Below are 55625 nucleotides of genomic sequence, written 5' to 3' on the forward strand. Positions count from 1 at the left end.
TCTTCGGCCTGCACCTTGCGCGCACGCAGCACCGGGATCAGCAGAAACGCCAGGGCCGTCAGCAACAGCAGGCCGGCACATAACCAGAATTCAATCATCAGTCTTTCTTATCCACAGGCGTTTGATTAAGCAGAGCAGCCAGACGCTGCTGTTCATCAGCAGTCAGGCCACTGGCGACGGCACCCGGCTTGCGGCGACGACGCAACAGAATGCCCCCAAGCAGGACGAAACCACCGACCAGCAAACCGCCCGGGCCATACCACAGCAGCACAGTGCGCGGCGTTACCGGCGGTTTGTAGAGGACGAAATCGCCATAGCGGCTGACCAGAAAATCAATGATCTGCTCATTGCTCTGGCCTTCCTCCAGCATGCGGAAGATCTGCGCACGCAGGTCCATGGCAATCGGCGCATCGGAGTCGGCAATGTTCTGGTTCTGGCACTTGGGGCAGCGCAGCTCTTCCACCAGATTACGGTAGCGCTGGCGCTCGGCCTCAGTGGCAAACTCGTAGGTGTCGATGGCTGCTTGGGCAGTGCCAAGCAAGGCCAGGCCCAATACCGCAGCAACCAGCAAGCGCTTGAACAAGCCGCTTGAGAGCGTAGCGAGCGAAGGATAGGCAAGGCGAAAGCAGGCGAGGAAGCGGAGTTTACGGGTTGTAAATGAGCATTCCGAGCCTGCTTTCAACGCAGCATGGCCGAGCGCAGTAGCTCTCATGCGACTTGTCATGGCTGCACCTCATCGACCAACTCCTGATACAGCGGCGCCAGCTGTTCGCGCCAGACGCGCTCATCGATCACCCCGACAAACTTGTGCCGGATGATGCCGGCCTTGTCGATCAGGAAGGTCTCTGGCGCGCCGTATACCCCCAGGTCCAGACCCAGAGTGCCGCGCGCATCGTTAATGTTCAGCTGATAGGGGTCATGGAATTCCACTAACCACTTCTGCGCGGCGCCGTTGTCATCCTTGTAGTTGACCCCATAAATGGTCACGCCCAGCTTGGCCAGCTTGTTCAGCACCGGGTGCTCAACGCGGCAAGCCACACACCAGGTGGCCCAGACGTTGACCAGCGCCGGCTTGCCCTTGAGGTCGGCCTCGGTGAGCGTCTTACCGTCCTGCACCGATGGCAGGGAGAACGCCGGCAACGGTTTGCCGATCAGCGCCGAAGGCAACTCGGTAGGATCGAGGAACAGCCCACGATAGAGAAACACCGCCACGCCAAGAAAGACCAACAGCGGTAACAGCAGCAGTAAACGCTTCATGCCTGCGCCCCTGCCATGCCCAGTGCATCACGCACGCGGGTGCGCACCTTCATGCGGTAGCGCTTATCACTGGCAGCCAGAAAGCCACCGAAGCCCATCAGCAACGCGCCGAACCAGATCCAGCGCACGAAGGGTTTGATATGCACGCGCACTGCCCAGGCGCCATCTTCCAGTGGCTCACCGAGGGCGACGAACAGGTCGCGGGTGATCCCGGCATCGATACCGGCCTCGGTCATCACCGACTGCTGCACGGTATACAGACGCTTCTCCGGGTGTAGCACGGCAATCTGCTTGCCGTCTTCGAGGATGCGCACCGTGCCTTTGTCGGAGGTAAAGTTCGGCCCCTCGAAGTGCTCGGCGCCCTCGAAGATAAACTGATAGCCACCAATATCCACCGACTCACCCGGCGCCATACGCATATCGCGCTCGAAGCTGCCCATGCTGGTCAGCACCACGCCCAGGGCGCATACCGCCATGCCCAGGTGCGCGGTCTGCATGCCCCAGTAGCTGCGGGTCAGGCTCGGAAGACCACGGAAAAAGCCCTTGTGGCGGTTTTTTTCGACGATGTCGCGCAGCCCGGCCAGTACCACCCAGGCAGACAGCAGGCACACGCCGAGCACCGCCCAGTTGAAGTCGCCGACCAGGAAGGTGGCGATCACTGCCAACACCACGCTGCCAATCAGCACCGGGGCGAGCATGCTCAGCAGCCACTGCAGCGGCGTGTCTTTCCAGCGCACCAGCACGCCGACCGCGATCATCGCCATCAGCAGGCCCATCAGCGGCACAAACAAGGCGTTGAAGTACGGCGGGCCGACCGACAGCTTGGCCCCGGTCATGGCGTCCAGCACCAGCGGGTAGAGGGTACCGAGCAGAATCATCGCCGCGGCCACCACCAGAATCAGGTTATTGACCAGCAGCAGGGTTTCCCGCGACCACAGAGCAAAGCCGACCTGGCTCTTGACCACCGGCGCACGCACGGCGAACAGCGCCAAGGAGCTGCCCACCACCAACAACAGGAAGGCCAGGATAAACACGCCGCGCTCAGGGTCGCTGGCGAAGGCATGCACCGAAGTCAGCACGCCAGAGCGCACCAGGAAAGTCCCCAACAGGCTGAGGGAGAATGCGGCAATCGCCAGCAGCACGGTCCAGATTTTGTACCCGCCGCGTTTTTCCGTCACGGCCAGGGTGTGGATCAGCGCAGTGCCGACCAGCCAGGGCATAAAGGAAGCGTTTTCCACCGGGTCCCAGAACCACCAGCCGCCCCAGCCAAGTTCGTAGTAGGCCCACCAGGAGCCCAGGGCGATACCGATACCAAGGAAGGCCCAGGCGACGATGGTCCACGGCCGCGACCAGCGCGCCCAGGCAGCGTCCAGCTTACCGCCGAGCAAGGCGGCAATGGCAAAAGCGAAGGCCACAGAAAAGCCGACATAGCCCATATAGAGCATCGGCGGATGGATGATCAGGCCGAAGTCCTGCAGCAGCGGATTGAGGTCGCGGCCATCAACCGGGGTATTGAACAGCAGGCGCTCGAACGGGTTGGAGGTGATGATCAAAAACAGCAGAAAACCGATGCTGATAATGCCCATCACCGCCAGCACGCGGGCGAGCATCTCTTCCGGCAGTTGGCGCGAGAAGATCGATACGGCAAAGGTCCAGCCCGCGAGGATCAGGCCCCAGAGCAGCAGCGAACCTTCGTGGGCACCCCACACAGCGCTGAATTTGTAGTACCAGGGCAGTGCGCTGTTGGAGTTGTTGGCCACGTAGGCGACGCTGAAATCGTCGACCATAAAGGCGTAGGTCAGGCAGATAAAGGCAAACAGCATAAAGCTGAACTGCCCCCAGGCGGCAGGCTGGGCCAGGCTCATCCATTGCCGATCACCACGCCAGGCACCGATCAGCGGCAGTGTTGCCTGCACCAGCGCCATGCACAGCGCAAGAATCATCGCCAGATGGCCAAGTTCGGGGATCATTGTGCGTACTCCGATGGGGACGCCTGCTTGGCCGCTTTGGCCGCGTCGTGTTTCTGCTGCATACCGCTCTGCTCCAGGGCCTGCATGACTTCCGGCGGCATATAGTTCTCATCGTGTTTGGCCAGCACCTCATCGGCGATCAGCACACCATTGGCGTCGAGCTTGCCCATGGCGACGATGCCCTGCCCTTCGCGGAACAGGTCCGGGAGGATGCCGGTAAAGCGAATGGTCACGCTCTTGGCGCCGTCGGTGACGACAAAGTCGGTTTCCAGCGAATCGCTTGAGCGCGTCACCGAGCCCTCTTCGACCAGGCCACCCGCGCGGATACGGGTGTCCTGTGGGGCTTCGCCGTTGGCGATCTGCGTGGGGGTGTAGAACAGGTTGATATTCTGCTGCAGCGCACTGAGGGCCAGGGCCACGGCAATGCCGACACCGGCAATGATGGCCAGGACGATATACAGGCGTTTTTTACGCACGGGGTTCACTTCGACTCCTCCCGGCGCAAACGACGCGCCTCGTCTTGCAGAAAACGGCGACGCGCCAGGATTGGCAGCGCCACATTCAGCCCCAGCACGGCCAGGCTGATGGCATAACAGGACCAGACATAAGGCCCGTGGGTGCCCATGGCGAGAAACTCGCTAAAGCTGGCGAAACTCATTGGCCTTTCTCCACCAGCGCCTTGACCTCGGCTTTGGCCCAACTGCTGCGCGCCTCACGTTTGAGCACTTCCAGGCGCATGCGCAGCAGCAGCACCGCGCCAAAGAAGCAGTAGAACCCCAGCACCATGATCAGCAACGGCATCCACATCTCGAACGGCATGGCCGGTTTGGACACCACGCTGAAGGTGGCGGGCTGGTGCAGGGTATTCCACCACTCCACCGAGTATTTGATGATCGGGATATTCACCACGCCAACAATCGCCAGCACCGCACAGGCCTTGGCCGCGCTGTCGCGGTTGGTGATGGCATTGCCCAGGGCAATTACACCGAAATACAGGAACAGCAGAATCAGCATCGAGGTCAGGCGTGCATCCCAGACCCAGTAGGTACCCCAGGTCGGCTTGCCCCACACGGCACCCGTTATCAGCGCAATCACGGTCATCCAGGCACCGATGGGCGCCGCCTGCTGCAGAGCGACGTCAGCCAGTTTCATCTTCCACACCAGGCCGACTATGCCGGCCACCGCCAGCATCACGTAGATCGACTGAGCGAGAAAGGCTGCCGGCACATGGATATAGATGATGCGAAAGCTATTGCCCTGCTGGTAATCCGGCGGCGCAAAGGCCAGCCCCCAAACCAGGCCAACCACCAGCAGCAAGGCAGCGGCCAGGGCTAACCAGGGCAGCCAGCGGCGGCTGATTTCATAGAACCACTTGGGCGAGCCGAGCTTGTGAAACCACGTCCAGTTCATCAGGTTACTCATCAGTGCTAGGGCTGATCAGGGTGCAGGCAGGCACCCGGTTCAACCGGCCATTCAGGCTTATTGTCTACTCAGCGACACTGATCGTCAGACCAGCGGCGATGGCAAAAGGTGTCAAGGTCACCGCCAGTGCGGTGAGGCTGGCCAACCACAACAGGTGGCCGACCGCCGGCAGTCCTTGCAGGCTGGCTTGTAACGCACCGCTGCCGAGAATCAGCACCGGGATGTACAACGGCAAAATCAGCAGCGCGAGCAGCAGGCCGCCGCGCTTGAGGCCCACGGTCAGCGCCGCGCCGACCGCGCCCAACAGGCTCAGCACTGGCGTGCCGAGTAGCAGGGAGATCAGCAGCACCGGCAGGCAGCGCCCCGGCAAACCGAGCATTAGCGCCAGCAATGGCGCCAACAGTACCAGCGCCAGGCCGGAGAACAGCCAGTGTGCCAGTACCTTGGCCAGAACCAGAAGAGCCAGGGGGTGCGGCGAAAGGACCCACTGCTCCAGCGAGCCATCCTCAAAATCACTGCGAAACAGCCCGTCCAGCGAGAGCAGCACGGCCAATAGGGCCGCTACCCACACCAGCCCAGGCGAAAGGCTTTGTAACAACTGCGTCTGTGGCCCCACCGCCAGCGGGAACAGGGCAATCACAATGGCAAAAAACACCAGTGGGTTGGCCAGCTCGGCCGGACGACGAAACAACAGACGCGCCTCACGGGCCAGCAATAGGCTAAAGACATTGCTCATAACGGACGCTGCCCCAGATCAAGCTCGCGGTAGCCGGCCGGCTTGACCGTCAATTCATGGTGCGTGGTCAGCACCACCAGGCCGCCCTGCTGACAATGCGCGGTCAGATGGTTCTCCAACTGCGCAACCGCCGCTTTATCCAGCGCGGTAAATGGCTCATCCAGCACCCACAGCGGTGGCCCAGGCAGGTACAGACGCGCCAGCGCGACACGGCGCTGCTGCCCAGCGGACAGCGTGTGGCAAGGCACATCTTCAAATCCACGCAGCCCCACCGCTGCCAGCGCCTGCCAGATGGCCTCGCGCTCGGCGGGCTGATGCAGGGCGCAGAGCCAGGCGAGATTCTCCTCGGCAGTGAGCAAGCCTTTGATGCCCGCGGCATGGCCGATCCACAACAGATTGCGCGCCAGCTCAGCGCGCTGCGCCGCCAACGGTCGGCCGTTCAGGCGAATCTCACCGGCAGTCGGTTGCATCAACCCGGCCAACAAGCGCAGCAGACTGGTCTTGCCACTGCCGTTGGGGCCAGCCACCTGCAGCATCTCACCAGGAACCAGACGCAGCTCCAGCCGCTCGAAGAGCATGCGCCAGTCTCGCTCACAGGCGAGCGCCACGGCTTCGAGAAGAGGACTGGTCAAGGCATCGGTACCTAAGATGGATGGCAAAAGCTGTTCAAGTCGGCAGAGTCTTGGCCGCTATACTGTGACGCAAGTGGAATGCGCAGCCGAACCAGACGGGGCGCGATTATACATGCCCAACCTCGCCTCCCGCAGTGGGCATTTTCGACAGGGTGTAACCCGCCAATGAGCGAAATCAGCAGCCCGCGGCCTATTGCGCCAACGCCCCCCAGCACTCGCCCCAACGCCGTAGCGGCTGATCTGGCGGTGAAACTGCTGCAGCCCATGCAAGGCCTGCTGGCCAGCGGTGAAACCGCCAAGGCCGAAGTCATTGCCCTCAAGGAAGTGGCGCAGAGCTTTCAGATACTGCTCAAGCTGACCCTGAATAACGGCAGCCAGACCACCCTGGAAGCCAGTAGCCCGCGCCCGCTTGCCCAGGGCACATCCCTGGCCGTAACCGCCCTGTCGGAAACTCGCCTGGCCCTGTCCGTACTGATGGGCGGTGAAAAACCCCTGACTAGCCTGGACCTTGATCAGTTACCGGTTGGCACCCTGCTACAGGGCAAGGTGGTGGCGCGCGAGCAACTGCTGCAAACCCGCTCGCAGCAAGTGATCTACAAGGTGCTGGTCAGCCTGCTCAACACGCCGCTGGCTGGCAGCAAGCTGTCTCTGGAAACCCCCTTGGCACTCCCTTTGGGCAGCCTGCTCAGCGCTCAGGTACAAGGCAGCCAGGCGTTGAACTTCTTGCCGCTAAGCGGCCGCCTGGATCAGCTCGCGCTGAGCCAGCAACTGGGCAGCCAAAGCAACCGCCAAGGCTCCCTGGAGGGCTTGTTTAGCGCTCTGCAAGGGCTGCGCGGCAATGCCGAGATGAGTGAAGGCCTGCGCACCAGCATCGATAAACTCTTCGGCGCCCTGCCCGACGCCGCTCAATTGAGCACCGCCAAAGGCCTGGCCACTGCCCTGGAAAACAGCGGCATCCTGCTGGAAAGCAAATTGCTCGGTGGCCAGGGCCAGGCGCTGCCAAGCGACCTGAAAGCCAACCTGCTGCGCCTGATCACCCAATTGCTGCCCAACCTGTCAGCCGGCACACCACTGGCCGCGGCCAATGCCGGCTCAGCCCTGGCCCAGGCGATGCCAGCACTGGCCCGCGACCTGCTCGGCAGCCTGGGCAAAGCCACCAGCCGCCAGCAAGCGTTGAACTTCCCCCTGCCCTCACGCCTGCTGCAGGCGATGGAAGGTGAAGCCGATCTGGAAACCCTGCTGAAGCTCGCCGCTGCAGCCATCTCACGCCTGCAGACCCACCAGCTCTCCAGCCTGGCGCAGAGTCAGGTCGGCCCGGACGGCAACCTGTTGACCACCTGGCAACTGGAGCTGCCCATGCGCAACCAACAGGAGCTAGTGCCACTGCAGGTAAAAATCCAGCGCGATGAAAGTAACCCGCAAGGCAAGCCCGAGAAAAAGGAAACCCTGTGGAAAGTCGAGTTGGCCTTCGACCTTGATCCGCTGGGGCCCCTACAAGTGCAGGCGCAACTGGCCCACGGTCGCCTTTCGAGCCAGCTATGGGCCGAACGCAGCAGCACCGTCAGCCTGATCGATGCGGAACTGGACAACCTACGCCAGCGCCTGAACGCCGCCGGTGTGCAGGTTGGCGAATTGGCCTGCAGCCAGGGCACGCCGCCACGCGGCCCACGCACGACCCTGGAACAACGCTGGGTGGATGAAACCGCATGAAGAAGAGCGCGCCACGTCAAGCCATCGCCCTCACCTACGACGGCCAGAATGCGCCCGTGCTCAGCGCCAAAGGCGATGACGAGCTGGCCGAAGCCATTCTCGCCATCGCCCGTGAATACGAAGTGCCGATCTACGAAAATGCCGAACTGGTGCGCCTGTTGGCGCGGCTGGAGCTGGGCGACGTGATTCCCGAGCAGCTGTATCGCTGTATCGCGGAAATCATCGCCTTTGCCTGGTACCTGAAGGGTAAAGCGCCGGCTGGCAGTGAGCGTGATAGCGATATCACACCGCCGCTGCGCCTATTGGAAGGGCCGGCACATTGAGTGTTGTTTGAGGATTGGGAAAATCAGGAACGCTGCAGTTTGGCCTGCTGCATCTTGCTCACCAACTCAGCCTCGGCCTTGCTCAGGCCGCAAGACTGGGTCAGGTCATCCACACTGGCGCCCATGCCGGCCAGGCGCGCAGCCTGGGTAAACGACAGGCTGCTGGGGTCACGCTGCTCGATCTGATTGAGCTTGTCCGGTAACGGCGCAACCACCCGGCGCAACTCATGCAACTCCTCGCCCATCTGCACGCTACCGGTCAGGTAGGCATCCAGCCGCCGGCTAAGCTCCTTGAGCCGCCGGTCACGCACCGCATCACGCTCGCCTTGCAGTTTTATGCTGTCGCGCAGCTGCCGGGTCAGCCAGACGCATGCGCCTATCAGCCCCAGACAGACCAGGGCCAGCGCGATCAGCAGCGCGTCGAGCATGGCTTAGATGCTCTCCAGATCGGACCACTCTTCTTCGCTCATCATCTTGTCCAGCTCGACCAGAATCAGCAGCTCGCCGTTCTTGTTGCACACGCCCTGGATAAACTTGGCAGATTCGTCGTTGCCAACGTTCGGCGCGGTTTCCACTTCCGATTGGCGCAGGTAAACCACCTCAGCCACGCTGTCGACCAAAATGCCAACCACTTGCTTGTCAGCTTCGATAATCACAATACGAGTGTTATCGGTCACCTCAGTGGAGTCCAAGCCAAAACGCTGACGCGTGTCGATCACGGTCACCACGTTGCCGCGCAGGTTGATGATGCCCAGCACATAGCTCGGAGCACCCGGCACAGGGGCAATCTCGGTATAGCGCAAGACTTCCTGAACCTGCATCACATTGATGCCATAGGTCTCGTTGTCCAGGCGGAACGTTACCCACTGCAGAATCGGATCATCAGAACCTTGTGCAGAACTTTTCTTCATGTCCCTAGCCTCGTCATGAACCGCTCGCGGCGGCAATCGCGGGTGTATACCCCGCTGTGATTACTATAGATGCAAAGCTGCGCACATCGCACAGCCCGGCTGTTATTCAATGTATCTGGCTGGCGGCCATGCGCTTGGCCGCACCACTGGCAATCAATTCCGCCAGGGATGCGACATCCAGCAAGGCGCACATATGTTCGATTACCGTACCGGCCAGCCACGGGCGCTGCGTGCGCTGGCTGCGCCATTTGACCTCGTTGGGGTCGAGACGAATCGAGCGGCTGACCTGATGCACCGCAAGCCCCCATTCGTAACCCTGAACGGAAATCACATACTGCAAACCTTCGCGAAAATCATCGCGATAACGATCCGGCATCACCCAGCGCGCGGTATCCAGCACCTTCAGGTTGCCGCCCTGGCACGGCAGTATGCCGAGAAACCAGTCTGGCTGGCCAAATAATGGCGTGAGCTCCTGGCCTTCCAGTGGATAAATCGAGCCCAGGCACACCAGCGGCACCGCCAAGGTCAACCCAGCAACATCAAACAGCAGGCACTCGAACGGCCCTTGAGCCCAGTCAGGGCGGCCTTCAAGCACTGGCTCAGGCACCACCAGCACCTGCGGAGTAGGCTGCACAGCCTCAACCGCCACAGCAGCCTCAACCACCTTTGGGGGCGGCTCGACGCGGACTTCAATTTCCGGCGCGGGCATCTCGATGGTCGGCAGCACCAACGGCCGCGGCGCCAGCTCGACCACAGGCTTGGCCGTCACGGCTTGTACCTGCGGCATGCTGCGGGCATCGCGCACCTGCTCCTCCAGCACCGCCGCTTCAAACTCGTCCAGAGTGATGCTGTCGGCCAACTCCAACTCACTCGCAGCATCCTGCAGCAAGCCGTCCAGATAGGACTGCAAGGCCAGTTGTGGACGTGTAGCGGTGGCTAGGGGACGACTCATGAATACAACCCACAATAACGATCTGTACAGACTATCGGCCGCGCTAGCGGCAGACTTGAGCCTATATCTTCAGCATAGCCGCTCATCTCAGGCGACCTGTGCGGCAATCTGCTGCGACAGCAGGTGCTTGAGCAGCGCCCGGTAGGCGATTACCCCACGGCTATTGTTGTCGAACGTTGACGGTGTAAGCCCAGCTCGGCTGGCATCACGTAGGCGCGTGTCGACTGGAATGTAGGCCGGCCACAGGTGCTCAGGATACGTATTACGCAATACCCGCAACGTGCCCATGGAGGCCTGGGTACGCCGGTCGAACAGGGTCGGCACGATGGTGTACGGCAACGCCTGCTGACGCGAACGATTGATCATCGCCAGGGTGTTGACCATCCGCTCCAGGCCTTTGACAGCCAGGAACTCGGTCTGCACCGGAATCACCAGTTGCTGACTGGCGGCCAAGGCGTTGACCATCAGCACGCCAAGCAAGGGCGGACTGTCGATCACCGCATGGTCGAAATCCTGCCAGAGCTGCGCCAGGCTCTTGGCAATCACCAGGCCCAGGCCACTCTGTCCAGGCGACTGGCGCTCCAGCGTGGCCAGCGCAGTACTCGACGGCAACAGGGAGATACGCTCATTGCTAGTAGGTAACAGCAATTGCTGCGGCAAGCCACGCGGCACGCTGCCCTTGTGCTGAAACAGGTCGAAACTGCTGTGTTCCAGGCTGTCCGGGTCGTGCCCGAAATAGCTGGTCATCGACCCATGGGGATCGAGATCGACGATCACCACACGCTTGCCGGCATCAGCCAACAGGCCTGCCAGAGCGATGGATGTGGTGGTCTTGCCGACTCCACCTTTTTGATTGGCTACTGCCCAGACTCTCATCGTTATCATCCTCCCGGTACAGCGATAGCCTGACCGAGAACGGGGCCACCCTTATGGGGCCGGCGACGGGGGATTGACGGCACCCGCTTGCGGGGCCGGCGCTGCCGGGGCTGGTGCAGGTTGCGTGCCAGCCCGTTGCAACGCCGCATCGGGCTTGGCATTGGCGCTGCCAACACCACTCACGCTACGGCGCACATCTAGATTGCGCGAAATTACCAACACCACCCGCCGATTGCGTCCACGCCCCTCGGCAGTGGCGTTATCCGCCACGGGCTGGAACTCGCCATACCCCACTGCCGCCAGACGACTGGGGTTGACCCCATCCATAGTCAGCATACGCACGATACTCGCGGCCCGCGCAGTCGACAGTTCCCAGTTGGTCGGGAACTGCGCCGTCTGAATCGGCAGGTTGTCGGTAAAGCCTTCCACGTGAATCGGATTCTCGTAGGGCGCCAGAATCTTGGCTACTTTTTCGATAATGTCGAACGCCGCATTGTTGGGAATGGCATCACCGCTGGTAAACAGCAGACTGGAACTGAGTTCGATCTCGATCCACAACTCATTACCACTGACCTTGAGCTGCTCGGACTGAATTAAGTCGCCAAAAGCCTCACGCACGCTGCTGGCAATGCTCTGCAGATTATCGGCGGATGACTGCGCGCTTTCCTCATCCACCAGCGAACGATCCGGCTCAGTGGTGCGCGGTCGCTCCTCGCCGACAGGAATCGGCTTGATCGCCCGATCAGGCTGATTGAACACCCCGGTCAGGCTGTCGGAAAGAATCTTGTACTTGCCTTCGTTGATCGAGGAAATCGAATACATGACCACAAAGAACGCGAACAGCAAGGTGATGAAGTCGGCATAGGAGACCAGCCAACGTTCGTGGTTTTCATGTTCTTCTTGATGACGCCTGCGGGCCATATGCTGTCCCCATCAATCCATAAAGCCTTGCAGCTTCAATTCGATGGAGCGTGGGTTTTCACCCTCGGCAATCGACAGGATGCCCTCGAGCAGCATCTCGCGGTAACGCGATTGACGCTGGGCGATGGCTTTGAGCTTGTTGCCGATAGGCAGCAGCAGCAGGTTGGCAAAACCGACGCCGTAAATGGTGGCGACAAAGGCTACGGCAATCCCGGCACCTAGCTTGCTCGGGTCAGCCAGGTTACCCATTACGTGAATCAGGCCCATCACGGCACCGATAATGCCAATAGTCGGCGCGTAGCCGCCCATGCTTTCAAACACCTTGGCGGCCTGAATATCGCGGCCTTCCTGGGTGTACAGATCGACTTCGAGAATGCTGCGAATGGCCTCGGGCTCCGCACCATCGACCAACAGCTGCAAACCTTTGCGGGCATAGGGGTCGGCCTCGACATCAGCCACCGCTTCAAGGCCAAGCAAGCCCTCCTTGCGCGCGGTCATGCTCCAACCAACTACGCGGTTGATGCCACCGGCCAGGTCTACCCGCGGCGGGAAGAATATCCAGCTGATGATGGCCAGAGCCCGCTTGAATACGTTCATCGGTGCCTGCAAAAACGCCGCGCCCAGGGTGCCACCAATCACGATCAGCGCCGCAGGCCCGTTGAGCAAAGCCCCTGCATGCCCCCCTTCGAGGTAGTTGCCGCCGAGAATGGCGACAAATGCCAGGATGACCCCGATAAGGCTCAGTACATCCATTAAATGCAGGTCTCCGCCAGGTGCCTGCCAATATCATCCAGCGGGTAGATGGCGTCGGCCAGATTGGCTTTGACAATGGCCATGGGCATGCCGTAAATCACGCAGCTGGCTTCGTCCTGCGCCCACACCTGACTGCCCCCCTGCTTGAGCAAGCGTGCACCTTCACGGCCGTCCGCCCCCATGCCAGTCAGCACCACTGCCAGCACCTTGTCGCCATAGGACTTGGCCACCGAGCCGAAGGTGATATCAACACAGGGCTTGTAGTTCAGGCGCTCATCACCGGGAAGGATTTTCACCACACCGCGGGCATCGACCATCATCTGCTTGCCGCCAGGGGCTAGCAGCGCCAGGCCTGGGCGCAATACATCACCGTCCTCGGCCTCCTTGACGCTGATGCGGCAGAGCTTGTCGAGGCGCTCGGCAAAGGCCTTGGTGAAGGCGGCCGGCATATGCTGGATCAGCACAATCGGCGCTGGAAAGTTAGCCGGCAACTGGGTTAGCACCCGCTGCAGCGCCACCGGCCCACCGGTCGAGGTGCCAATCGCTACCAGCTTGTAGGATTTGCGCTTAGGCGCCGCACTGACCACCGCCGGCGCGGGAGCCGCAGCAGGGCGGGCCAACGTGCTAGCTATAGTTGCAGGACGTGCCGCTGACTTGGTTTGCGCAGCAGGTGTCGCGGCAGGCGCGGCCACCGGAGGCGGGCTCAGGCTGCGACGATTACTGCGGGCAATGGTATGGATTTTTTCGCAGAGCAGCTGTTTGACCCGCTCGGGGTTGCGCGAAATATCTTCAAAATTCTTCGGCAGGAAATCCACCGCACCTGCTTCCAGCGCATCCAACGTCACGCGCGCGCCTTCATGGGTCAGCGAGGAAAACATCAGTACCGGCGTCGGACAACGCTGCATGATGTTACGCACAGCCGTGATGCCGTCCATCATCGGCATCTCGTAATCCATGGTGATCACATCAGGCTTGAGCGCCTGTGCCTGCTCGATGGCTTCACGACCGTTAGTGGCGGTGCCTATCACCTGAATATTCGGATCAGCTGAGAGAATTTCCGACACACGCCGCCGGAAAAAACCGGAGTCATCAACCACCAACACCTTAACAGCCATAAACACTCCTAAGCGGCGCGACAGATAGCTGCGCCGCTAACAATCAGATACGCCGAGCGTAGCGTTTGAGCATGCTCGGCACGTCAAGAATCAGGGCAATACGTCCATCACCGGTGATGGTCGCGCCCGACATGCCTGGAGTGCCCTGCAGCATTTTGCCCAGCGGTTTGATCACCACCTCTTCCTGGCCAACCAGTTGATCGACTACGAAGCCAATACGCTGACTGCCAACGGTGAGAATCACCACATGCCCCTCGCCCTGCTCCACATGGGCGGCACTGCCGATCAGCCAGCGCTTGAGATAGAACAGCGGCAAGGCTTTGTCGCGCACGATCACCACTTCCTGACCGTCAACCACATTGGTTCGCGACAGGTCGAGGTGGAAGATTTCGTTGACGTTGACCAGCGGGAAAGCGAACGCCTGATTGGCCAGCATCACCATCAGCGTCGGCATGATCGCTAGGGTCAGTGGCACCTTGATGACGATCTTCGAGCCCTGGCCCTTAACCGAAAACACGTTGACCGTGCCATTGAGCTGGGAAATTTTGGTCTTCACCACGTCCATACCCACACCGCGACCGGACACATCGGAAATTTCGGTCTTGGTCGAGAAGCCTGGGGCGAAAATCAGGTTGTAGCATTCAAATTCATTGAGGCGGTCGGCAGCGTCTTTATCCAGCAAACCTTTCTCTACGGCCTTGGCACGCAGCTGATCGGCATCCATACCTTTGCCGTCATCGGAAATCGACAGCAGGATATGGTCGCCCTCCTGCTCGGCGGACAGGATCACCTTGCCGCCACGTGGCTTGCCCGAGGCTTCGCGCTCTTCCGGGGTTTCAATGCCGTGGTCGACCGCGTTGCGCACCAAGTGGACCAGTGGATCGGCCAGCGCCTCAACCAGGTTCTTGTCGAGGTCGGTTTCTTCACCGACCAGTTCCAGGTTGATCTCTTTTTTCAGGTTACGTGCCAGATCGCGAACCAGGCGTGGGAAGCGCCCGAAGACCTTCTTGATCGGCTGCATGCGGGTTTTCATCACCGCGGTTTGCAGATCAGCCGTTACCACATCCAGGTTGGATACCGCTTTGGACATGGCCTCATCGCCACTGCTGGCACCCAGACGCACCAGGCGGTTACGCACCAGCACCAGCTCGCCGACCATGTTCATGATTTCATCCAGCCGCGCGGTATCAACCCGCACAGTGGTTTCCGCCTCGCTAGGCGGCGCAGCCTTCTCGGCTGCAGGCGCGGCGACCGGTGCAGCTGGCGCCTTGGCCGGCTCCGTCTTGGCAGCAGGTTTTGCGGCGGGTTTGGCGGCGGCCTTGGCAGATTCGGCCGGTTTGGCAGCAGGTGCTGGCGCAACGGGTTTGATCGCTTCGGGCTCAACAAACTTGCCTTTGCCATGCAGCTGATCAAGCAGTGCTTCAAACTCATCGTCGGTGATATCACCGCTCGGGGGTGCTGCAGGCTCAGACTTGGCCGCTGGCGCGGCGGGTGCCGATACAGGTGGCGGAACAAACTGACCCTTGCCATGCAACTGATCGAGCAGCGACTCGAACTCATCATCAGTGATTTCATCGCCAGCTGCTGCCGTTGCCACTGGCGCAGCAGCAACTGGCGCGGCAGGTGCAACAGCAACATCTGGCGCTACAAACTGGCCTTTGCCGTGAAGCTGATCGAGCAACGACTCGAATTCATCGTCGGTAATTTCATCGCTGCTGGCAGCGCTGGAGGCTTGCGCCGGCGACTCGTCCAGGGCGCCCAGCAACTGCTCGAACTCACTGTCGGTGATATCGCCAGCGCCCTCTGCAACCTCAACTTCAGGCTCGGGTTCAGCGTGCGCTTCAACCGGCGCGGCTTCCTCAGCACCTGCCGGCTCAGCCAGGCGGGCCAAGGCGGCAAGCAGCTCAGGGGTGGCGGGAGTCAGGTCAGTACGCTCACGTACTTCGGTAAACATGCTGTTGACGGCATCCAGCGCTTCCAGCACCACATCCATCAACGCGGAGTCGACGCGCCGTTCACCCTTACGCAGGATGTCGAAGACGTTTTCTGCGATATGGCAGCATTCCACCAGCTCATTGAGCTGGAGAAAACCGGCACCACCTTTAACGGTATGAAACCCGCGAAAAATAGCGTTGAGCAGATTCATGTCGTCCGGACGACTTTCCAGCTCAACGAGCTGTTCGGACAGTAGTTCAAGAATCTCGCCGGCCTCTACCAGGAAGTCCTGGAGGATTTCTTCATCGGCGCCGAAGCTCATAAGACGTGCTCCTAAAATCCCAGGCTGGAAAGCAGGTCGTCGACATCATCCTGATTGGATGCGACGTCTTCACGCTTATCGGCATGAATCTGCGGACCTTCACCACGGGAAGGCTCTTTTTGTTTTTCTTGTTCGGCGCGGAGCAACTCATGGTTGTGCTCAATGCCGGCAAACTGATCCACCTGACTGGCCATCAGCACCAGTTTCAGCAGATTGCTTTCCACCTCGGTCACCAACTGCGTTACACGTTTGATCACCTGTCCAGTCAGATCCTGGTAATCCTGAGCCAACAAAATGTCATTGAGATGCGCAGAAATCTTGGCACCATCGCGCTCGCTGCGAGCGAGAAACAGCTCAACACGCTTGGCCAGTTCACGGAAACCATCGGCGCTCATTTCGCGGCGCATAAAGCGCCCCCAGTCAGCGCTCAGGCTTTGCGCCTCATCACTGAGGTCATTAACCAGTGGTGCACTCTGCTCAACCAGGTCCATGGTGCGATTGGCCGCTTTTTCGGTCATCGTCACCACGTAATTCAGCCGTTCGGTGGCATCGGTGATTTGCGAAACCTCAGTGGCATGCGGCACACGGGGGTCGAGCTGGAAATTGACAATGGCGTTATGCAGCTCACGGGTCAGCTTGCCGACCTCGTGATACAGGCCGCGATCACGCGCCTTGTTGAGCTCATGTATCAGCTGTACCGCTTCACCAAAGTTGCCTTGTTCCAGGCTGTCTACCAGTTGGCGAGCGTTGTGTTTCAGGGTCGACTCAAGGTCACCCTGAACGGAATCTTTATGTTCCATAGCACCCTCATGGCAAACATCAGCCGTTGACCCGCTCGAAGATCTTTTCAATCTTCTCTTTCAGTACCTGGGCAGTGAACGGCTTGACGACATAACCGTTAACCCCAGCCTGGGCTGCTTCGATGATCTGATCGCGCTTGGCTTCTGCGGTAACCATCAACACCGGCAGGGTTTTCAGGCGCTCATCCGCACGCACCGCGCGCAGCAGGTCGATACCCGTCATGCCGGGCATGTTCCAGTCAGTCACCAGAAAATCAAAACTGCCGCTTTGCAGCATGGGCAGCGCGGTGACGCCATCATCGGCTTCCGCTGTGTTGGTGAACCCCAAGTCACGCAGGAGGTTCTTGATGATCCGTCGCATCGTTGAAAAGTCATCAACGATGAGGATTTTCATGTTCTTGTCCAAGTCGACCTCCGTACAGTCCCAAACGCACCCAGCAACCTGTATGCGCTTTTAATCGTGAAACCGGCCCAGCGTTAGCGAATGCAACTCAATGTGCGCGCCACTCGCCCAGACGAGCGCGTAAACGAGCGGCACACTGACTGTGTAGTTGGCTTACACGTGATTCGCTAACCCCCAACACCTCGCCGATCTCTTTAAGATTCAATTCTTCATCGTAATATAGCGCTAACACCAGGCGCTCGCGCTCCGGCAGGTTGGCAATGGCATCCGCCAGGGCCGCCTGAAAGCGTTCATCTTCCAGATCACGAGAAGGTTCGAGGTGGTTGCTGCCAGCGTCTTCACCCAGCCCACCGTGCTCACCGTCCTGCAACAGGTCGTCGAAACTGAACAGGCGGCTGCCTAAAGTGTCACCAAGAATGCCGTAGTAATCCTCGAGACTCAATTGGAGTTCGGCCGCAACCTCTTGATCTTTAGCGTCTCTGCCGGTTCTGGCCTCAATTTTTCGAATTGCGTCGCTGACCATGCGGCTATTGCGATGCACCGAACGGGGGGCCCAGTCACCTTTGCGCACCTCATCAAGCATAGAGCCGCGAATGCGAATGCCGGCGAACGTCTCGAAACTGGCGCCTTTGCTGGAGTCGTATTTTTTTGACGCTTCGAGCAGGCCAATCATCCCGGCCTGGATCAAGTCGTCGACCTGCACATTGGCCGGTAGACGGGCCAGCAGGTGATAGGCAATGCGTTTGACCAGGGGCGCGTAGCGCTCGATCAACTGGTGCTGGGAATCCTGCGCCTGCGCCTTGCTATACATACGAAGTCCAGAGGCTGCTGTCATATGGCCGTGTCCGCGATCGGTTGCTGCACCAGACGCTCAACGAAAAACTCCAAATGACCACGCGGGTTGGCCGGTAACGGCCAGGCGTCGACTTTCTGGGCTATCGCCTTGAACGCCAGCGCGCACTTCGAGCGCGGGAAGGCTTCGTAGACCGCGCGCTGCTTCTGCACGGCCTTGCGCACTGACTCGTCATATGGCACTGCACCTACATACTGCAGGGCAACATCAAGAAAACGGTCAGTAACTTTAGTCAGCTTAGCAAAGAGGTTGCGACCTTCCTGCGGGCTATGGGCCATATTGGCCAATACGCGAAAACGATTCATGCCGTGATCGCGGTTGAGCAATTTGATCAGTGCGTAGGCGTCGGTAATCGAAGTCGGTTCATCACACACCACCACCAGCACTTCCTGGGCGGCGCGCACGAAGCTGACCACGCCATCACCGATACCGGCGGCGGTGTCGATAATCAGCACATCGAGGTTGTCACTGATATCGCTGAACGCCTGAATCAGCCCGGCATGTTGCATGGGCGATAGCTGCACCATGCTCTGAATGCCAGACGCTGCCGGCACGATACGAATACCGCCCGGCCCCTGCAGCAATACATCACGCAGCTCACATTCGCCACTGATGACGTTTTCCAAAGTGCGTTTGGCGCTCAGGCCAAGCAGCACATCGACGTTGGCCAAGCCCAGGTCGGCGTCCATCAGCATCACCCGACGACCGAGATCAGCCAGGGCCAACGCCAGGTTCACCGAGACGTTGGTCTTACCGACGCCACCTTTGCCGCCGGTCACCGCAATCACCTGTACGGGATGCATACCCATATTTCTACACACCTTGTCTAACTTCGACTGGAGCCACTTGGCCGGCTAAGCGCGGTTCAATTCCAACAGCCTGGCACTTAACTGACGCGTCGTGCGGGTTGCTGGTAAAGGCCGGCAAACATCTCCGCCATCGTATCCTCGCTTGGTTCCTGGGTCGCCTGCAGCCCTACGGCCCGGCTCACCAGCTGATGACTGCGGGGAATCTGCAGATCATCGGGAATGCGTGGCCCATCAGTCAGATAGGCTACCGGTAGACGCTGGCTAATAGCCAGTCCTAAAACCTCACCCAGGCTGGTGGCTTCATCCGCCTTGGTCAGGATGCAGCCAGACAAGCCGCAGCGCTTATAACTATGGTAGGCGGCTTTCAGCACTTGGCCCTGGCTGGTAGCGGCCATTACCAGATAATTTTTTGCATTGACGCCACGGCTGGCCAGGGTTTCCAGCTGCATACGCAGGGCTGGGTCGTTGGCGGGCAGGCCGGCAGTGTCGATCAACACCACACGCTTGCGCGCCAGCGGAGCCAGGGCCTGGGTCAACGACTGGCCGGGGTCAACCAGAGTCACTGGGACATTGAGAATACGCCCCAAGGTTTTAAGTTGTTCTTGAGCACCAATGCGGTAGCTGTCCAGGCTGACCAGGGCAATATGTTGCGCGCCGTACTTGAGCACGTAACGCGCCGCCAGCTTGGCCAGGGTGGTGGTCTTGCCCATGCCCGCCGGGCCCACCAGGGCGATTACACCACCCTCTTCCATCGGCTCCTGCTTCGGCGTTTTGATTGCATGGGCCAGATGCGCCAGCAACATGCGCCAGGCCTGACGCGGTTCGGTCACGGTGCTTACACGCTCCAGCAGCGCTTTCGACAATTCGGCCGACAGTCCCATGCGTTGCAGGCGGCGCCACAAATTGGCTTGCTGTGGACGACGGTTCTGCAACTGCCCCCAGGCAATCGAGCCCAGCTGCACTTCAATCAGTTCACGCAGACCGTGCAGCTCGAAACGCATAGCATCCAGGGCGCGCTGATCGGTTGCCGCAGCGGGCGCAGCCTGAGACTTGCGCATCACGGCAGCCAAACTGTCAGCAGGCAGGCTGTCGGCTGCGCCAAACAGCTGGCGGTCCTTGCCGGCATCGACCTGGGTGCGGGTGGTCAGTTCGGCCTTGGCCGTGGCGATTTTTGCCTGGGTCTTGCGCAGCTCGGCTTCCAGCGCCGGGTTGGGCTGACGGGCCGGCGCAGCTGGCACCTGATAATCCAGCGCGGCGGTCAGTTCGACACCGCCGGCTACCCGGCGATTGCCAATGATCGAGGCATCGGCACCCAGCTCATCACGCACCAGTTTCATGGCGGTACGCATATCGGCGGCGAAAAAGCGTTTGACCTGCATGGCCTGTAACCTCGGTTAGTTCTGCCCCACCGTCGCAACGATGGTGACCTGCTTGTTATCCGGAATTTCCTGGTATGCCAGTACATGGATACTCGGAACCGCCAGCCGCGCGAATCGCGAGAGCATCGCCCGGACCGGACCGGCTACCAGCAAAATCACTGGCTTGCCGAGCATCTCCTGGCGCTGCGCCGCTTCCACCAGGGAACGCTGCAGCTTCTCGGCCATGCCCGGTTCCAGGAGGATGCCCTCCTCGGAGCCTTGACCGGCCTTCTGAATACTGTTGAGCAATATCTGTTCCAACCTGGGTTCCAGGGTAATCACAGGCAGCTCCAGCTCTAGTCCCACAATGCTTTGCACGATTGCGCGGGCCAATGCGACACGTACAGCGGCGACCATCGCGGCGGGATCTTGACTCTTCACCGCGACATTGGCGATGGCCTCGGCGATGGTGCGGATATCGCGCACCGGCACTTGCTCCTGCAGCAAGGTCTGCAGCACCTTGAGCAGGGTCGACAGGGAAATCATCCCCGGCACCAGCTCCTCGGCCAGCTTGGGTGAGCTCTTGGCCAGCAGCTGCATCAATTGCTGCACTTCTTCGTGACCGAGCAGCTCGTGGGCATGCTTGTGCAGCACTTGGTTGAGATGGGTAGCGACCACGGTACTGGCGTCCACCACGGTGTAACCGAGCGACTGCGCCTGATCACGCTGAGTCGGATCGATCCACACCGCTTCCAGGCCAAATGCCGGGTCTTTGGCGGCGATGCCGTTGAGCGGACCAAACACCTGGCCGGGGTTAATCGCCAGTTCGCGATCCGGATACACCTCGGCCTCCGCCACGCTGACGCCCATCAGGGTCAGGCGATAGGCATTGGGCTGCAGATCAAGGTTGTCGCGGATATGCACGGAGGGCATGAGAAAGCCCATTTCCTGAGAGAGCTTCTTGCGCACGCCCTTGATCCGCGCCAGCAGTTGGCCACCCTGATTACGGTCCACGAGTGGAATCAGGCGGTAGCCCACCTCCAGGCCAACCATATCCACTGGCGTCACGTCATCCCAGCCCAGCTCCTTGACTTCCTGGGCCTTCTGCGCCGGCAGCAAATCTTGTTGGCGTTGTACTTCCTTGATCTCGTTTTCCTTGGTTGCCCGCTGCTTGTTGGCAATCCAGTACGCGGCACCCGCAGCCACCAGGCCCAGGCTGATAAAGGAGAAATGCGGCATGCCGGGCACCAGGCCCATGGTGATCATCACCGCTGCCGTTACCGCCAGCGCACGCGGCGAGGCGAACATCTGCCGGTTGACCTGCGCACCCATGTCTTCCGAGCTGGAAACACGGGTGACCATGATCGCTGCTGCAGTGGACAACAGCAGCGAAGGGATCTGCGCCACCAGGCCGTCACCGATGGTCAGCAGGGTGTAGATACGCCCCGCGTCGGCGAAACTCAGAGAGTGCTGGAAGATACCGATGGCGATGCCACCGATCAGGTTGATAAACAGGATCAGTAAGCCGGCAATCGCGTCACCACGGACGAACTTGCTGGCGCCGTCCATGGAGCCGTAGAAGTCAGCCTCCTGGGACACTTCACTGCGACGCTTCTTCGCTTCAACCTGATCGATCAGACCGGCGTTCAAGTCGGCATCGATGGCCATCTGTTTGCCGGGCATGGCATCCAGGGTGAAGCGCGCGCTGACTTCGGAGATACGCCCAGCGCCCTTGGTGACCACCACGAAGTTGATGATCATCAAAATGGCGAACACCACGATACCGACCACGTAGTTACCACCGATCACCACTTCACCGAAGGCCTGGATCACCTTACCGGCAGCGTCGTGACCGTCCTGGCCATTGAGCAACACGACCCGCGTGGAGGCGACGTTAAGCGCCAGGCGCAGCAAGGTGGCCGCCAGCAGAATGGTTGGAAATACCGCGAAATCCAGCGGACGCAAGGCGTAGATCGCCACCAGCAGGACGACAATCGACAGGGCAATACTGAAGGTGAACAGCACATCGAGGAGAAACGGCGGAATCGGCAGCATGACCATGCCGAGCATGACCAGCAGCATCAGCGGTATGCCCAGGTTGCCCTGTTTCAACCCCGACAGGTTGCTGCGCACATCACCGATCATTTGCGAGCGATCTATTGCCACACCACTACCCCAGCCAATTCAATCTTTTGACGCAAGTCGCGCCTTTGGGGAGGGTTTTGCAAGAAGCCGTCCAACTTTGCCGGAGCCAGGCAAACAACCGCCAAACCTGCTGCAACGGGGCTAATCGTCACTCGTCGCGGCGTAAATCCGGCGGGATTGGCATATCCGGCAGCGGGCCTGGGCGCTTGCCTTTGCCCGCCTGGTATTGGCGCAACTGGTAGACGTAAGCCAGCACCTGAGCGATAGCCAGGTACAGGCCGGCCGGGATTTCCTGATCCAGCTCGGTGGAATAGAACACCGCTCGTGCCAGAGCCGGCGACTCGAGCACCATGACCTTGTGCTCATTGGCGATTTCGCGAATCTTCAATGCGGTGAAATCGCCACCCTTGGCCAGCAGTACCGGCGCGCTACCCTTGGCAGGGTCGTATTTCAAGGCCACGGCAAAGTGCGTCGGGTTAGTAATGACTACGTCGGCGTCCGGCACCGACTGCATCATGCGCCGCTCAGCCATTTCCCGCTGCAGCTGGCGAATACGTTGTTTGACCTCGGGCTTGCCCTCGCTGTCCTTGTACTCGTCGCGTACTTCCTGCTTGGTCATCATCAGCTTCTGCTTGCTGCTCCAGAGCTGGAATGGCACGTCTACGGCGGCAATCAGAATCAACCCGCAGGACATCCACAGCGCACTCCAGCCCACCACAGTAACCGCATGGAGGATGGCCGACTCAATCGGCTCATGGACAATCGCCAGCAGGTCGTCCTGCCAGGCCGACAACACGGCAACGCCTACCAGCAGAATCAGAATGAACTTGGCCAGGGCTTTGAGCAGCTCGACCAGCGCCTGCATAGAAAACATCCGCTTAAGCCCGGCCAGTGGATTCATTCGACTGGCTTTGGGCGCCATGGCCTCGGCAGAAAACAGCCAACCCCCAAGAGAGATCGGCCCCAGGATGGACGCAATCAACAACAGCATAAACAACGGGAACAGCGACTCCAGGGCAGCCTCCCCAGACGCTGCCAACCACAGCCCCATGCTGCGCTCATCCATGATCACATCACGCGACAGCGAGAAGTTGCCACGCATGATGTCGAGCATGGCGTTGCCCATACTGCCGCCAAACGCCAGCAAGCCGCCGAAGCCGCCGAGGGTTACGGCCAGGGTATTAAGCTCTTTGGAACGGGCGATCTGGCCCTTCTCACGGGATTCGCGTAGGCGTTTCTCCGTGGGTTCCTCACTCTTATCGGCACCGCTCTCGGATTCGGCCATGGCTTAACTCGCCCGCGCCATTTCACGCAAGAATTGCAACGCCTCGGTGGCAAACACCTGGTACTGCGCAAGGATATCGGCCATGCCGATCCAGACGATTACCATGCCCAGCACCAGGGTCAGGGGAAAACCGATGGAGAAAATATTCAGCTGCGGCGCAGCGCGAGTCATCACCCCGAACGCCAGGTTGACCACCAGTAGTGCGGTAACTGCCGGCAATACCAGAAGCAATGCGGCACCCAGCACCCAGCTCAGCTTATTGGCAATTTCCCAGTAATTCTCCACCAGAAAACCGCCGCCAACCGGCAGGGTGAAAAAGCTTTCAGTCAGCACTTCGAACACCACCAGATGGGCATTCATGGCAAGAAACAGCAGGGTGACCAGGATCATAAACACCTGACCGATCACCGGCACCGAAATACCGTTGGCCGGATCGACCATGGAGGCGAAGCCCAAGCCCATCTGCATGGCGACGATCTGCCCGGCAATCGCGAAAATCTGGAAGAACAGCTGCAGAATAAAGCCCAGCATCATGCCAATAAGAATTTCCTGAGCGATCCAGATAAATGCCTGCACGCTGATCGCATCAACCACCGGCATCGGCGGCAGCGTTGGCATGATCGCCAGGCAGATGGCCAGGGCCAGATACAGGCGCACCCGCGCCGACACCAGCTGCGTGCCAATGATCGGCATAAACATCAGCAGCGCGGCAATGCGAAACAGCGGCAGCAGAAAACTGCCCACCCAGGCGCCGATCTGTTCGTTGCTTAGCTCGAGCATGTCAGCCGATCAGCATCGGAATATTCATGATCAGGTTCTCGGTGTACTCCATCAACTGACGCACCAGCCAGGGACCGGCAAAAATCAGCACCAGAAGAATTACCAGTAACCTGGGCAGAAAGCTCAAGGTCTGCTCGTTGATCTGCGTCGCGGCCTGGAACATCGCCACCAACAACCCAACTATCAGGCTCGGCACCACCAGAATCGCCACGATGCTGGCGGTCAGCCACAGGGCACCACGCACAATATCCACCGCCACTTCAGGGGTCATGGCTAGGTGCCTCCGAAGCTGGCGGCCAGGGTGCCCATAATCAGCGCCCAACCATCAATCAAGACAAACAGCATGATCTTGAACGGCAGGGAAATAATCAGCGGCGAGAGCATCATCATCCCCATCGCCATCAGAATACTGGCGACCACCATGTCGATGATCAGGAACGGGATAAAGATCATAAAGCCGATCTGGAAGGCGGTTTTCAGCTCGGAGGTGACAAACGCCGGCACCAGAATGGTCAGCGGCGCATCTTCCGGGGTGGCGATGTCGGTGCGCTTGGACAGGCGCACAAACAGCTCCAGATCACTTTCGCGGGTCTGCGACAGCATAAAATTCTTGATCGGCCCTTCGGCCTTAACGATGGCGTTCTGCGCCGTCATCTGCTCATTCAGGTAGGGCTGCAGCGCCTCGCGGTTAATCTGATCGAACACCGGTGCCATGATAAACATGGTCAGAAACAGCGCCAGGCCGACCAGAATCTGGTTCGACGGCGTCTGCTGCAAGCCCAGGGCCTGACGCAGAATCGAGAAGACGATGATGATCCGGGTAAAGCTGGTCATCAGCATGACAAACGCTGGAATAAAGCTCAGCGCCGTCATGATCAGCAAGATCTGCAGGCTGACCGAATATTCCTGCTGCCCGGCCGTGTCGGTACTCAGGGTGATTGCCGGAATCGACAGCGGGTTACTGCCCGATTGAATCAAGGTGCTGGCAGTCGGCGCATCTGCGGCGAACGCCAGTGAAGCACCCAGACTAAAAACCAACACCAGCAACAAACGCAGCATCAGGACTTGTCCTTCTGATCCTTGCCCAACAGCTCCATCAGGCGCTGGGCAAACTCGGTCGAGGCCGGCTCGGCATCCGGAAAATGCACCGGTTCTTTCAGCACATGCAGCGAAGTGATGGTGCCAGGCGTCAGCCCCAGTAACACCTGCTCGTTGCCCACCTGCACCAGCACCAGGCGATCACGCGGCCCCAAGGCCTGGGTTGCCAGCACTTTGATGACCTGACCACCACGCGGCACGATCTGCTGCACCCGGCGCATCAACCAGGCCAGCAGAAAGATCAGGCCTATCACCAACAATAGGCCCAACAATAGCTGCACAAGCTGCCCGCCCATACCCGTTCCGGCAAGGGGGGCGGCCGTTTGCGCTGCCGGCTCGGCAGCCAGTGCAGCAAAGGGTAGAGCCAGGCTCAGCAGAAGGGTTCTATGCATGGTTAGCGCAGCTTCTTGATGCGTTCGCTTGGGCTGATCACGTCAGTCAGGCGGATGCCGAACTTCTCGTTCACCACCACCACTTCGCCGTGGGCAATCAGGGTGCCGTTGACCAGCACATCCAGCGGCTCGCCTGCCAGGCGATCCAGCTCGATCACCGAGCCCTGGTTGAGCTGCAGCAGGTTGCGGATGGTGATATCGGTATTGCCGACTTCCATGGAGATCGACACCGGAATATCCAGAATCACATCCAGATTCGGCCCGTCCAGGTTCACCGGCAGATTGATCTTTGGCGCACTGTCGAACTCTTCCATCGGTGCACGCGGCGCCGCCGGCACCGGGTCACTGGCGGCGAGCATGGCGTCGATATCGTCCTGCCCGGCATCGCCGGCTTCGGACAATGCAGCTGCCCACTCATCGGCAAGTGCCTGTTCCTCGGGGGAGCTGGCTTCGTTTTCGTTTTCGTCTGCCATCGTTTTTCCTCGGCTCGCGTTGAATTGGGGGATTAGCGGTTACGCTCAATAGGGCCGAGCACCTGCAAAGCCAGTTTGCCTTTGTGCGCCCCCATCTTGACCTTGAATGAGGGCACGCCGTTGGCGCAGAGCACCACGCTTTCCGGCAGTTCAACCGGTATCACATCACCGGGTTGCATATGCAAAATGTCGCGCAGCTTGAGCTGGCGACGGGCAACAGTCGCACCCAGAGGCACGCTGACGCCGAGAATGTCTTCACGCAGCGCCTTGATCCAGCGTTCGTCCTGGTCGTCGACATCGGACTGGAAGCCCGCGTCGAGCATTTCGCGGATCGGCTCGATCATCGAATAAGGCATGGTGATATGCAGGTCGCCGCCACCGCCGTCCAGTTCGATATGGAAGGTGGAGACCACGATCACTTCACTGGGGCTGACGATGTTGGCCAACGCCGGGTTCACTTCCGAGTTGACGTACTCGAAGTTGATATCCATTACCGCGTGCCAGGCTTCCTTGAGGTCGATAAAGGCCTGATCCAGCACCATGCGCACCACGCGCAGCTCAGTAGGGGTGAACTCGCGCCCCTCGATCTTGGCGTGGCGACCGTCGCCACCAAAGAAGTTGTCCACCAGCTTGAACACCAGCTTGGCGTCGAGAATAAACAGGCCGGTGCCACGCAGCGGCTTCATCTTCACCAGGTTGAGGCTGGTCGGCACATACAGCGAGTGCACGTACTCGCCGAACTTCATCACCTGCACACCACCCACCGCCACATCGGCGGAGCGGCGCAGCAGGTTGAACATGCTGATGCGGGTGTAGCGGGCGAAACGCTCGTTGATCATCTCAAGCGTTGGCATGCGCCCACGGACAATCCGGTCCTGGCTGGTCAGGTCATATTGCTTGACGCTTCCCGGTTCGGCCTCGTCCTCGGTTTCAACCAAGCCGTCATCGACACCATGCAGCAGGGCATCGATTTCATCCTGGGAAAGCAGGTCTTGCACAGCCATATACGGCTCCTGATTACTGCAACACGAGGTTGGTGAACAACACTTGCTCGACCGTGACCTTGCCGGTCTCTTTCTCGGCCAGCTCCTGCACGCTGGCGGTCGCCTGCTGGCGCAGCATTTCCTTGCCCACTGGGGTAATCAGGGATGCAAAGTCCTGACCGGAAAACAGCATCACCAGGCGGTTACGCAGCACCGGCATATGCACCTTGAGCGCATCCAGGGCCGCCTGATCACGGGTCATCAGGGCCACACTGACCTGCATATAGCGGGCGCGACCCTGATGGGTGAAATTCACCACGAAGGCCGGCGACAACTCTTCATAGATCGCCGCCTGCTTGACTGGCACCGCAGGCTCGGCGCTGGCTTGTGCCTTGGCCTCATCAGCGCCGGCATCCTTCTTATTCAGAAAGAACAAGGTGCCCCCCACGGAAAGGCCCACAGCCAGCAGCACAGCAATAACGATGATAATGATCAGCTTCATTTTGCCGGCTGGTTTCGCCTCGGCATTTGCCGCTGCGGGTGCCGCTTCTTTCTTAGCCATGCCAATAATCCGTCGTTATTCGGAGTTCTATCCGTTTTCAAAGGGTTAAGAGCAAGTGTTATGCCAGTCTGTTAACAAACCTGCTCAGTACGGGTGGCCCAGCACCTGCGGGTGATGTGGCCAAGGCATCAGATAAACCCACGCCCCAAACAAAATCGCCCGACTCCCACACAATGGGAGCCGGGCGAAATGCAGTTTAGATCAGTGGGGCATGCAACTACAGCAGCAAGCACTCTATGCGTAGTAATCAACCAAACCGCGAGCACTCACAGACGTCGTGCGCGCCGATTCAGCAGCGCTCGAATGCAATTCCTCATCCGCGCCGAGCAACTCACTGGAGGCGCCACCGCGACCTTTGCCACCATCGCCCTCCTGCCCTTGCCAGCCGCGGCTGAGCGACTGATCGGAGACGTTCACGTCCAGTTGGTTCATGCCCTGCTGGGCGAACAGCTCACGCAAGCGGTGCATCTGCGAGTCCAGCGCCTCACGCACCCCGGCATGCGGGCTGGCGAAGGTGACCTGGCTCTGCTCCTGGTTGACGCTGATGCGTACTTCCAAACGGCCCAACTCGGCAGGATCGAGCTGAATCTCGGCGGACTTGAGGTTCTGGCTGGACATCACCATCACCCGATCCACCACCGCTTCACTCCAACCGCCCTGCTGCATGGGCACCGGCTGCCCGACCACAACCGGTGCGCGGGCGGACAGCGGGGTCTGTTGAGCAATCGCCTGAGTCAGCGCATTGAGCTTGCTGACAAAGTTCTCCGGCGTGTTGTTCGCCGTACCTTCCTTCAGCGCTTCAAGGCCTTTGCCAGTGAGGGCTTCAAGCTTTAATTCCGGCAGTTCCAGGGCATCGTCTTCTACTGGCACCTCGTCCTGCACAACCTGACTGGCCAGCAAGCTCTGGCTGACGCTTTGCGCCTGCGCTGAGGGAGTCGCTGCCTGGTCAGCCTGCAGCTTTTCCTTCGCACCTATTTGCAACGCCATACGAACGGCCGGTAACTGGTTGAGCGCATCCAGCTCTGGATCGAAACTGGCTTCAGTCATGCTCGCCGGGCCAGAACTGCTCAGGTTGCCAGTAGTGACCAGTAGTGGCGCAGGCTCGGTGTCCGGCGCCAACGCTGCAGTCTCTTGCGCTGGCAACTCGCCAGTGATGCCGAGCAACAACAGCGGATCAAGCACCGCACCATCGCTTGCCGGATCAGTCGGCAAAGACTTGCCGCTATCGGCAACCTCGGCCTGTCCAACGGCAGCTTGCGCCTGCGGATCTTGCGGCTCTTCTTTGTCGACTTTGCTCTCACGGGCGGGTTTAGCGGGCGCATCGCTGCGTTCTGCCGCCTTGGCCTGACGCTCTTTGGCATACACCTGAGAGAAGCTGGAAGCCTCATTCTTATTGGGCTGCGCGGGTTTTTCCGGCGGTTTTGATGCAGCAGCCCTGGGCTTTACTTCAGGTGCCGACTTGAGCAGCAGATCGGGGGCAACGGACATGGATACTCTCCGTTCGGGGTTGGTCGTGCGGAGAGTCTTGCAAGGCGCGGGCCAACTTGTTAGCAGGCAGGTTCAGCGGGGGTGAAATGCAGCAATACCGGGAGACAAGCGCAGCAAGACTAATGCCGATAACGCTGACGCTCGGATTTGAGAAGAATGCGCACGATGGCAAACTCACGCTCAATCTGCTCGACCAGCTCGGGGGCCTGCTCCAGCTGTTCTCGCCGTCCGGCCTCCTCCAGCTGCTTGCACAACCCAGCCAGCATCAGCGCGCCCATATTGCTGCAGCTGCCTTTAAAGCTGTGTGCAGCCAGGCGCAGGCTCTGTGCATCGACCGCCCGCTCAGCCTGACGCAACACCAACAGGCGCTCTTCGGAGTCGATCAGGAAGGTATCCAGCAGCACCGGGTATTCATCTTCCATGACGTCCTGCAAAGCCGCCAGTACTGCGCTATCAAGGTGAATATCGGACAACTGCTCGCTCCCCTAGCGTTATGCTGGGATTATGCCCCAGGCAACCAGGAAAACTCCACGCGCACCCCCGGTTCGCCGTCGCCCCAACTGCAACGTTCACTCAATTGCCTGACCAGCGCCAGCCCGCGACCGCTCAAGCTATGGGCATCGCGGGGTTCTGCCGGTAAATGCTGGGCATCGAAGCCCGAGCCGCTGTCTTCGACCCGGACGATCAAGCGCCCGCCCGTGCCTTCTGGCAATAGTTGCAGGTGAAAACGCACAAAGCCGTCAGTCAATGCCGCCAGGCGCACACTGCGCTGACGATAGTACTCGGCAAACCCCTCGGCATTTGCCTTGAGCGCCGAATCCAGGCCCAGCACCCCGTGCTCCAGAGCATTCGAATACAACTCGGCCAACACACTAAACAAGGCACCGCCCTGGGGCCGCAAGCCCTGCACCTCCAGCAGCAGCTGCAAGAGGAACGGCAAGGGATTGAAGTGACGCAGGGTTTCCCCGCGAAACTCGAAGCTGGCCGACCAATCCAGCGAATGGCTCTGGCCATTGTCGGCAAAGGCCAGCGGCGGCCGGCTCAGCTCGGCGTGATCGACCAGGCTGACCTCAAGCAGACTGACATCATCTTGCTGCTCGCCACTGAAATGAGTCAGCGCCCGCTGGATTTCAGAGAACAGCGCCGTAGGCTGCCGATTAGCCGCGAACACTTCGAGCAAGCGCCCTTCACCGAACAACTCACCCTGTTTGTTACAGGCCTCCAGCACGCCATCGGAGAGCAGGAAAACCCGATCCCCCAACGCCAGCGGGTACACCTCGTATTTGTCGTTGAATGTACTCGGTTCCAGCACCCCCAACGGCAAATGCCGCGACACCAACGGCACGCGCTCACCACTGCCGCGCAGCAGATAGCCATCCGGCAGGCCGCCGTTCCACACCTCGACCACTTGGCGTTGGAAGCTGATGTTCAGCACGGTCGCGCAGCAGAACACCCCAACAGGGAGAATGCGCTTGAGCTTGGCGTTGATCTCACGCAGCACTTCGGCCAGGGAATAGCCCTTGGCGGTCATGCCATAGAACACCTCAGCCAGCGGCATCGCACCAATCGCCGCGGGCAAGCCGTGGCCGGTGAAGTCCCCAAGCAGCACATGCATGCCGCCGGACGGCTTGAACGCGGCCAGCAGCAGGTCGCCGTTAAACACCGCGTAAGGTGATTGCAGGTAACGGATATTCGGTGCGTCCAGGCAACCAGAGTGAGTCACCTTATCAAACACTGCCTTGGCCACCCGCTGCTCGGTGAGCAGGTGTTCGTTGTGCATGGCAATCAGGTCGCGCTGCTGCAGAACGGTGTCCTGCAGACGACGCAGGCGATCCATGGCCTTGATCTTGGCTTCGAGAATCACCCGGTTATAGGGTTTGGCGAGAAAATCGTCACCGCCGGCCTCCAGGCAGCGCACCAAGGCTTCGCCTTCGGTCAGCGAGGTCAGAAAGATGATTGGCACCAGCTCTTCACCGGCCGCCTGCTTGATCCGACGTGCGGCTTCAAAGCCGTCCATGATCGGCATCAAAGCATCCATCAGCACCAGCTGCGGACGCTCCTGCTCGAACAGGGCGACCGCCTCCAGGCCATTGCTGGCGGTCAGCACCCGGTGCCCCTGACGACTGACGATGGTCGACAGCAGCATGCGATCAGCCGCGTTGTCCTCGGCGATCAGAATGGACAGACGCTCTGGCATGGCACGCGCCTCGATCAGGCGATCTTGAACAGCTGCTCGAAATTCGAGATGGCGAGGATCTTGCGCACATCCGGATTGCAGTTGAGCAGACGGATCTGCGCACTGTCGCCGCCGGCGTGATCACGCAACAGCAACAGCATGCCCAGCGCCGAGCTGTCCAGGTAGGTGGTGTCCTTGAGGTCTACGACGTAGCGCTGCGGGGTGCTGTTGACGCGCTCGTAGGCATTGCGAAATTCCTGATGCGCACCGAAATCGAAGCGTCCCTGAATCAGAATGGTCAGCTCTTGCCCATCGGATGAGGGCAGCGAGGTGATGGCCATGAATTACTCCTATAAACGAAAAGACCAGGCCGCACGTTCAGGTGGGCCAGACTGCAGGTTATGCATGATCAAGATGTAGCATCGCAATGCCCATGCGGCAACTGTTTAGGCGGTGTTGATGTGTCGCTTTCAGTTTCAAGTAAACGGCAATTCGCGCTCAAGACTGCGAATCACGGGCGGATATGCGCTGCGACAGCTCATCGAGTAGTTTCTGCTCACGCTTGTCTTCGGCCAGGCGCGCTTCGTCCTGGTAGCGTTTGACCAGTTTGCGCAAACCTTCCAGGCGCGCGTAGCGCTGTTGCCAGACCTCGCGGACCTTTTCCATATTGGCGCGGTGCCAGTCGACGCTGTTGCGCTGCTGGCCGATAGCGGTTTCCAGCTGGGTAAGGAAGCGCTGGTAGTTCATCAGCCATTGCCCGGAGACGCCGCGCTGGCCCTCGGTGATCCACTGCTGCTGGTAATCGCCGCGGTAGCGTTCGAGATCCCCCAGCTGCACTTCGGCCTGGCGTAGCAAACCCTGGCAATGGCCCAGCTGCAAGGCCGCTTCACGCTCGGCACGCTCGGCCATGTCGACCACCGGGGCCAGCCGCGCGGCGCGGCTTTGCGCCATGGCTTACGCGCCTGCTGCGGCGGGGTTGAAGGTCGCGGCCAGCTGCGCGCTGCTGTTTTCCAGGCTTTCGTTGTCCTGCAGGTTCTGCCGCAGGTACTTGACCATGGCCGGCTGGCGCGCGATGGCCAGGTCGGTGTCAGCATCGCCGCCGGGCACATAGGCGCCGACGCTGATCAAATCGCGACTCTGCTGATAACGCGACCACAGCTGCTTGAAGCGCTGTGACAGGCGCAGATGCTCGGCGCTGACCACCTGTGGCATCACCCGGCTGATCGACGCCTCGATATCGATGGCCGGGTAATGCCCCTCCTCGGCCAACCGCCGCGACAGCACGATATGGCCATCGAGCACACCACGGGCGGCATCGGCAATCGGGTCCTGCTGGTCGTCGCCCTCACTGAGCACGGTGTAGAAGGCGGTAATCGAACCGCCGCCCTTCTCCGCATTGCCGGCGCGCTCCACCAACTTGGGCAGGCGGGCAAATACCGAAGGCGGATAACCCTTGGTTGCCGGCGGCTCGCCAATGGCCAGGGCGATCTCGCGCTGGGCCTGGGCGAAACGGGTCAGCGAGTCCATCAGCAGCAGGACGTTCTTGCCCTTATCCCGGAAGTACTCAGCAATTCGCGTGCAATACATCGCCGCGCGCAGGCGCATGAGGGGGGCATCATCCGCCGGTGAAGCGACCACAACCGAACGCTTAAGCCCCTCATGACCGAGGATCTCGTCGATAAATTCTTTAACTTCGCGGCCCCGCTCACCGATCAGCCCGACCACGATAATGTCGGCCTCGGTAAAGCGCGTCATCATGCCGAGCAGCACCGACTTACCCACACCGGTACCGGCAAACAGACCGAGGCGCTGACCACGGCCAACGGTCAACAGACCATTGATCGAGCGGATGCCGACATCCAGCGGTTCACTGATCGGGTGGCGGTTGAGCGGGTTGATCGCCGGGCCATCCATCGGCACCCAGTCTTCGGCTTTCATGCCGCCTTTGCCATCAAGGGCGCGGCCGGTGCCATCGAGAACCCGGCCAAGCATCGACATGCCCATGGGCAAACGCCCGGTATCCGGCAGCGGCACCACGCGGGCACCTGGGGCGATGCCGGCCAGACTGCCGACCGGCATAAGGAAGATTTTGCCGTTGGAAAAACCCATCACCTCGGCTTCAACCTGCACCGGGTGATAGCTGTCATCGTTGATCACCAGGCAGCGGCTGCCCAGGGCGGCGCGCAGGCCTTCGGCTTCCAGGGTAAGGCCGACCATGCGCAGCAATCGGCCTTCGACCTGCGGCTGGGTCGGCAGCGCCACGGCTTCGCTGTAACCGGCCAGGCGCTTGGCGAAACTCACCCGATCAAGGCGCATCCGGGCTCGCCTGGCTATGTATCTGAGGCGCCTCTGCCGGCAGGGCATCCAGATCGGTATGCAGGTCGGCCTCCAACGGGTGCGCCGCCTGTTCGCGCTGCTGCTCAAACAGCTGCTTGATCGCCTGATTTAGCCGAGTTTCCACCGTGGCGTCGATACGGCTGAGTTCACTTTCCACTCGACAACCACCAGGCAGCAAGGAAGCATCCTCGAGAATCCGCCAGCTCTCTTCGTGACGCTCACGCAGGGCTTTGATCATCTCGAAATCTTGCGGATTGACGTGAATGCGAATATTGCCAGTGCCCATCGGCAGCAGCTTGAGCGCCTCGCTGAGCACCTGGCGAATCTGGCTGGAGTCGCTGACCAGCTCACGCTGAATCACCTGGCGCACCATCTGCCCGAGCAGGCTGACCATGGCCTCTTCAAGCTGCTGGTCCTGCTCGGCAATTGGCTCGAACAACTGCGTCATCAACTGCTCCAACCCGGCCATTTTGGCCGCCAGGGCCATATCGGCTTCCTGCTTGGCTTTCAGCTGGCCGGCATGGAAGCCGTCCTTCTCGCCAGTGGCAAAACCTTCGTTGTAGGCGTCCTGACGAATTGCCTCCAGCTCATCCAACGTCAAGGGTTTGACGTCTTCCAGGGCCACCTCTTCGCTCTCGGCCGGCGCCTGCTCGCTCGCTTCAACCGGCGATTCGGATGCCTGCTGTTCTTCGCCAGGCTCAGGCGTTTCCACTTCCGGGTCGAAGCTGGGCAGCGCCCACAGGTCAACGCCCTTGAGGTCCTTGGCGCGAATCAGCTCGCTGGGCGGCTCTTTACTGGACATGCGTTAAACCATTACTGGCCATGAGTTAGACCATTTCCTCGCCGCCTTTGCCGCCCAGGACAATTTCCCCGGCTTCGGCCATACGCCTGGCGATGGTGAGGATTTCCTTCTGCGCGGTTTCCACGTCGCTGACGCGCACCGGGCCCTTGGCTTCCAGATCGTCGCGCAGCAGTTCGGCGGCACGTTTGGACATGTTCTTGAAAACCTTTTCCTTGATCGCCTCGTCGGCGCCCTTGAGCGCCAGCACCAGCACGTCCGAGGACACTTCGCGCAGCAGTGCCTGAATGCCACGGTCGTCGACATCGGCGAGGTTGTCGAAGACGAACATTAGGTCTTCGATCTGACTCGACAGGTCTTCGTCGACTTCGCGGATCGAGTCCATCAGCTGGCCTTCGACCGAGCTGTCGAGGAAGTTCATGATATCGGCGGCGCGCTTGACCCCGCCGAGCGCGGCGCGGGTGGTGTTGGAGCTGCCGGAGAACTGCTTCTCGAGAATCTGGTTGAGTTCTTTCAGCGCCGCTGGCTGCACGGTGTTCAGCGACGACACGCGCAAAACGATATCCAGGCGCACCTTGTGGTCGAAGTGACCAAGCACTTCACCGGCCTGATCGGGATCGAGATAAGCCACCACGATGGCCTGAATCTGCGGGTGCTCGTAGCGGATTACGTCGGCAACGGCGCGCGGCTCCATCCATTTCAGGCTGTCGAGGCCACTGGTGCTGCCGCCCAACAGGATTCGGTCGATCAGGTTACCGGCTTTGTCTTCGCCCAGCGCCTGCGTAAGCATCTTGCGGATATAGCCATCGGCACCAACGCCCAGACTGGTCTGATCGCCGACGATGTCGACGAACTCGCCCATCACCTGCTCGACCTGCTCACGCTGGATATTGCGCATACCGGCCATGGCCACGCCGACCCGCTGCACTTCCTTTGGCCCCAAGTGACGCAGCACCTGAGCGGCGTCGGTTTCACCGAGCGACAGCAGCAGAATCGCGGCCTTGTCGACCTTGCTCAATTTAGTGGCGGTTCGATTTTCACTCATCGGCGTTAATCCACTCTTTCACAACCTGGGCTACGCGGCCCGGGTCTTCGGCGACCAGGCTCTTGATGGCGTTCAATTGTGCATCATACCCCTCACTCGGGCTCGGCAGGAGGATGCTTTGCGGGCCGCCCAGGCTCACGCGGTCCTCGGCCAGATCGCCACCCAGCGCGCCCATCTCACCCAACTCGACATCGCCATCACGGCCATCGCCATGGCCTTTGCCGCCGCCAGTGATGTTGTTGAGCACTGGCCGCAGCACACCAAACACCAGCACGAGGATAAACAGCACGCCGAGCACTTGCTTGACCACATCCCAGAACCAGGGCTGGGTGTAGAACGGAATTTCAATCATCTCCTCGCCCAGTTGAGCGGAGAACGGCGTATTGATCACGCTGACGCTGTCACCCCGGGTGGCGTCGAAGCCTACCGAGTCCTGCACCAGGCGGGTAAAGCGCGCCAGATCATCACTGCTCCACGGCACCCGAGTGGTTTCGCCGCTGGCCGCATCAATCTTCACCTGATCATCCACCACCACCGCCACCGACAGTCGGCGCAGGCGGCCCTGCTGCTGCTTGGTGTAGCTGATCGAACGATCCAGCTCGAAGTTGCGCGTGGATTGTTCGCGCTTATCCGCCGGATACGGCGCCAGCATGGCCAGGCCAGTGGCCGGATCGATGATCTGCGCGCCGTTGGCATCCAGCAGCGGCTGCCCGGCGGCAATCGGTCCGGGCACCGCAGCAGCAGCGGCGCCAGCTTGCTGCGGTGCTGTGGCGGCACCCGGCGGCTGATTGGCCAGGGCACCCGGCACGCCTTGCGGTGGCAGGCTGCTGGTACGTTGTTCGTTGACCGACTGTTCACTGCGCAGCGCCGGTTGGTCGGGGTTGAACATTTCCGAGGTGGATTCCACCGCACTGAAATCCACATCCGCCGACACTTCAGCCTTGTAGCGGCCCGAGCCCAGCACCGGCTGCAGGATGTTGTGCACGCGCTGGGTAAACAGGCTTTCCATGCGGCGGCTGTAATCGAACTGCTTGCCGGCCATGGTCAGCTCGGACATTTCCTGAATATCCGAGAGCAGATTGCCCTTCTGGTCGACCACGGTGACCTGGGCCTTGTCCATTTCCGGCACGCTGCTAGCGACCAGGTTGACGATGGCCATCACCTGGCTCGGCTCCAGGCCGCGCCCGGAATACAGCTCCACCAGCACCGAGGCGCTGGGCTTGCGTTCATCACGCACAAACACCGAACTTTTCGGAATGGCCAGGTGTACGCGCGCGGCCTTGACGTTGTTCAAGCTGGAAACGGTGCGCGCCAGTTCGCCTTCCAGGCCACGGCGGTAACGGGTGGCTTCCATAAACTGGCTGGTGCCCAGGCCTTGTTCCTTGTCGAGAATTTCAAAGCCGACGCTATTGTCCTTCGGCGCAACGCCAGCAGCCGCCAGACGCATGCGGGCGCGAGCCAGGTCATCGGATTTGACCAACAGCGCGCCGGAGTTGGGCTCTATCGTGTATTTGATGGCGGCGGCGTCCAACGTCTCCATTACCTGGGACGCGTCCATGCCGTCGAGGCTGCCATACAGCGGACGGTAATCGGGCTGCTGCGACCACAGCACCACAGCAAAACCGATCGCCACGCTGGCAGCCAGACCGACCAGCAGACCGATCTGGCGCAACATCGACATATCGGCGAGGTTTTCCAGAAAGGTCAGGCCGAACAGCGGTTTCTTCGGCTCACCACCACCGGTGGTGGCAGGTACGTTTGCAGCGACGGCTTCAGCCATGATTCAGCCCTACCCTTAAACCGGCATCTGCATAATGTCTTGATAAGCCTGAACCAGCTTATTGCGCACCTGGGTCATCGCTTGGAAGGAGACGCTGGCTTTCTGCGACGCGATCATCACGTCCGTCAAATCCACGCCGCTGGTGCCCACTTCAAAGGCAGTAGCCAGCTTATTGGAGGCCTGCTGGGTTTCGTTGACCTTGCCCACAGCCTGCCCGAGCATCTCGGAAAAGCTCGGCGCGCCAGGTTCAGGCGTGCTGGTGACAGGCTTCTGACGCGCCATGGCGTCGGCCTGCATGGAACGCATCTCCAGCATCAAACGATTGAATTCAACACCCTGGCTCATCACTACCTCCACTGGCCGCGGTTTTTTGACGCTTCGCGGCGTTTGCTGAGGTATTGCAACAAGGGTGCCAAATTATCGAACAGCTTATCGAGCGGCGCGGAACCTGCTCTTACCCCTTCTGCGAGCGCACATACAACCCTTCAACCTTCTCACGCGCCCAGGGCGTTTTGCGCAGGAAGGTCAAGCTCGACTTGATGCTCGGATCGCTTTTGAAACAGCGGATATCGATGCGCTCGGCCAGGCCATCCCAGCCGTACTGGGCAACCAGGGCGGTGAGAATGGCTTCAAGGGTCACGCCATGCAGCGAGTTTTTCGGTGATTGAGTCATGCAGAACCTGTACGAACAGCTCGATTGAGGCAAACCCCGCCACCTTAGCCAAACCAGCGATCAATCGAAAGCGCAGCGCGGTGCCTGAGATTTTATTTCGAGCCTAAAAAATGGCAGGGAGCCATTTTTAACGTCGCGTAGCGACGGCCCGAAGGGTGGAGGCCATGGATGGCCAGACATAAAAAAGCCGGCCCACACCAAAGATGTGGGCCGGCGAAGCACTATCGGGTCGCACGCACATCGCCGCGAAACAGCTTCGCGGGGCAACTGAGCGACCAGTCAGTTGCCAGGTATCTCAATCCATCAAACCGACTGGTATTCCTTCTCTGCTTCGTCGAAGCGCTTGATCATGCTGGCCGATGGGCCGTTGCCGATCTTGCTGAACACCAGAATGGCGAGGGTGGCGAAGATAAAGCCCGGGATGATTTCGTACAGACCCAGATGACCAAGTAAGTTCTTCCACAGAATCACGGTCAGAGCACCGACCAGCATGCCAGCCAACGCGCCGTTACGAGTCATCTGCTTCCATACGAGCGAGAGAATCACCACCGGACCGAACGCAGCACCGAAGCCAGCCCAAGCGTAGGACACCAGGCCCAGCACGCGGTTTTCCGGGTTGGCAGCCAGCATGATGGCAACGATGGCAATCAGCAGCACCATGCCACGGCCGACCCATACGAGCTCGGTCTGCGAAGCATCTTTACGCAGGAAGGCTTTGTAGAAGTCTTCGGTCAGGGCACTGGAGCACACCAGCAACTGGCAGCTCAGGGTGCTCATGACCGCAGCCAGGATAGCGGACAACAGAATGCCAGCGATCCACGGGTTGAACAGCAGCTTGGCCAGTTCGATAAATACGCGCTCTGGGTTCTCGGTCACCGGGCCAGCAAGATCCGGGTTGGCGGAGAAGTACGCAATACCGAAGAAGCCCACAGCCACGGCACCCGCCAGGGTCAGAATCATCCAGGTCATGGAGATACGGCGGGCTGCCGGAATCGATTTCACCGAATCAGCCGCCATAAAGCGCGCGAGGATATGCGGCTGACCGAAGTAGCCCAGGCCCCAGGCCATCAAGGAGATCACGCCAACAAAGGTCGCGCCTTTGAGCATGTCAAAGTTGGTTGCATCTTTGAGTTCGATCGCTGCGAAGGTCGCATCGGCACCGCCAGTGGCAATCAGCACCACGACTGGGGTGAGGATCAAGGCGAAGATCATCAGGGTAGCCTGCACGGTGTCAGTCCAGCTCACCGCCAGGAAACCACCGATAAAGGTGTAGGCGATGGTCGCGGCAGCACCGGCCCACAGCGCCGTCTCGTAGGACATGCCGAAGGTGCTTTCAAACAGGCGGGCACCGGCTACAACGCCAGAAGCGCAGTAGATGGTGAAGAACACCAGAATCACCAGGGCCGAGAAGATGCGCAGCACACGGCTGCTGTCTTCAAAGCGGTGGGTGAAGTAATCCGGCAGGGTCAGGGCGTTGCCGTTGTGCTCGGTCTGCACACGCAGACGGCCGGCCACGAACAACCAGTTCAGGTAAGCGCCGACAATCAGGCCGATGGCGATCCAGCCTTCGGACAAACCGGACAGGTATACCGCACCTGGCAAGCCCATCAGCAGCCAGCCGCTCATGTCCGATGCACCAGCCGACAAGGCGGTGACAAAACTACCCAGGCTGCGACCGCCGAGGATGTAATCGGAAAGGTTCTTGGTGCGCATGTAAGCGATCAGGCCAATCAGCACCATGAGCGCGATGTACACCACGAAGGTGACAAGCATCGGAGTATTTGCAGTCATTGGGGAGCTCCCCTCTTGATTGTTGTTATTCCAGCAACAGGGAGTAGCCCCCATTGCCAACGTGGCATTGCACGCCTGCCTATGCAGGTGAAGCCGCTTACCGCAACCGAGGCACAAAGGCCCCAATACAACAACGGGCGCATGCCGCAAGACAGTCGCCCGTGAAATTCCCTTTAATTGCCTGCCAACGCCTTACACCTGGCCAGGCCCTGCGCGCATTCACGGTTCTGGTAACCGCTGCACGCCGGTAAAAACTCAGCATCACTCACCACGGCCTGCGCAAGCGCAATTTCGGACAAGGTCAGACGGGCTATTGCGATCACGCCTTATCCTTTTATTTGCTTACTGTCTGTATAAGGTCTAGCCCAACTGCACCGGCTTGCCGGGGCATCCTGTGGGCAGAAACCTGCGCACCGCGTAAATCGAGCACGGAATTTAGTGGCAGAGGCATGACCGCTTCTTACAAAAAGCTCTGGAGTTTTTGCAAAAAGCTCCAGGCGCAGGAACTTCCTGCAAACAGCTGTTTAAAGCGCAAGGCCACAGCATTCGCCGATCACGGCCATCCATCGCCACTTATACCGGGCGTGTAACGGCCATCTAGACTGCACCCATAAGGCTGGAGGTGTGCGTTGCAGAGCGAAGCATCCGATTACTCAATCTACCGGCGCGTAGTCTCGCAGTTGATGCAGGGCGAAGAGCAATTGCCCAGCCTGCCGACCATTACCCTGGATATTCGCCGCGCCCTGGGTGACCCGAATATTTCGTTAAATGCCCTGGTGCGTTTGATCAGCCGCGACCCGGCCCTCAGCGCCCTGCTGATGAAACATGCCTCCAGCGCACTGTATCGCCACACCTTGGCGCCCAAGACGCTGCACGAAGTAATCGGTCTGCTCGGCATGACGGAAGTCGATCGAATCACCATGGTGCACAGCATCAAAAGCCTGTTCACCCTGCACAGCCCGGGGCATAAGCGGCTATTTGTCGATGCCTGGGAGCGCCTGGTGATCAAGGCCAGCACCAGCGCCATGTTGGCCCGTCTGCTGGGCCATGTGACCGCAGAACACGCCCTACTGGCCAGCCTGCTCAGCGAGGTGGGCACCCTCGCCGTGCTCTCGGCGTTCAGAAATGAAAACGTCACGCCCTCCAGCGAGCTGTATTACAAGCTGTGCCGCGAATACAGCAAATCGCTCGGCATCATCGTGCTGAAGAAATGGTCGGTGCATAACGAATATATCGAGATCATCCGCGACACCGGCAACTGGCAACGCAGCCCTGGGCATTGCCTGCAATTGCTCGATCTGGTCAACCTGGCGCTCTACCACGCCATCAAGGAGCGCACCCCAGACGCCGAGCTACCGCCCCTGCAAGAACTGGCGGCCTACCAGAAGCTGATGCCGCCGCAGGACTTTATCGGCGAGAACGGCGAGCTCAGCCTGGTGATCAGCCACCGCGCCGATATTCTGGCCATCGCCCAGACCTTGCGTTAGCGATCAATCACCTGCGCACGCATGGGCGCAAGCCGCGCCAGTAGGCGGTTCTGCGCAGGCATGGGCACGCCCTGGGTACTCATTGCATCCTGCAGGTTTTCCACCAGGGCGTTGAAGTCGCTGGGGGTGAGGTTCTGGCCCTTGTGGCTTTCTTCCATGCTGTCGCCGGTGTAGGTGCAGGGGCCGCCAGCTTCGACGCAGATCTGCTCCACCAGCTTGTCGCGCAGGCGCACGATGTCGATATTCTCGAAGTGCCGGACGATGCGCGGGTCGGCGGCAATATTCAGCAGCATGCCTTCGACGATGCGGGTAATCCCGGCCTGCTCGCCCAGGTCGCGGTACAGGCTGTCGTCTTTCGGCGCCTGCTGGGCGCAGGCCGCCAGGGTAAGCACAACGACCAGCAGCAGACTGCGCATGCTTAGAAACTCCCCTGCACGGACAGGTAGACCCCATCCTGATTATCCAGCGTGGCGATTTCCCCCAGGCGCGCATAGGCCAGCACCACGGCCAGGTTCTTATTGGGGAAGTAACCGAGAAACAGATCGGCCCAGTCACTTTCGCCGGCAAAGCTTAAATTGTCCGGCTTTTCGCGGTACTCCACGCCCAGCGCCCAGCGCGGATTGAACAGCACGGCGACGGAGCCTTCCTTGAGCACGGAATGACGGTCACGGCGATCCCCACCAAACCCCAACAGCCCCAGCTCGTTGGCCCGGCTATAGCGCAGGCCGCCATTGAGCAGCAGGTTGTAGCCAAAGGCGCCACCGAGTATCAGCCGGCTGGCGCTGATATAGCCTTCGGTGTCTTCGCTGCGCTGGGCGCCCACCAGGCTGGGAATCAGAAAATCCTTCTGGCGTTTGTGCTGAATGCCCAATGACACCTGCGGTAGCGGGTCGTAGATCAGGTCGCCAAACAGGCGCAGCTTGAGGCCGAAGATATCCTGGCTCAGGCTGTTTTCCGGCAGGTTGAGGTTGCGCGCCAGGGTGCCCAGATCAAAGCGCTGGCGGGCGTAGGACAGCTCGATACGGTTATCGAAGGCGACGCCAACACCGGCCACATCCAGGCGGTAATCGCCGGTTTCCACTCGCGTGGCGAATACATCCGCGCCCCACTCGCCGCGCTCGCCATAACCGGAAAGCACCGCCCAGGGTGTAATCCCACCACCGGCTGCGCCTTCAATGCTGCTGGCGCCACCGGTGGCCAGCAAGCGGCCGTCGGCCCAGGTCAAGTTGGCCAGCAGACCGAGCAACAGGGCAATGCAGCGCGGCAGTTGAGTCATGGTCAATGCACCAGGGTCGGGGAGGCGTGGGTGTATTGCGCCATCCAGGTTTCAAAGGCTTGCGCCGCCAACGGCCGGCTGATCAGGTAGCCCTGAGCGGTATCGCACTGCCAGCGCCCGAGCAGTTGCAGGCTGCGCTCAAACTCGACGCCCTCGGCCACGACCTTGAGGCCCAGGCTGTGGCTCATCTCGATGGTCGAGCGCACGATCACCGAGTCCTCGCTGGCATCGTCCAGGTCGCGGATAAACGACTGGTCGATCTTCAACTCCTGCACCGGCATGCGTTTGAGCTGTGTCAGAGAAGAGTAGCCCGTGCCAAAGTCGTCCACCGACAGGCTGATGCCGCACGCACGCAGGCCGTGCAGCACCTGCAGGGCAAGTTCGGGGTTAAGCATCACCCCGCTTTCGGTGATTTCAAAAATCAGCTGCTCGGCCGGGATCTGGTACTCGGTCAACAGTTTGCTGACCCGCGCCGGCAACTGCGGATCGATCAGATCTTCGGTGGAGATATTCAACGACACCTGCACACGCAGGCCGCGCCCGGCCCATTCGCGTAGCTGGCGCATGACTTCCTCGATCACCCAGGCGGTCAGCAGCTGAATGCTGCCGGTGCGCTCGGCCAGCGGAATAAATTCCCCTGGCGAAACCATGCCCAGCACCGGATGCTGCCAACGCAGCAAGGCTTCGGCCTGACGCACCTGGCCGGCGGCAATGTCCAGTTTCGGTTGATAGTGCAATAGCAGCTCGGCCTTGCTCGGCGCATGGCGCAGATCGCGAATCAGGCGGATCTGCCTCTGCTGGGCATCATCGCGGCCACGCTGGTAGACCTGCAGATGGCTGGGCATGCCGGCGGCATCCTGCATAGCGATGCTCGCCCGGCGCAGCAGCTCTTCCGGGGCGTTGCCATCGACCGGGTAGCTGGCAATGCCGATACGGCAATCCAGGGCGAAGTCATGAGTGGCAACGCGCAGCGGCTTGAGCAGCAGTTGTTGCACCTTGTCAGCGATGCCCACGGCGCTGTCGCTGTCGGTGTTTTCCAGCAGCAGCAGAAACTCGTCGCCGATAATCCGCGCCACGCTATCGCCGGGGCGCAGAATCGCCTGCAGGCGCCGGCTCAGCTGCTGCAGCGCCAGGTCGCCGCCCTCCGCCCCCAGACTTTCATTAACCGCCCGAAAATTCGCCACGCCCAGGTAGAGCAACGCCGTCGGCCGCTCCGCCGTAATCGCACTGCCCAGTCGCTCCAGCGCCAGAGTGCGGTTGGGCAGGCCGGTCAGCGCATCATGCAACGCGTTGTGCGCCAGCTGCCGTTCACGCTCGGCGATACCTTGCTGCATGGCCTTGAAGGCGGTGGCCAAACGCCCCAGTTCATCGCCGCGCTGCAGGTCCAGGTTGGCCTGATAATCGCCCTGGCGTACCCGCTCGGCGACGGCCGCCAATTGCTGCACCGGCTGCGATACCGAGCGCGCCAGCAACAAGGCGCCAACCAGGGAAGCGCTCAGCGCCACCAGGGCAATCAGCAGAATATTTTGATCGAGCGGGGCAAACGCCTGCTGCGCCTGACTGAGGGATTTGTGCAGCAGCGCGCGCACTTCAAAGCCGTCACCACTGGCCAGCACCAGGGTCTGATTAAGGTAAGACTCGTCACCGATCAGGCTTATCGCATCATTGGCCAGTTCAGCCATGCTGCCTTGCAGCTGCTCACGCTGCACCGGCTGCAGGGTGCTGATCCAGATATCGGCCACACCGTCCTGGGTCGCGCGCAGGGTCAGGTCCAGGTGGGTCAGTTCACGCAACTCGGCGGCAAATACATCATCAACCTGAAAGCCCATCATCACCCGGGCAATCGGCAGCGGCGCGGTGACGGTGGCTTGCACCAGCAGGTAAATCTTGTCGGCAATCGGCATCAAAAAAATCTGCACGCCCTCGCGCTGACGCTGCATCACCTGGGCACTCAGGCGCTTGGCCGTGTCACCGCTGATCTGCCGATCACTGCTGACCTCCAGGTTGCCATCGAGCCCCAGCATCATCACCGCGCTGGCATTGATCCGCGCGCCATGGTTAAGCAGGGCCGAGCGAATGGTCTCGGTGTCGCCACTGGCCACGGCATCCTTGAAGCCAAAATCGGCGGCCAGCACCTGCACCGCATCGCGCAACTGGCGACCACGCACTTCGAGCAACTGCTGAAACACCAGGCTGCCCACATCCAGCTGCTCACGCGCCTGGCTGCGTACGGCGGCATTGGTGGCGGTTTGCACGGCCGCATAGAGCGCGCCAACCACCACCAACAGCAGCAGCACCAGCACGCCGGCAATCCGTGCCTGAAAACTATTGCGCAGCATCGCGAGCCTTCTTGAAGGCATCACCAAAGGCGCTGGCCGGCGCACTCGGAGCTGCTTGGCTGACGGGGGCCTGCATGGTCAGGGTAAAGCGCTGCTGGCTACCGCCCTCGGTTAGCTGCACCTGGCCAGCAGCCTGCGGCAACATATCTGGCGCTTGCGGGTGCCACAGACTGGCCGTGTAGGTGCCGGCCGGCAGTTGCTCCAGATTCAGCTTGCCCTGCGCATCGCTGACGGCAAACCAGGGATCGTCAGTGACATAGACATAGCCCACCATCCAGTCATGGATGTTGCAGCCAAGCACCACTACGCCGGGCGTGTCGAAAACTACCGGTTCGCTCGGCGTGCCCTGATACAGGCGCAGCTCAAAGCGTTTGGCCAGGGAGAACGAATAGACGTGATGGCGAATATTGTCGCTGTTAGGAAACGACACCGAGGTGCCGCTGCGCACGGCCAGCACATTGGGCGCGAATTGCTGCGAGCGCTGATCCATCACCGCAGTAGCAGGTGCAACCCCAAGTGCAACCTCGCTATGCAAACTGAGCACGGCATTGGCCAAAGGCTGGCCTTGGCTGTCCACCAGCTCGGCTTGCAGGCTGGCGGCGTGCAAAGGCGTACTGAGCAGCAATATGCCGAGCAGCGCAAAGGCGAACGATGGGTGCAGGTGCTTGCTCATCAAGACTACTCGTACTTTAGGGGCACACTTGAAGTGGACAGCATCCTTGCCCAGGCACAGTAAATGTCTCTGTGCGCCACAGCTTAGTCGGCAGCGTGAAGAAGTTCACGCTTGATTGGCAACCACCGCCTGATAAAAACCGCTAACCAAGGCAGTCAGCGAGGGCTTATTCGGCGCTGCGCAGGCGTTTCGGCGTCAGGCCCAGGTAGCGCCGCATGGCGGTGGTCAGCGCGCTCTGGCTGGAGAAGCCGCACTCTTCGGCGATGCGGATCAGCGGCATGCCGCTCTCGCGCAACAGCCGCACGGCGCGATCCAGGCGGGTTTTCAGCAGGTACTGGTGCGGTGTCAGGCCGACGCTGTCCTTGAACTGCGCATGGAAATGACTGGGGCTCAGACAAGCCACCTGGGCCAATTCAGCCACGCTAATGCGCCGCGCCAAATGCTTAATGATGTAACTGTCGAGGCGCTCCAGATTCAGCGCCCCTACAGCCCGCGCCTGGGGCTCGCCGAACAGGCGCAGGTGCAAGGCGCGCAACAGCACGCCGCCCAGTGCACGGGGCAACAGCGGATCAGAGCCGTAACGCTCCAACTCGGCGCCGGCATAGCTCAGCAGGTTCTGGAAATCAGCATCCAGCTGCGGGTAACGCGGGGTTTCGAACAGGCGGGTCAGCAGTTGCAGGTCTTCGCTGGAGGTGCCCTGCTCATCCAGGTCGATGATCAGCATGCGATTATCGCCCATGCCGGCGAATTGGTGATCGGCATCCCCTGGCACCAGGCAGGCGCGCATGCGGCACACCTCGCCGCCCCGTCCGTTGACCTCAAATTCGGCACGCCCGGCCAGCGACAGCACCAGTTGATGATGGTCATGGGTGTGCTCGTGGGCCTGGTCATCAAGACGCATCAAACGCGCGTTGAACATGAAAAGTGCAACCCTGAAAAACAGAGGTGCAACTTTAACCCTTTGCCCGGTAAAACTGCAGCCCGCACGACAAATGGGCAGTGGCTGCACCAAAAACTCTCGGCGTCATTAAAAGCGCCCAGATACGGGGCAAATAGTCGACCCGCAGTGGGTTAAAAATGCCTGAAATCGGGCCTTTAAGCGGTCTGGCAAGGGATTTGCTGAGTTTGCCTGCCCCCTTGCGCACCGTTCGGGTTCAGGAAACCAGCTTATGGCCCTCAGCATTGCTCTCGCCCTGGCATTGGCGCTGTTACTCGCCGGCCACTTCCTCAGCCAGCTCGCCGGCAAACGCCACCAGCAGCATCTCAACGAGCTGCAAGCGGCGCTGCTGCAACGCGCCATCGACCTGCTGCAGAGCCTGCAAAAACACCGTGGCCTGGGCGCCCAGCAAGACCTGCCCAGCACCAGCCAGCGCAACGCCCTGGCACGCCAACTCGACCAACTCTGGCTGAACTGGCCCGGCCCCAGCCTGGGGCTTGCACCACTGCAGCAGGACTGGCCACGCCTGCGGCGCAACCCGGCGGACTTTGCCGCCCACTGCCAGGTTATCGACGGCTTACTGGCGGTGATCGCAACACTCGAAACCCGCCTGCATCAGGCTGGCAACGCACACCTAGAGGGCATCGCCCAGGCCTGCCATGGCCTGGAAAACCTTGCCCGCCTACGCGGCCTGAGCGTGCGGGCGGCCAATTACAGTCAATGCCCGCCAAACCTGAAACAGCAGATTCAGCAGCTCTGCCTGCAACTGGAGCAATCGCCCGTCGGCGCGTCCTTACAACAGGTGCTGCAGCGCCTGGAGCATGAACTGATCGACAGCCACGACGTACGCCTGGCACCTCACGAATGCTTTGCCCTGCTTACGCCGCTGATCGACGAGTATGCCCAGCACTTGCGCGCGCCACTGCAGGCGACGTTCGCTGCACGGACTCCCGCGCAGCAGCCCTAGCAGCTATGCTGGCAGCCTCGACATTCGCCAGGAGCTCACCATGCTTGCCCCCCGCCTGACAGTGGTACTCAGCCTTGCACTGCTCGCCGCCTGCGCACAAAAACCCAGCAGCGTTACCCTGGAGCAAAGCCAGCAGAGCAAATGCCCGCTATCGCTGCACGTCGGCCAGCAATTCAATCTGCGCCTGCCGAGCAACCCCACCACCGGTTTCCGCTGGCTGCTGCGTGACTCCGCGCCACAAGTGCTGAAAAGCCTCGGCCCGGAGGTCTACAGCAACCCGGAAGACGCCGGCCTGGTCGGCAGCGCCGGGGTTTCCACCTGGCGTTTCGAGGTCGCCCAGGCTGGCGAAGGCCAACTGGCGCTGACCTACGAACGCCCCTGGGAAGTCGGCGTAGTACCGGCACAGCGCTTCAACTGCACGATCAAGGCGCGCTAACTGGCGCGAAATGCTGCTTTGACTGGCATCCACGGCGTGGTTGGTTAATGCGCGACACGCCATAGTGCAGGCCTTTCGAGCATCAAGGACAAGGCCATGCGTTATCTGCTGCTGGGTTTGCTGGGCGCTGCGGTATTTCTCTATGCACGACTCGGCGGCCTGAGTGAACTGGGCTTGCTCAGCAAGGGCATCCCGGTCATCGCTCTACTGCTATGGCTGAGAACGGCACCCAGCGGCCTGTATCGACGCTGGATCAGCCTCGGCCTGCTCGCCTCACTGGCGGGCGATATCCTGCTCGACTGGCCCGGTGACCTGTTTGTTTTCGGCCTCGGCGCCTTCCTGCTGGCGCACCTGGCCTATCTGCGCGCCTACCTGAGCGACTGTAAACAACCGGCCTGGCTCGCCTTGTTGCTCGCGTTAGTAACAGGCGGGACGATGTTCGCCATACTCGCCAGCGCCAATCTGGGCCCACTGCTGATCCCCGTGGCCTGCTATGCATTGGCGATCAGCGCCATGCTCTGGCGCGCCCTCGCCCGCCTCGGTCAACCGGGCCTGCCCAGCTTCTCAACGCGCCTGGCCGCCGGCGGCGCCGCATTGTTTGTGCTGTCCGACAGCCTGATCGGCATCAACCGCTTTGTCGCACCCTTCGATGCTGCACCGCTGGCGATCATGCTCAGCTACTGGCTAGGGCAATGGGCCATTGCCGCCTCGGCCTTCAAACAGGCCCGCTGAGCCATCACCTATGTAGATTTGCGACCAATAGCTGCAATCAGCGTTTGGCTATGGCTTCTACTTGGCTAAAATGCCCGGCTTTATCGACCAGTGCGTAGCCATCGTGAGCAAACAGCCCGACCGTCTTTTCGCCCAACCCCTGGCCCAGGTGCCGGACTTCGTGTTCAACGAAGATGTGGTGCGGGTCTTCCCCGACATGATCAAACGCTCGGTGCCGGGCTACCCGACCATTGTCGAGAATATCGGCGTGCTCGCTGGCCAGTTCGCCCAACCGCACAGCGTGCTGTATGACCTAGGCAGCTCGCTGGGCGCAGTGACCCAGGCGCTGCGCCGGCATGTGCAGATCGAGGATTGCCGGGTGATTGCCGTGGACAACTCCAGCGCCATGGTCGAGCGCTGCCGCGAGTATCTGCACGCCCAGGACTTAATGTTTCAGGAACTGCTGCCGGTTGAGGTAATCGAGGCCGACATTCTCAGCCTCGATTTCCAGCCAACCTCGCTGGTGGCGCTGAACTTCACCCTGCAATTCATCCAGCCCGAACAACGCCTGGAATTGCTCACGCGGGTTCGCCAGGCCTTGCTGCCCGGTGGCGCGTTGATCCTCTCGGAAAAACTGCAGTTCGAGGATGCCGAGCAGCACGCCCTGCTGGGCGATCTGCATATCGCTTTCAAACGTGCCAACGGCTACAGCGAACTGGAAATCGCCCAGAAACGCAGCGCCATTGAAAAAGTCATGCTGCCCGACAGCCTGGAACAACACCGCGAGCGCCTGCTGGCCGCTGGTTTCAGCCAGGTGGTGCCGTGGTTCCAGTGCCTTAATTTTGCTTCCTTGATTGCCCTGCCATGATCAGCCGCCTCGACCTCGACGCCCTGCAAGCCGCGCTTGCCGGCACCCCACTGCAAGACTGGGCAGCCGACCTGCCCGGGCAGATCGACACCAAACTGGCGGTCGGCCATGGCGACCTGCCGCGCTGGTATGGCGCGGTACAGGCGCTGCCGGAACTGCACGTCGAACAGCTGGAGCTGCTGCACAGCTTCACCTTCAACGGCCCCTGTGATGAACCGACCCGCACCGCACTGAAAACCGCCTTGCAGGGCCTGATTCCCTGGCGCAAGGGACCGTTTCATCTGTTTGACGTGCACGTCGACACCGAATGGCGCTCGGATTGGAAGTGGCAGCGCGTTGCCCCCTACCTTGATCTAAAGGGCAAGCGCGTGTTGGATGTCGGCTGCGGTAACGGCTACTACATGTGGCGCATGCTCGGTGCCGGCGCGGACAGCGTGGTCGGCATCGACCCCAATTGGCTGTTCCTCTGCCAGTTTCTGGCGATGAAGAACTACCTGCCCGACCTGCCCGCCTGGCACCTGCCGCTGGCCTTCGAGGAATTACCCGGCAAGCTGCAGGGCTTCGACACGGTGTTTTCCATGGGCGTGCTGTATCACCGCCGCTCGCCCATCGATCATCTGATCGACCTCAAGGATTGCCTGGTTAAGGACGGCGAACTGGTGCTGGAGACCCTGGTGGTCGAAGGCGATGCCCAGCAAGTACTGGTCCCCGAAGACCGCTACGCGCAGATGCGCAACGTCTGGTTTTTGCCCTCGGTGCCGGCGCTGGAGCTGTGGCTACGCCGCGCCGGTTTTGTCGATGTGCGCTGCGTGGATGTCAGCACCACCAGCGTGGATGAACAGCGCTCGACCGACTGGATGCGCTTTCAGTCGCTGCCCGAGTTCCTCGACCCAGCCGATCACAGCCGCACCGTCGAAGGCCTGCCGGCGCCGAGTCGGGCGGTGCTGATCGCACGTAAGCCGTAGGTTGGGTTGAGGAGCAAAGCGAAGAAGCCCAACAGGGCATCAGCGCCATCTGAACCGTAGCTTGTTGGGCTTCGCTGCGCTCAACACCAACCTACCCGCGCCCTGCCGCCGCAACGATCAACTCTTTCATCTCCAGCACGGCCTGTTTGAAGCCGACAAATAGCGCGTGCGCCACCAGCGCGTGGCCGATATTTAGCTCGTTTATCCCAGCAATCGCCGCCACCGGCTCAACATTGTGGTAATGCAGGCCGTGGCCGGCATTGACGATCAGTCCATGGGCCAACCCGCAGGCCACACCATCGCGAATCCGCGCCAGCTCGCGCGCAGCCTCCTCAGGCGTGTGGGCATCGGCATAACGACCGGTATGCAACTCGATGGCCGGTGCACCAACGCGCTTGGACGCCTCGATCTGCTGCGGGTCCGGGTCGATAAACAGCGACACTTCGCAGCCGATCTTACTCAGCCGCTCGACCGCTGCGCGAATCCGCGCCTCCTGCCCGGCCACATCCAGACCGCCTTCGGTGGTCAGCTCCTGGCGGGTTTCCGGCACCAGGCAGACGTGCTCGGGGCGAATGCTTTCGGCGAAGGCGAGCATCTCCTCGGTGACGCCCATCTCGAAGTTCATCCGCGTCTGCATGACTTCCTTGAGCAGGCGCACATCGCGCTCCTGGATATGCCGGCGGTCTTCACGCAGGTGCACGGTGATGCCATCGGCGCCCGCCTCTTCCGCATCCAGCGCGGCCTTGACCGGGTCAGGATAACGGGTGCCACGGGCCTGGCGCAGGGTGGCCACATGGTCGATGTTTACACCCAGCAGAATACGATTGGCATCAGTCACGGCTTGGCTCCTTGAGCGTCATAAACAGTTCACGGCTGACCAGCGGCCTGCCGCCTAAATGGGGGGCTAGAGCTTGGCGCATCAGGCGCTTAGCGGCGGCCAGAGCGCCCGGCGCAGTCCAATCGGCCTCAGCCATCGCCAGCAGTTCAGCACCTTGGAATACACCTGGCTGCAGATGCCCAACCGGCACCAGCCCGCTTTCGGTGTGCAGTCGATACAGACCCGCTTCGGCGATGGGTTGACCTTGACTGTCCAGATCCAGGGCGAAACCATAGCCCAGCTGATCCAGCAGACGCCACTCAAAAGAGCGCAGTAGCGGCTCAAGGGCGCGACCTTGGGCCAGCGCCAGCACAGTCATGGCGTAGTGCTCGAAAACGGCGGGGTGCGGGTCATCGGCGGGCAACAGGCGGATCAACAGTTCGTTGAGGTACAGGCCGCTGAACAGCGCCTCACCCACCAGCAGATTGGGAATGCCTGCAGGGTCAAGGCGGCCGACATTCTTCAGCTCGCCACGCCCGCGAAACTCGGCTTCCAGCGGAATAAACGGCCGGGCCAGGCTGCCGGCCTTGCCACGCGCACCACGCAGCACAGCGCGCAAACGGCCTTGCGGAGTAAGAAAGTCCACCAGCGCGCTGCTTTCACGGTAAGCGCGGCTGTGCAGAACATAAGCAGGCTGACTGTCTGCAAGCATGGCCGATGGCGACTCGAAGTGGCGGGACGCAAAAACGAGCGCAGGAGCGCCCGTGCGGTGCTAGATGTTGTCGTAACCGAGGGAACGCAACGCGCGCTCATCGTCCGACCAGCCACTTTTGACCTTAACCCAGAGGTTGAGCATGATCTTGGAGTCGAACATCACTTCCATGTCCTTGCGCGCTTCCTGGCCAATGCGTTTGATCCGCTCACCCTTGTCACCAATGATGATTTTCTTCTGGCCGTCGCGTTCTACCAGGATCAGCGCGTGGATATGCAGGATGCGCCCGTCGCGCTTGAATTCCTCAATTTCCACGGTGATCTGGTACGGCAGCTCAGCGCCGAGCTGGCGCATGATCTTCTCGCGCACCAGTTCGGCGGCGAAGAAGCGGCTGGAGCGGTCGGTGACCTGGTCTTCCGGGAAAAAGTGCACACCTTCCGGTAAACGCTCGCCCACCAGTTTTTCCAGGGTGTCGAGGTTATGCCCATGCTGGGCGGAGACCGGCACGATCTCGGCATTCGGCAACTGGGTGGCCAGCCACTCCAGATGCGGCATCAGCTCGGCTTTGTCTTCGATGCGGTCAGTCTTGTTGATTGCCAGGATTACCGGGCCTTCGACGTATTGAATACGCTCGAGCACCATCTGGTCTTCGTCGGTCCAGCGGGTGCGGTCGACCACGAAGATCACCACGTCGACATCCTTCAGCGCCGACGAGGCGTTCTTGTTCATATAGCGGTTCAGCGCTTTTTCGTTGTTCTTGTGCAAACCGGGGGTGTCGACATAGATCGCCTGCACCTCACCCTCGGTCTTGATCCCGAGCATGTTGTGCCGCGTGGTCTGCGGCTTGCGCGAGGTGATCGCGAGCTTCTGCCCGAGGATGTGGTTAAGCAGCGTCGACTTGCCCACGTTGGGCCGGCCGACGATGGCGACATAGCCACAGCGTGTAACAGGTGTATCAGTCATTGCCATTCTCCACACCCAGGGCAATCAGCGCGGCAGCGGCCGCAACTTGCTCGGCGATACGCCGGCTGGCGCCCTGCCCCAGGGTTTTATCATTGAGTAGGGTGATCTGACATTCGACGACGAATGCCCGACAGTGCGGCTCGCCCTGAATATCCACCACTTCGTAACGCGGCAACTCACAGCCGCGCGACTGCAAAAACTCCTGCAGACGGGTTTTCGGGTCCTTGTTGGTGTCGACCAGGGTCAGGCTGTCCAACTCAGTAGTCAGCCAGGCCAGCACCCGCTCACGCGCCGCATCCATCCCGGTGTCCAGGTAGATGGCGCCGATCAGCGCTTCCAGTGCGTCAGCCAGAATCGACTCACGGCGAAAACCACCGCTTTTCAGCTCGCCGGAACCGAGGCGCAGGTACTCGCCCAGATCAAAGCCGCGAGCCAGAATGGCCAGGGTTTCGCCCTTGACCAGGCGCGCGCGCAAACGTGACAGCTGCCCTTCGCGGGCCAGCGGAAAGCGCTGAAACAGCGCCTCGCCGGCAACAAAGTTGAGGATCGCATCACCGAGAAACTCCAGGCGCTCATTATTGCGCCCGGCAAAACTGCGGTGGGTCAGGGCCAGGATCATCAGTTCCTGGTCCTTGAAGGTATAACCGAGCTGCCGCTCGAGACGGGCTAACGACGCACTCACGGCATACGCACGCGGAATTCTTTATCGAATCGCACCACCAGATCGATGTTCTCGATCAATGGCTCACGCTTTTCATACTTCAGGTGCACGCGAAATTCGTTGTTTTCGATTTTGACCTTGATCGCGTCCTGCATATTCAGATCACGGATGCTATTGACCTGCATGCCCTTGCTGATATGGCTATAGAAGTCATTAATGCTACGAACCCCGGCTGCTTTATCGGTCTCGACCGACGTAATCATTTTCTCCAACGACATATAGTCGAAGTAATGCGGCAATACCTTGAATGCCGCACTGGCCAGAAAGGCAACAACAGCCAGCACCATCAACCAACTAAGAATCGACATTCCCTTTTGCGAATGCGCAGATTTCATATTTGTCCCCAAATTCGAGTTATGTGAAAGCCATTACGGCTGGAGGCAAGACTATATATAGCCTGCGACGCTGCATTTAACAGCGTCGCAAATTCGGCAGCAGGTCAGTGAATCAGACCTACACGGGAGAAATTCGGTAGGTTGCTCGACTTCGGGTCCGGCCAACTCATCCAGATGGCAAAGGCTTTGCCGACGATATTCTGATCGGGCACCATGCCCAGCAGCGGCTTGGGGATGGCCGGATCATTCCAATAACGACTGTCATTGGAGTTGTCGCGGTTGTCGCCCATCATAAAGTAATGCCCTTGCGGCACCACCCACTCGCGACCTGGCTCAACCCGGTAACGCTGCATTTCCTTACGGATCTGGTGCTCGGCTTCACCAAGCTTCTCGTTATACAGCGTCGCACTGCCCAGGCTGCCCGGCTCATCGCCAATCAACTGCTGCGCTACAGACTCACCATTGATGGTCAGACGCTTGTCACTGCTGTAGGCAATCCGGTCGCCGGCCAAACCCACCACGCGTTTGATGTAGTTGATGTTCGGATCGCTTGGGTAGCGGAACACCATTACATCACCACGTTGCGGGTCGCCTACTTCAATCACCTTGGTGTCCAGCACCGGCAGGCGGATGCCATAGGCGAACTTGTTGACCAGGATAAAATCCCCCACTTCCAGGGTCGGCTTCATCGAGCCGGATGGAATCTGGAAGGGTTCGACCAGAAACGAGCGCAGCACCAGCACAATCGCCAGCACCGGAAAGAACGATTTGCCGTACTCCACCAGCAAAGGCTCTTTGTTCAAACGCGCCATCACCGCCTCATCAGGATCGCTGACCTGGCCGTGGTAGGTGCTGATCGCGGCTCGCCGGCGCGGGGCCAGAAAGATCAGGTCGAACAATGCCAGCACACCACAAACGGCGACGGCGATAACCAGTAACAGCGGGAAATTGATCGACATAGGACCTTAACTATCCAACCTGAGCACAGCGAGGAAGGCTTCCTGTGGAATTTCCACGTTGCCGACCTGCTTCATGCGTTTCTTACCGGCCTTCTGCTTTTCCAGCAGCTTGCGTTTACGGCTGACGTCACCGCCGTAACATTTGGCCAATACGTTCTTGCGCAGCGCCTTGACCGTAGTCCGCGCAACGATCTGCCCACCAATTGCAGCCTGGATCGCCACGTCAAACATCTGCCGAGGAATCAGCTCTTTCATCTTCTCGGTCAACGCGCGGCCTTTGTAATGGGCGTTGTCCTTGTGCACGATCAGGGCCAGGGCATCGACCTTGTCACCGTTGATCAGTACATCCAACTTGACCAGGTTGGCCGACTGGTAGCGATCGAAATGGTAATCCAACGAGGCGTAACCGCGACTGGTGGATTTCAGGCGGTCGAAGAAGTCGAGCACCACTTCATTCATCGGCAGGTCGTAGCGAACCTGAACCTGGGAGCCGAGGAACTGCATATCGCGCTGCACGCCACGCTTCTCGATACACAGAGTGATGACGTTACCCAGGTGCTCTTGCGGTACCAGGATGGTGGCCTGCACGATCGG

At 60.4% G+C, this 55625-nt stretch carries 63 protein-coding genes (2 of these 63 cut by a window edge); 8 read left to right on the plus strand and 55 right to left on the minus strand.

Annotation, left to right across the window (positions count from 1 at the left end):
• From ccmI to ccmA, 9 genes are all read right to left on the minus strand, one after another.
• On the minus strand, window positions 1-98 hold the 5' end (the start) of the coding sequence (gene ccmI, locus Q8M42_RS12995; protein WP_304864296.1) for a c-type cytochrome biogenesis protein CcmI. Its footprint begins 1105 nt before the window's first position; the window shows 98 of its 1203 coding nt (coding positions 1-98); the start codon lies at window positions 96-98; the stop codon falls past the left edge of the window.
• Complete coding sequence (locus tag Q8M42_RS13000) at window positions 98-583, minus strand: cytochrome c-type biogenesis protein (protein WP_304864298.1); 486 nt, start codon at window positions 581-583, stop codon at window positions 98-100. The genes ccmI and Q8M42_RS13000 overlap by 1 nt, the downstream gene beginning before the upstream one ends.
• A gap of 137 nt (window positions 584-720) precedes the next feature.
• A complete protein-coding gene (locus Q8M42_RS13005) occupies window positions 721-1257 on the minus strand; it encodes a DsbE family thiol:disulfide interchange protein (protein ID WP_304864299.1) in 537 nt (178 codons plus the stop codon).
• Complete coding sequence (locus tag Q8M42_RS13010; RefSeq protein WP_305284096.1) at window positions 1254-3227, minus strand: heme lyase CcmF/NrfE family subunit; 1974 nt, start codon at window positions 3225-3227, stop codon at window positions 1254-1256. Before Q8M42_RS13010 ends, Q8M42_RS13005 begins: the two co-directional genes overlap by 4 nt.
• Window positions 3224-3712, minus strand: a complete 489-nt coding sequence (gene ccmE, locus Q8M42_RS13015; protein ID WP_304864303.1) for a cytochrome c maturation protein CcmE — start codon at window positions 3710-3712, stop codon at window positions 3224-3226. The genes Q8M42_RS13010 and ccmE overlap by 4 nt, the downstream gene beginning before the upstream one ends.
• Entirely contained in the window at window positions 3709-3885 is a 177-nt protein-coding gene (gene ccmD, locus Q8M42_RS13020) for a heme exporter protein CcmD (RefSeq protein ID WP_304864305.1), read from the minus strand. The genes ccmE and ccmD overlap by 4 nt, the downstream gene beginning before the upstream one ends.
• On the minus strand, window positions 3882-4640 hold the full coding sequence (locus Q8M42_RS13025; protein WP_304864488.1) for a heme ABC transporter permease: 759 nt from the start codon (window positions 4638-4640) through the stop codon (window positions 3882-3884). The genes ccmD and Q8M42_RS13025 overlap by 4 nt, the downstream gene beginning before the upstream one ends.
• Window positions 4641-4713: 73 nt before the next feature.
• Window positions 4714-5385 carry a heme exporter protein CcmB gene (gene ccmB / locus Q8M42_RS13030; protein WP_090252142.1) on the minus strand — a complete coding sequence of 224 codons (672 nt, stop codon included), beginning with the start codon at window positions 5383-5385 and terminating at the stop codon, window positions 4714-4716.
• Window positions 5382-6017: a cytochrome c biogenesis heme-transporting ATPase CcmA gene (ccmA, locus tag Q8M42_RS13035; protein WP_304864307.1), complete on the minus strand. Its 636-nt coding sequence runs from the start codon at window positions 6015-6017 to the stop codon at window positions 5382-5384. The genes ccmB and ccmA overlap by 4 nt, the downstream gene beginning before the upstream one ends.
• A 165-nt stretch (window positions 6018-6182) precedes the next feature.
• Here ccmA and Q8M42_RS13040 point away from each other — a divergent pair, with 165 nt between their 5' ends.
• Together Q8M42_RS13040 and Q8M42_RS13045 are read left to right on the plus strand one after the other, a co-directional pair.
• A complete protein-coding gene (locus Q8M42_RS13040) occupies window positions 6183-7727 on the plus strand; it encodes a flagellar hook-length control protein FliK (protein ID WP_304864308.1) in 1545 nt (514 codons plus the stop codon).
• Window positions 7724-8050, plus strand: a complete 327-nt coding sequence (locus tag Q8M42_RS13045; protein ID WP_304864310.1) for an EscU/YscU/HrcU family type III secretion system export apparatus switch protein — start codon at window positions 7724-7726, stop codon at window positions 8048-8050. The genes Q8M42_RS13040 and Q8M42_RS13045 overlap by 4 nt, the downstream gene beginning before the upstream one ends.
• Window positions 8051-8073: 23 nt before the next feature.
• Here Q8M42_RS13045 and Q8M42_RS13050 read toward each other — a convergent pair whose 3' ends face one another.
• The 34 genes from Q8M42_RS13050 to putP all read right to left on the minus strand — a co-directional run bounded on the left by Q8M42_RS13050 (window position 8074) and on the right by putP (window position 39865).
• On the minus strand, window positions 8074-8478 hold the full coding sequence (locus Q8M42_RS13050; protein WP_275963059.1) for a DUF2802 domain-containing protein: 405 nt from the start codon (window positions 8476-8478) through the stop codon (window positions 8074-8076).
• 3 nt (window positions 8479-8481) lie between these two features.
• A complete protein-coding gene (locus Q8M42_RS13055; RefSeq protein WP_090252131.1) occupies window positions 8482-8961 on the minus strand; it encodes a chemotaxis protein CheW in 480 nt (159 codons plus the stop codon).
• A gap of 106 nt (window positions 8962-9067) precedes the next feature.
• A complete protein-coding gene (locus Q8M42_RS13060) occupies window positions 9068-9913 on the minus strand; it encodes a CheW domain-containing protein (protein WP_304864313.1) in 846 nt (281 codons plus the stop codon).
• A gap of 87 nt (window positions 9914-10000) precedes the next feature.
• Window positions 10001-10789: a ParA family protein gene (locus Q8M42_RS13065; RefSeq protein ID WP_304864316.1), complete on the minus strand. Its 789-nt coding sequence runs from the start codon at window positions 10787-10789 to the stop codon at window positions 10001-10003.
• 51 nt (window positions 10790-10840) lie between these two features.
• A complete protein-coding gene (motD, locus tag Q8M42_RS13070; RefSeq protein WP_304864318.1) occupies window positions 10841-11710 on the minus strand; it encodes a flagellar motor protein MotD in 870 nt (289 codons plus the stop codon).
• Window positions 11711-11722: 12 nt separating this feature from the next.
• Window positions 11723-12463: a flagellar motor protein gene (locus tag Q8M42_RS13075; RefSeq protein WP_304864320.1), complete on the minus strand. Its 741-nt coding sequence runs from the start codon at window positions 12461-12463 to the stop codon at window positions 11723-11725.
• Window positions 12463-13578 (minus strand): chemotaxis response regulator protein-glutamate methylesterase, encoded by a 1116-nt coding sequence (locus tag Q8M42_RS13080; protein ID WP_304864322.1) that lies wholly within the window; start codon window positions 13576-13578, stop codon window positions 12463-12465. Before Q8M42_RS13080 ends, Q8M42_RS13075 begins: the two co-directional genes overlap by 1 nt.
• Window positions 13579-13621: 43 nt before the next feature.
• Complete coding sequence (locus Q8M42_RS13085) at window positions 13622-15835, minus strand: chemotaxis protein CheA (protein WP_304864324.1); 2214 nt, start codon at window positions 15833-15835, stop codon at window positions 13622-13624.
• A gap of 11 nt (window positions 15836-15846) precedes the next feature.
• On the minus strand, window positions 15847-16635 hold the full coding sequence (locus tag Q8M42_RS13090; protein ID WP_304864326.1) for a protein phosphatase CheZ: 789 nt from the start codon (window positions 16633-16635) through the stop codon (window positions 15847-15849).
• Between the two features lie 19 nt (window positions 16636-16654).
• Entirely contained in the window at window positions 16655-17029 is a 375-nt protein-coding gene (locus tag Q8M42_RS13095; RefSeq protein WP_178091816.1) for a chemotaxis response regulator CheY, read from the minus strand.
• Window positions 17030-17126: 97 nt separating this feature from the next.
• A complete protein-coding gene (gene fliA, locus Q8M42_RS13100; RefSeq protein ID WP_167145311.1) occupies window positions 17127-17873 on the minus strand; it encodes an RNA polymerase sigma factor FliA in 747 nt (248 codons plus the stop codon).
• Window positions 17870-18700, minus strand: coding sequence for a flagellar synthesis regulator FleN (gene fleN / locus Q8M42_RS13105; RefSeq protein WP_304864332.1), 831 nt, complete (start codon window positions 18698-18700; stop codon window positions 17870-17872). The genes fliA and fleN overlap by 4 nt, the downstream gene beginning before the upstream one ends.
• Before the next feature lie 77 nt (window positions 18701-18777).
• Complete coding sequence (gene flhF, locus Q8M42_RS13110; protein ID WP_304864334.1) at window positions 18778-20079, minus strand: flagellar biosynthesis protein FlhF; 1302 nt, start codon at window positions 20077-20079, stop codon at window positions 18778-18780.
• 15 nt (window positions 20080-20094) lie between these two features.
• Window positions 20095-22218 (minus strand): flagellar biosynthesis protein FlhA, encoded by a 2124-nt coding sequence (gene flhA / locus Q8M42_RS13115; RefSeq protein ID WP_304864491.1) that lies wholly within the window; start codon window positions 22216-22218, stop codon window positions 20095-20097.
• Window positions 22219-22351: 133 nt separating this feature from the next.
• On the minus strand, window positions 22352-23488 hold the full coding sequence (gene flhB / locus Q8M42_RS13120) for a flagellar biosynthesis protein FlhB (protein ID WP_304864335.1): 1137 nt from the start codon (window positions 23486-23488) through the stop codon (window positions 22352-22354).
• 3 nt (window positions 23489-23491) lie between these two features.
• A complete protein-coding gene (fliR, locus tag Q8M42_RS13125) occupies window positions 23492-24268 on the minus strand; it encodes a flagellar biosynthetic protein FliR (RefSeq protein WP_304864337.1) in 777 nt (258 codons plus the stop codon).
• 1 nt (window position 24269) lies between these two features.
• Window positions 24270-24539 carry a flagellar biosynthesis protein FliQ gene (gene fliQ, locus Q8M42_RS13130; RefSeq protein WP_136666312.1) on the minus strand — a complete coding sequence of 90 codons (270 nt, stop codon included), beginning with the start codon at window positions 24537-24539 and terminating at the stop codon, window positions 24270-24272.
• Window positions 24540-24541: 2 nt separating this feature from the next.
• On the minus strand, window positions 24542-25327 hold the full coding sequence (gene fliP, locus Q8M42_RS13135) for a flagellar type III secretion system pore protein FliP (RefSeq protein ID WP_304864342.1): 786 nt from the start codon (window positions 25325-25327) through the stop codon (window positions 24542-24544).
• Window positions 25327-25758 (minus strand): flagellar biosynthetic protein FliO, encoded by a 432-nt coding sequence (gene fliO, locus Q8M42_RS13140; protein WP_304864344.1) that lies wholly within the window; start codon window positions 25756-25758, stop codon window positions 25327-25329. Before fliO ends, fliP begins: the two co-directional genes overlap by 1 nt.
• A 2-nt stretch (window positions 25759-25760) precedes the next feature.
• Window positions 25761-26231, minus strand: a complete 471-nt coding sequence (fliN, locus tag Q8M42_RS13145; protein ID WP_304864346.1) for a flagellar motor switch protein FliN — start codon at window positions 26229-26231, stop codon at window positions 25761-25763.
• A gap of 32 nt (window positions 26232-26263) precedes the next feature.
• Window positions 26264-27235: a flagellar motor switch protein FliM gene (fliM, locus tag Q8M42_RS13150; protein WP_090252087.1), complete on the minus strand. Its 972-nt coding sequence runs from the start codon at window positions 27233-27235 to the stop codon at window positions 26264-26266.
• A gap of 13 nt (window positions 27236-27248) precedes the next feature.
• Window positions 27249-27776, minus strand: coding sequence for a flagellar basal body-associated protein FliL (gene fliL / locus Q8M42_RS13155; RefSeq protein ID WP_304864348.1), 528 nt, complete (start codon window positions 27774-27776; stop codon window positions 27249-27251).
• Between the two features lie 234 nt (window positions 27777-28010).
• Window positions 28011-29264, minus strand: coding sequence for a flagellar hook-length control protein FliK (locus Q8M42_RS13160; protein WP_304864351.1), 1254 nt, complete (start codon window positions 29262-29264; stop codon window positions 28011-28013).
• A gap of 119 nt (window positions 29265-29383) precedes the next feature.
• Window positions 29384-29737, minus strand: coding sequence for an Hpt domain-containing protein (locus Q8M42_RS13165; RefSeq protein WP_304864353.1), 354 nt, complete (start codon window positions 29735-29737; stop codon window positions 29384-29386).
• A gap of 29 nt (window positions 29738-29766) precedes the next feature.
• Window positions 29767-31461: a fused response regulator/phosphatase gene (locus Q8M42_RS13170; RefSeq protein ID WP_304864356.1), complete on the minus strand. Its 1695-nt coding sequence runs from the start codon at window positions 31459-31461 to the stop codon at window positions 29767-29769.
• 14 nt (window positions 31462-31475) lie between these two features.
• Window positions 31476-31781, minus strand: a complete 306-nt coding sequence (locus Q8M42_RS13175) for an STAS domain-containing protein (RefSeq protein ID WP_090252075.1) — start codon at window positions 31779-31781, stop codon at window positions 31476-31478.
• Window positions 31782-31938: 157 nt separating this feature from the next.
• Window positions 31939-32391 carry a flagellar export protein FliJ gene (gene fliJ, locus Q8M42_RS13180; RefSeq protein WP_304864358.1) on the minus strand — a complete coding sequence of 151 codons (453 nt, stop codon included), beginning with the start codon at window positions 32389-32391 and terminating at the stop codon, window positions 31939-31941.
• A gap of 3 nt (window positions 32392-32394) precedes the next feature.
• Window positions 32395-33756, minus strand: coding sequence for a flagellar protein export ATPase FliI (gene fliI, locus Q8M42_RS13185; protein ID WP_275963038.1), 1362 nt, complete (start codon window positions 33754-33756; stop codon window positions 32395-32397).
• Window positions 33746-34579, minus strand: a complete 834-nt coding sequence (fliH, locus tag Q8M42_RS13190) for a flagellar assembly protein FliH (protein WP_304864361.1) — start codon at window positions 34577-34579, stop codon at window positions 33746-33748. The genes fliI and fliH overlap by 11 nt, the downstream gene beginning before the upstream one ends.
• Window positions 34580-34604: 25 nt before the next feature.
• The gene (fliG, locus tag Q8M42_RS13195) at window positions 34605-35621 is read right to left on the minus strand and encodes a flagellar motor switch protein FliG (protein WP_275963036.1); all 1017 of its coding nucleotides are present in this window, start codon (window positions 35619-35621) and stop codon (window positions 34605-34607) included.
• Window positions 35614-37401, minus strand: coding sequence for a flagellar basal-body MS-ring/collar protein FliF (fliF, locus tag Q8M42_RS13200; RefSeq protein WP_304864363.1), 1788 nt, complete (start codon window positions 37399-37401; stop codon window positions 35614-35616). Before fliF ends, fliG begins: the two co-directional genes overlap by 8 nt.
• Window positions 37402-37416: 15 nt before the next feature.
• On the minus strand, window positions 37417-37746 hold the full coding sequence (gene fliE / locus Q8M42_RS13205) for a flagellar hook-basal body complex protein FliE (RefSeq protein ID WP_304864366.1): 330 nt from the start codon (window positions 37744-37746) through the stop codon (window positions 37417-37419).
• 109 nt (window positions 37747-37855) lie between these two features.
• The gene (locus Q8M42_RS13210; RefSeq protein ID WP_304864368.1) at window positions 37856-38074 is read right to left on the minus strand and encodes a VF530 family protein; all 219 of its coding nucleotides are present in this window, start codon (window positions 38072-38074) and stop codon (window positions 37856-37858) included.
• A 303-nt stretch (window positions 38075-38377) separates the two neighbouring features.
• Window positions 38378-39865, minus strand: a complete 1488-nt coding sequence (gene putP, locus Q8M42_RS13215) for a sodium/proline symporter PutP (protein ID WP_304864371.1) — start codon at window positions 39863-39865, stop codon at window positions 38378-38380.
• Between the two features lie 629 nt (window positions 39866-40494).
• Between putP and Q8M42_RS13220 the strand changes: the two genes are divergently transcribed.
• A complete protein-coding gene (locus tag Q8M42_RS13220; RefSeq protein WP_304864374.1) occupies window positions 40495-41352 on the plus strand; it encodes an HDOD domain-containing protein in 858 nt (285 codons plus the stop codon).
• Here the strand turns inward: Q8M42_RS13220 and Q8M42_RS13225 are convergent.
• The 5 genes from Q8M42_RS13225 to Q8M42_RS13245 all read right to left on the minus strand — a co-directional run bounded on the left by Q8M42_RS13225 (window position 41349) and on the right by Q8M42_RS13245 (window position 46559).
• Window positions 41349-41768, minus strand: a complete 420-nt coding sequence (locus Q8M42_RS13225; protein ID WP_304864376.1) for a group 1 truncated hemoglobin — start codon at window positions 41766-41768, stop codon at window positions 41349-41351. The genes Q8M42_RS13220 and Q8M42_RS13225 overlap by 4 nt on opposite strands.
• A gap of 2 nt (window positions 41769-41770) precedes the next feature.
• Complete coding sequence (locus Q8M42_RS13230) at window positions 41771-42628, minus strand: DUF3034 family protein (protein WP_304864378.1); 858 nt, start codon at window positions 42626-42628, stop codon at window positions 41771-41773.
• Between the two features lie 2 nt (window positions 42629-42630).
• Entirely contained in the window at window positions 42631-44967 is a 2337-nt protein-coding gene (locus Q8M42_RS13235; RefSeq protein WP_304864380.1) for an EAL domain-containing protein, read from the minus strand.
• On the minus strand, window positions 44954-45640 hold the full coding sequence (locus Q8M42_RS13240) for a methylamine utilization protein (protein WP_304864382.1): 687 nt from the start codon (window positions 45638-45640) through the stop codon (window positions 44954-44956). Before Q8M42_RS13240 ends, Q8M42_RS13235 begins: the two co-directional genes overlap by 14 nt.
• A 166-nt stretch (window positions 45641-45806) precedes the next feature.
• A complete protein-coding gene (locus Q8M42_RS13245; RefSeq protein ID WP_304864384.1) occupies window positions 45807-46559 on the minus strand; it encodes an AraC family transcriptional regulator in 753 nt (250 codons plus the stop codon).
• Window positions 46560-46809: 250 nt separating this feature from the next.
• On the opposite strand from Q8M42_RS13245, the gene Q8M42_RS13250 reads away from it, so the two are divergent.
• The 5 genes from Q8M42_RS13250 to cmoB all read left to right on the plus strand — a co-directional run bounded on the left by Q8M42_RS13250 (window position 46810) and on the right by cmoB (window position 50524).
• Entirely contained in the window at window positions 46810-47544 is a 735-nt protein-coding gene (locus tag Q8M42_RS13250; RefSeq protein ID WP_304864387.1) for a hypothetical protein, read from the plus strand.
• A 40-nt stretch (window positions 47545-47584) separates the two neighbouring features.
• Entirely contained in the window at window positions 47585-47980 is a 396-nt protein-coding gene (locus tag Q8M42_RS13255) for a protease inhibitor I42 family protein (protein WP_304864388.1), read from the plus strand.
• A gap of 96 nt (window positions 47981-48076) precedes the next feature.
• The gene (locus tag Q8M42_RS13260; protein ID WP_304864390.1) at window positions 48077-48712 is read left to right on the plus strand and encodes a lysoplasmalogenase; all 636 of its coding nucleotides are present in this window, start codon (window positions 48077-48079) and stop codon (window positions 48710-48712) included.
• Between the two features lie 70 nt (window positions 48713-48782).
• Complete coding sequence (gene cmoA, locus Q8M42_RS13265) at window positions 48783-49559, plus strand: carboxy-S-adenosyl-L-methionine synthase CmoA (RefSeq protein ID WP_304864493.1); 777 nt, start codon at window positions 48783-48785, stop codon at window positions 49557-49559.
• Entirely contained in the window at window positions 49556-50524 is a 969-nt protein-coding gene (gene cmoB, locus Q8M42_RS13270) for a tRNA 5-methoxyuridine(34)/uridine 5-oxyacetic acid(34) synthase CmoB (RefSeq protein WP_304864393.1), read from the plus strand. Before cmoA ends, cmoB begins: the two co-directional genes overlap by 4 nt.
• A 91-nt stretch (window positions 50525-50615) precedes the next feature.
• Here the strand turns inward: cmoB and pdxJ are convergent, their stop codons facing one another.
• The 7 genes from pdxJ to lepA all read right to left on the minus strand — a co-directional run.
• A complete protein-coding gene (gene pdxJ, locus Q8M42_RS13275; protein WP_304864396.1) occupies window positions 50616-51362 on the minus strand; it encodes a pyridoxine 5'-phosphate synthase in 747 nt (248 codons plus the stop codon).
• Complete coding sequence (gene recO / locus Q8M42_RS13280) at window positions 51355-52053, minus strand: DNA repair protein RecO (RefSeq protein ID WP_304864398.1); 699 nt, start codon at window positions 52051-52053, stop codon at window positions 51355-51357. Before recO ends, pdxJ begins: the two co-directional genes overlap by 8 nt.
• Before the next feature lie 60 nt (window positions 52054-52113).
• Window positions 52114-53016 (minus strand): GTPase Era, encoded by a 903-nt coding sequence (gene era, locus Q8M42_RS13285; RefSeq protein ID WP_304864401.1) that lies wholly within the window; start codon window positions 53014-53016, stop codon window positions 52114-52116.
• The gene (gene rnc / locus Q8M42_RS13290) at window positions 53009-53698 is read right to left on the minus strand and encodes a ribonuclease III (RefSeq protein ID WP_304864404.1); all 690 of its coding nucleotides are present in this window, start codon (window positions 53696-53698) and stop codon (window positions 53009-53011) included. Before rnc ends, era begins: the two co-directional genes overlap by 8 nt.
• Window positions 53695-54072, minus strand: a complete 378-nt coding sequence (locus Q8M42_RS13295) for a DUF4845 domain-containing protein (protein WP_304864406.1) — start codon at window positions 54070-54072, stop codon at window positions 53695-53697. Before Q8M42_RS13295 ends, rnc begins: the two co-directional genes overlap by 4 nt.
• A 104-nt stretch (window positions 54073-54176) precedes the next feature.
• On the minus strand, window positions 54177-55031 hold the full coding sequence (gene lepB, locus Q8M42_RS13300) for a signal peptidase I (protein WP_304864408.1): 855 nt from the start codon (window positions 55029-55031) through the stop codon (window positions 54177-54179).
• 6 nt (window positions 55032-55037) lie between these two features.
• Window positions 55038-55625, minus strand: partial view of a translation elongation factor 4 gene (gene lepA, locus Q8M42_RS13305; RefSeq protein ID WP_304864410.1) — the final stretch only. Its footprint extends 1212 nt past the window's final position; only the last 588 of its 1800 coding nucleotides appear in the window; its start codon lies beyond the right edge, outside the window; the stop codon is at window positions 55038-55040.

The organism is Pseudomonas sp. (assembly GCF_030684895.1).
GTDB lineage: Bacteria > Pseudomonadota > Gammaproteobacteria > Pseudomonadales > Pseudomonadaceae > Aquipseudomonas.

Excerpts from the sequence above, each read along its gene's own strand:
- Q8M42_RS13095 (WP_178091816.1), bottom strand. The coding sequence starts at position 17,029 with ATGAAAATCCTCATCGTTGATGACTTTTCAACGATGCGACGGATCATC.
- fliG (WP_275963036.1), bottom strand. The coding sequence starts at position 35,621 with ATGAGTGAAAATCGAACCGCCACTAAATTGAGCAAGGTCGACAAGGCC.
- fliR (WP_304864337.1), bottom strand. The coding sequence starts at position 24,268 with ATGCTCGAGCTAAGCAACGAACAGATCGGCGCCTGGGTGGGCAGTTTT.
- Q8M42_RS13090 (WP_304864326.1), bottom strand. The coding sequence starts at position 16,635 with ATGGAACATAAAGATTCCGTTCAGGGTGACCTTGAGTCGACCCTGAAA.
- putP (WP_304864371.1), bottom strand. The coding sequence starts at position 39,865 with ATGACTGCAAATACTCCGATGCTTGTCACCTTCGTGGTGTACATCGCG.
- Q8M42_RS13250 (WP_304864387.1), top strand. The coding sequence starts at position 46,810 with ATGGCCCTCAGCATTGCTCTCGCCCTGGCATTGGCGCTGTTACTCGCC.
- Q8M42_RS13170 (WP_304864356.1), bottom strand. The coding sequence starts at position 31,461 with ATGCCAGAGCGTCTGTCCATTCTGATCGCCGAGGACAACGCGGCTGAT.
- Q8M42_RS13245 (WP_304864384.1), bottom strand. The coding sequence starts at position 46,559 with ATGTTCAACGCGCGTTTGATGCGTCTTGATGACCAGGCCCACGAGCAC.
- fliP (WP_304864342.1), bottom strand. The coding sequence starts at position 25,327 with ATGCTGCGTTTGTTGCTGGTGTTGGTTTTTAGTCTGGGTGCTTCACTG.
- fliO (WP_304864344.1), bottom strand. The coding sequence starts at position 25,758 with ATGCATAGAACCCTTCTGCTGAGCCTGGCTCTACCCTTTGCTGCACTG.
- fliH (WP_304864361.1), bottom strand. The coding sequence starts at position 34,579 with ATGTCCAGTAAAGAGCCGCCCAGCGAGCTGATTCGCGCCAAGGACCTC.
- flhF (WP_304864334.1), bottom strand. The coding sequence starts at position 20,079 with ATGCAGGTCAAACGCTTTTTCGCCGCCGATATGCGTACCGCCATGAAA.
- fliN (WP_304864346.1), bottom strand. The coding sequence starts at position 26,231 with ATGGCAGACGAAAACGAAAACGAAGCCAGCTCCCCCGAGGAACAGGCA.
- fliQ (WP_136666312.1), bottom strand. The coding sequence starts at position 24,539 with ATGACCCCTGAAGTGGCGGTGGATATTGTGCGTGGTGCCCTGTGGCTG.
- Q8M42_RS13235 (WP_304864380.1), bottom strand. The coding sequence starts at position 44,967 with ATGCTGCGCAATAGTTTTCAGGCACGGATTGCCGGCGTGCTGGTGCTG.
- flhB (WP_304864335.1), bottom strand. The coding sequence starts at position 23,488 with ATGGCCGAATCCGAGAGCGGTGCCGATAAGAGTGAGGAACCCACGGAG.
- fliM (WP_090252087.1), bottom strand. The coding sequence starts at position 27,235 with ATGGCTGTGCAAGACCTGCTTTCCCAGGATGAAATCGATGCCCTGCTG.
- ccmD (WP_304864305.1), bottom strand. The coding sequence starts at position 3,885 with ATGAGTTTCGCCAGCTTTAGCGAGTTTCTCGCCATGGGCACCCACGGG.
- Q8M42_RS13040 (WP_304864308.1), top strand. The coding sequence starts at position 6,183 with ATGAGCGAAATCAGCAGCCCGCGGCCTATTGCGCCAACGCCCCCCAGC.
- motD (WP_304864318.1), bottom strand. The coding sequence starts at position 11,710 with ATGGCCCGCAGGCGTCATCAAGAAGAACATGAAAACCACGAACGTTGG.
- Q8M42_RS13010 (WP_305284096.1), bottom strand. The coding sequence starts at position 3,227 with ATGATCCCCGAACTTGGCCATCTGGCGATGATTCTTGCGCTGTGCATG.
- cmoA (WP_304864493.1), top strand. The coding sequence starts at position 48,783 with ATGCCCGGCTTTATCGACCAGTGCGTAGCCATCGTGAGCAAACAGCCC.
- fliF (WP_304864363.1), bottom strand. The coding sequence starts at position 37,401 with ATGGCTGAAGCCGTCGCTGCAAACGTACCTGCCACCACCGGTGGTGGT.
- Q8M42_RS13005 (WP_304864299.1), bottom strand. The coding sequence starts at position 1,257 with ATGAAGCGTTTACTGCTGCTGTTACCGCTGTTGGTCTTTCTTGGCGTG.
- fliI (WP_275963038.1), bottom strand. The coding sequence starts at position 33,756 with ATGCGCCTTGATCGGGTGAGTTTCGCCAAGCGCCTGGCCGGTTACAGC.
- Q8M42_RS13075 (WP_304864320.1), bottom strand. The coding sequence starts at position 12,463 with ATGGATGTACTGAGCCTTATCGGGGTCATCCTGGCATTTGTCGCCATT.
- Q8M42_RS13230 (WP_304864378.1), bottom strand. The coding sequence starts at position 42,628 with ATGACTCAACTGCCGCGCTGCATTGCCCTGTTGCTCGGTCTGCTGGCC.
- Q8M42_RS13225 (WP_304864376.1), bottom strand. The coding sequence starts at position 41,768 with ATGCGCAGTCTGCTGCTGGTCGTTGTGCTTACCCTGGCGGCCTGCGCC.
- ccmB (WP_090252142.1), bottom strand. The coding sequence starts at position 5,385 with ATGAGCAATGTCTTTAGCCTATTGCTGGCCCGTGAGGCGCGTCTGTTG.
- Q8M42_RS13260 (WP_304864390.1), top strand. The coding sequence starts at position 48,077 with ATGCGTTATCTGCTGCTGGGTTTGCTGGGCGCTGCGGTATTTCTCTAT.
- Q8M42_RS13050 (WP_275963059.1), bottom strand. The coding sequence starts at position 8,478 with ATGCTCGACGCGCTGCTGATCGCGCTGGCCCTGGTCTGTCTGGGGCTG.
- fleN (WP_304864332.1), bottom strand. The coding sequence starts at position 18,700 with ATGGGTATGCATCCCGTACAGGTGATTGCGGTGACCGGCGGCAAAGGT.
- fliA (WP_167145311.1), bottom strand. The coding sequence starts at position 17,873 with ATGACAGCAGCCTCTGGACTTCGTATGTATAGCAAGGCGCAGGCGCAG.
- era (WP_304864401.1), bottom strand. The coding sequence starts at position 53,016 with ATGACTGATACACCTGTTACACGCTGTGGCTATGTCGCCATCGTCGGC.
- Q8M42_RS13045 (WP_304864310.1), top strand. The coding sequence starts at position 7,724 with ATGAAGAAGAGCGCGCCACGTCAAGCCATCGCCCTCACCTACGACGGC.
- Q8M42_RS13255 (WP_304864388.1), top strand. The coding sequence starts at position 47,585 with ATGCTTGCCCCCCGCCTGACAGTGGTACTCAGCCTTGCACTGCTCGCC.
- Q8M42_RS13295 (WP_304864406.1), bottom strand. The coding sequence starts at position 54,072 with ATGAAATCTGCGCATTCGCAAAAGGGAATGTCGATTCTTAGTTGGTTG.
- lepB (WP_304864408.1), bottom strand. The coding sequence starts at position 55,031 with ATGTCGATCAATTTCCCGCTGTTACTGGTTATCGCCGTCGCCGTTTGT.
- Q8M42_RS13060 (WP_304864313.1), bottom strand. The coding sequence starts at position 9,913 with ATGAGTCGTCCCCTAGCCACCGCTACACGTCCACAACTGGCCTTGCAG.
- recO (WP_304864398.1), bottom strand. The coding sequence starts at position 52,053 with ATGCTTGCAGACAGTCAGCCTGCTTATGTTCTGCACAGCCGCGCTTAC.
- Q8M42_RS13240 (WP_304864382.1), bottom strand. The coding sequence starts at position 45,640 with ATGAGCAAGCACCTGCACCCATCGTTCGCCTTTGCGCTGCTCGGCATA.
- Q8M42_RS13055 (WP_090252131.1), bottom strand. The coding sequence starts at position 8,961 with ATGAAGAAAAGTTCTGCACAAGGTTCTGATGATCCGATTCTGCAGTGG.
- fliE (WP_304864366.1), bottom strand. The coding sequence starts at position 37,746 with ATGAGCCAGGGTGTTGAATTCAATCGTTTGATGCTGGAGATGCGTTCC.
- Q8M42_RS13175 (WP_090252075.1), bottom strand. The coding sequence starts at position 31,781 with ATGGCCATCACCTCGCTGCCCTCATCCGATGGGCAAGAGCTGACCATT.
- fliJ (WP_304864358.1), bottom strand. The coding sequence starts at position 32,391 with ATGGCGCAAAGCCGCGCCGCGCGGCTGGCCCCGGTGGTCGACATGGCC.
- Q8M42_RS13065 (WP_304864316.1), bottom strand. The coding sequence starts at position 10,789 with ATGAGAGTCTGGGCAGTAGCCAATCAAAAAGGTGGAGTCGGCAAGACC.
- cmoB (WP_304864393.1), top strand. The coding sequence starts at position 49,556 with ATGATCAGCCGCCTCGACCTCGACGCCCTGCAAGCCGCGCTTGCCGGC.
- fliL (WP_304864348.1), bottom strand. The coding sequence starts at position 27,776 with ATGGCTAAGAAAGAAGCGGCACCCGCAGCGGCAAATGCCGAGGCGAAA.
- Q8M42_RS13080 (WP_304864322.1), bottom strand. The coding sequence starts at position 13,578 with ATGGCTGTTAAGGTGTTGGTGGTTGATGACTCCGGTTTTTTCCGGCGG.
- Q8M42_RS13210 (WP_304864368.1), bottom strand. The coding sequence starts at position 38,074 with ATGACTCAATCACCGAAAAACTCGCTGCATGGCGTGACCCTTGAAGCC.
- Q8M42_RS13160 (WP_304864351.1), bottom strand. The coding sequence starts at position 29,264 with ATGTCCGTTGCCCCCGATCTGCTGCTCAAGTCGGCACCTGAAGTAAAG.
- Q8M42_RS13085 (WP_304864324.1), bottom strand. The coding sequence starts at position 15,835 with ATGAGCTTCGGCGCCGATGAAGAAATCCTCCAGGACTTCCTGGTAGAG.